Genomic DNA, 55178 nt, shown 5'->3' on the forward strand with positions numbered 1-55178 from the left:
CTTGCGACGAAGCAATCCAGAATCCCTCCGCGGAGAGATTCTGGATTGCTTCGCTGCGCTCGCAGTGACGTGGAGAGAGTATGCGCGCCACACGCCGCTCTCGTGCCCCGGACGCAGCGCATCACGCAGTGGTGCGCTGCAGAGCCGGGGCCCATCCATCCGCATCGTGCCGTGCCGCCCTGGGTCCCGGCTCTGCGCAGCAGCGTTCCACGCTGCAGCGTGTCCGGGACACGAGTGCCTCACTCACTGACCGCGCCTGATCCCCTCGTCACCGTCGGCCACGTCCGGCGCCATAGCGGCCCAGGCACTCGACGCGAATTGCCGTCGCCATGTCACCACCACCACCGCGGCCGTGGTCACGAACAGCACCCAGGGGCTGACGAACCAGCCGAGATAGCCGAGCGCGAAGAAGAAGGCGCGCTGGCCGCGGTTGAAATGGCGGCCGGCGGATTCGAACAGGCGCGAGGTGCGGATGACATGGGCTTCCGCCTCGGGCGTGTCGCGCCGCTCGGCCGGCGGCATGCCGCCGAACAGGATCGCGACATAGTTGAACAGGCGATAAGCCCAGGCGAACTTGAAGAAGGCGTAGACGCAGATCAGCACGAGGCCGACGCATTTGAGCTCCCACATCGCCGGCGATGTGCTGAGGTCGATCGGCAGCTTGCTCAGGATGGTGATGGCGTCGTTGGTGGCGTGCAGCAACGCCAGCGCGCCGCCGAGCGCGATCAGGCTGGTGGAGGCGAAGAACGCCGTGCCGTTCTGCAGCGAGGCCATGATCTGCATGTCCACCATGCGCGTCTCGCGGTCGAGCAACCGGCGCACCCAGACCTCGCGATAACGATTCATGCGCGCCGACAGGCTGTCGCGGCCGTAGGCCGAGTGCTCCAGGGTCAGGGCATAGACCAGCCATTCGACGATGAAGAAGCCGATCGCGGTGACGTCGACCCAATGCCTGCTCATCTGTCTCTCCTCGGAAGCCGCCACGATTGCCACGCATGGCAGCATGCGGCAACGATTGATTGGCGGCAGGCGATGGCGTTAAAAGCGGCTTGCTTCAAAGCGTCTCGGGAAGGACTGTGACATGGCTGCGCTGAAACTCGCGATCGGCAACAAGAACTACTCGTCATGGTCGATGCGGCCCTGGCTCGCGCTTCGTGCCAACAACATCCCGTTCGTGGAGACGCTGATCCCGCTCTACACCGACAATCCCGCCGACAAGGAGCAGATCCTGTCCTTCAGCCGCGCCGGCAAGGTGCCGGTGCTGGTCGACGGCGATGTCACGGTGTGGGATTCGCTCGCCATCATCGAGTACATCGCCGAGCGCTATCCGGAAAAGAAGCTGTGGCCCGACGACGTCGCCGCGCGCGCGCATGCCCGATCGGTGTGCGCCGAGATGCATTCCGGCTTCGTGGCGCTGCGCAGCGAATGCGGCATGAACCTGCATCGGCCGATCCGTCCCGTGGCGCTCTCGGCGGACGCCATGGCCAACGTCGCGCGTATCGAGGAGATCTGGCGCGAGTGCCGCACCCGCTATGGGGCGAAGGGGCCGTTCCTGTTCGGCCGCTTCGGCGCGGCAGACGCCATGTACGCGCCGGTCGTGCACCGCCTGCGCACCTACGCGATCGACGTCGCGCCGGACACCAAGGCCTACATGGAGACGATGATGGCGCTGCCAGCGTTCCAGGAATGGACCCGCGATGGACTGGCCGAAACCCTCGTCATCGCCAAGTTCGAGGACGCCTGATTGCTGGGCTCGACGGCGCCGCTGGCGACGTGTCGGCCGGCGGTGCTCACGCTGCGGAACCTGAGGGACCGGGGGATCCGCCGGGGGCTGCGACCTGCCTGCGACAGCTGTATGGGAATGCGCCACGCCGACGGTATCATCGGCCCGCCGGTTCCGGGCCTATCATTTTGAAAGGACTACAAAATTTACGCGTTTGCCATGCGGGCATGGCGCTGGCCAAAACGGCGGGGCGCGTGCTATACAACGGCCCGGGTTTCCGGCCGGCCATCGCAGAGGGACACTGGGCGAGGCAGGCGTTGTTTGAGTGATGGAGAGGGTGTTGAAGCACAAATTCCCGATTGGAACGCGCGTATTGTTCACGGCCAGCAACGTTGCGCGCCCCGCCGCCAGCGGCTCGTATGAGGTCATCCGTCTGCTGCCGACCGAAGGCGACGATTGCCAGTACCGGATCAAGAGCTCGACCGAAGCTTTCGAGCGCGTTGCCAAGGAAAGTCAGCTCGCGCTCTCCTGAAGCCGGCTCGTGCTTCTCAAAGGCTGACGGTGCCAGCGCATTGGTGCCATCAGGGAATTGTGTCCTGCCGCCGTCAAAAGGCCCGCTTCGCCTTCACAAGGTGACGCGGGGGCAGTTGCCGACTCGCGGTGCTCGCTTGACCATTCGCTCTCTGCTCGCGTGAGGGGACGTCGCGCATGAACTGGGCATGGGCCACTTCGCTCGACCAAATCTGGCGCTCGCCGGCTTTCCCGATGTGGATGACGCTGGCCGCTGCCGGATTCTTCGGGCTGATCCTGCTGATCACGCTGCTGCGCGCCGAGAGATCGGTCGCCAACGGCGCGCTCACGGTGATTACGCTGCTGTCCATCGCGATCGCCGGCGCCGCCACCGTGCGTGTCTATGGACCGCTGCTGCAGGAGGCGCCGACCGAAGCGCGCGCGCAAGGACCGGTCATCGCAAGCCTGCCGGCGCTGTCCTGTCTCGATGATCTCGCCGGTGATGCTGTCGCCATCGGCTGCGAGAAGGCGCTGTTCGGTTCGCCCGATGCTGCGGCCGCAGCCGTATCCTACACCGCCGTCCGGATCGACCGGTTGACGGCGCTCGGTGATGCCGCGACGGCGGAGAAGAGCCTGACGGCGGACATGAAGGCGCTGCGCAAGGCGCTGGAGCATGACCGCTACGGTCTCGTGGCGCAGGTGCTGGTGGCGCGCGATGGCTGCACCCAGTTCGACTGCGCCGCGTTCCGCTCGCTGACCGACCAGCAGCAGGTCGCCGCCAACATGGATTCGCATCTGTACGACCAACTGGTCGCGCGCCATGCGCCGGCCTGGAATGCGCCCGCATCCGCGATGGCTGCGGCACCGGCGGCGCTGCCACCGACCGCGGCGCTTGCGGGGCTCCCGCCCTCGATGCCGACGGGCAAGCCGACCAGTGCGGAGTTCCCGAGCGCCTCGTCGACGCCGCCTTCGACCTGTTCGAACGGCAGGGGTTCGCACGGACGACGGTGCCCGAGATCGCCTGCCGCACCGGCAGCGGCGCGTGCACCGGCTCAGGCCGCGGCGCCTGCGGCAGCACCGGCCGCGAAGAGGCCGCCGGCACCGAAGGCGGCGCGCGCTCCCGCAGCACCGGTTCCGCTGGCGCCTCCGCCGGCGTCGGTGGCCGCTCCCGCGGCTGCGGATAACGAGTAGATCGGCATTCCAAATGCGGTGCTGCCCGGCTAATGCTGGGGCATGCCGCTACATCTGATCAAGCTCGCCGTCGGTTGCGACTCCGTCAAGGAATTGAAGGAGTGGGTGGCCGAGCGGATGCAGACCGCCAAGAAAAAGGGCCTGCCGCAACATCACATCCACATCACCCGCATGGTCCCCAAGCGCGATGCCGAGATCCTGGCGGGCGGGTCGCTCTATTGGGTCATCAAGGGCGAGATCGCCGCGCGCGAAAAGATCATCGGCATCGAGCCGTTCCGCGACAAGGACGGCATCGGGCGCTGCCGCATCGTGATGCAGCCGAAGGTGATCTCGGTGTCGCCCCGGCCGATGCGCCCGTTCCAGGGCTGGCGCTATCTGACCGACGATTCCGTGCCGCCCGATCTCGGCAAGTCCGCCGCCGGCTCGATCGCGGCGATGCCGGAGCCGATGCGGCGCGAATTGCGCGATCTCGGTCTGCTCTGAGCATGATCCGGAAAAGTGCGAAGCGGTTTTCCGAAAAGATCATGCTCAAACAATAAGCTGAAGCGCGATGAGGTTGTCGCGCTTCAGACCGCGATATTGTCGATCAGCCGGGTGCTGCCGAGCTTGGCCGCGACCAGGATCCGCAACGGGCCGTCCTTGCGCGAGGAGACCGGCGCCAGCGTCTCGGCATGACGAAGTTCGTAATAGTCGAGTGCAAAGCCCGCCGCCTTGATCATCTCGGCGCCGCGCCTCATTGCCGGCGCGATGGCTTCGCCGGCACGGATGCGGCCGGCACTGTCCTTCATGGCGCGGTAGAGGATGGTGGCAGTCTGCCGCTCCCCGGGCGACAGGTAGACGTTGCGCGAGGACATCGCGAGCCCGTCGCGCTCGCGCACGGTGCGCGAGCCGATCACCTTGACGCCGAGGTCGAGGTCGCGGGCCATCTGCGTCACCACTCGCAACTGCTGGAAGTCCTTTTCGCCGAAGATCGCAAAGTCGGGCCGGACTTGCGTGAACAGCTTGCCGACGACGGTGGCGACGCCGCCGAAGAAATGCGGGCGGAAGCGGTCCTCGAGGCCGGCGAGCGCCGGGCCCTCCGGCACGATGCGGGTGGCAAAGCCGTCGGGATACATGGCCTTGACCTCCGGATGCCAGACGATGTCGACGTCCTCGGCGGCGAGCTTGGCGATGTCGGCCTTCCAGGTGCGCGGGTAGGCGCCAAAATCCTCGGTCGGGGCGAACTGGGTCGGGTTGACGAAGATTGAGACCACGACGCGGCTGGCGCGCCGCTTGGCGAGGCGGACGAGGGACACATGCCCGTCATGGAGGGCCCCCATGGTCGGGACCAGCGCGATCGTGGCTTTTCGCTTGCGAAGACTGTCGACGGCGCGGCGCAGGGCCGGGACCGTGCGGGCGATCAAGGGACTTGAAGACATCGGGACTCGACAGAGTTGGGGAATCGGCGCGGCGTGATCCGGCGTCCGGGGCGGCTAACCTTAACAAGCGGAGGGCGTGGACGCCATGCATGGCGATGCGGCACAGCATCCCGCGCAGCGTCGCGCACGACATCGCGACATTGTGGGCTGGATCACAGACGAAGATTGGCGCCGCGATTCATGATGAAGATCGGCGCAGTACGATTTGCATTACCTGTCACGCATTTCACTTGACCGCAGGCGCGGCCAACTCGAAGATATTCATCAGGGGTGTTGAGGATCGCCATGCTTGTGCAGGCTAGCCAAAGCCAATCCGGCGCGGCGCATGTGGTCGTGCTCGGCAACGAGAAGGGCGGCTCCGGCAAGTCGACGACCGCCCTGCACATCGCCGTTGCGCTCCTGAAGGCCGGCCAGCGCGTCGCCACCATCGATCTCGACTGCCGCCAGCAGAGCTTCACCCACTACATCAACAACCGTTCCGCCTGGGCCCGCCGCACCAAGCTCGACCTCGAGCTGCCGGTGCATCGCTGCATCAAGCTCGGCGAGACCATGCAGATCGCCGAGAACGAGAACTCCGAGTTCCAGCAGTTCATGGAGGCGGTCTCGGCGGTCGAAAGCAGCTTCGACTTCATCGTCATCGATACGCCCGGCACCGACAGCTATTTGATGCGGCTCGCGCACTCGATGGCCGACACGCTGGTCACGCCGATCAACGACAGCTTCCTCGATTTCGACGTGCTCGGCACCGTCGATCCCGCCAGCTACGCGGTGACGGGCGAGAGCCATTACGCCGAGATGGTGCGCGACGTCCGCCGCAAGCGCCGCCAGCTCGACGGCTCGACCACCGACTGGATCGTGGTGCGCAACCGCCTGTCGATGCTCGGCTCGCGCAACAAGCAGCTGGTCGCCGAAGGGCTGAAGGACCTGTCGCTGCGGCTCGGCTTCCGCTATGTCGACGGCTTCGCCGAACGCGTCGTCTATCGCGAGTTTTTCCCGCGCGGCCTGACCGCCCTCGACGAGATCGACGAGGCCACGCTCGGCATGCGGCCCAATCTCGGCCACCTCACCGCGCGGGAAGAGGTGACGAGCCTGCTCCGCCAGCTCAAGCTGCCGCTCGACGAGCGTGGCCGTCGCCGCGCCGCCAACCGGGCCGAGTGGTTCAACCAGGTCGACAAGCCGCTCGAAGTCCACGACATCCTGGGCGCCTGAGGCGGTATAGCGCTACTTCCGATCGCCTTGAGGGCCGGGTTCCCAGGGGAACGCCGGCGGCCTTCGGCCGTTTTCATCCTACGTTTACCGCGAAATTGAACCCGATCGAGACCGGTTGCGTCGGATGGTGAGATGCACCCTGACGTCGCTACCGGAGAACGGGGTGCCCAGAAAACGTGTGCGGCGCACAACGAAAGGGCTGCCGGTTCACAATATTTGGCCTTCCTGTCACGCGCCTGTGACATATATTAGCGAATAGGCGACCAGGGGACGAAGAGCCCCGGAAGAACACGATTTTCAACAGGGATTCAGGCCGCAAGAGCCTGAGGCTGAGGACGAAAATGAAGCGTGGAATTGCCGTTCTGGTTTCGGTCAGTGCCCTCTGCGGCATCGCCTATTTCACGGCGAGCAAGTGGGCGATCAAGCACGAGACCATTACCTTTTACGACGCCTCGCGCGACAATCGTCCTGTGCCGGTTTACATAGCCGTGCGCCGCGACAAGGAAATGCAGGCCAATGCCGGCATGATCACGCTGCCGGTCGCGGTGATCAATCACGGCAACACCGTCAAGAACACCGAATACGGCTTCCTCGCCAACATCTTCGCGGCCCGCGGCTACATGGTTTTGAGCCCGCAGCATGATTTGCCGACCGATCCTCCGATGGTGACCAAGCCGGGCGAGCTCTATGTCGGCCGCCTGCCGCAGATCCTGCGCGGCGTTGCCAACATCCATCTGGCGATGCAGGAGATGAAGAAGGTTCAGCCCAACGCCGACTACGAGAAGGTGACGATGGTCGGTCATTCCATGGGCGGCGACATCACCATGTATTTCGCCAAGCAGTATCCGGATGAGGTCAAGAAGGTCGTCACGCTCGACAATCTGCGCGTGCCCTTCGTCACCGCCGGCAAGTTCAAGATCCTGTCGTTCCGCTCGCAGGATCCGCAGTTCAAGACCGATGCCGGCGTGATCCCGACCGACGAGGAATGCGAGAAGGCCGGCATTCAGGTCGTGAAGACCGAATTCCAGCATAACGACATGCGCGACACCGGCCCGGATGTCGCCAAGAGCTCGATCCAGAGCATGCTCGACAAATTCCTGAGCGCAACCGACAGCGAGATCGCGCCGGTCGACACGCAATCGTCGCCGCCCAAGATCCTCGAGCCGGGCCCGGTCGCGCTGATGGCGCCCGCCAAGAGCTGACATCCAGCAGGCGACACCTTCGAGCCCGCCTGTCCTGATTTCAAAGCCCCTGCCGGCTTCCGCCAGCGGGGGCTTTGCACATTGACCGGGCTGCCGGCGCTGACCACATTAGCCGCTCACGCAAGGGTCAGAGGATGTCGAGCGAACCCACCAAGACGCGCGGCGCCGATGCCGTGACCGCGCAGGGCGGCGGTACGGTGCCACAGGCGGGAACGTCGACCGCGGACGACATTGCCGCCTTCGTCGCCAAGGCGCGGGCGCTGTCACCGCATGCGCCGGGCGCGAGGGGGCGGCTGATCTTCGCGCTGGATGCGACGATGAGCCGGCAGCCGACCTGGGACATGGCCTGCGCGCTGCAGGCCGACATGTTTCGCGAGACCGCGGCACTCGGCAGCCTCGACATCAGGCTGGTCTATTATCGCGGCTTCAACGAGTGCCGCGCCACGGGGTGGATTTCCGACAGCGCCAAGCTCGCAACGCTGATGAGCAAGATCGATTGCCGCGGCGGCGATACCCAGATCGGCAAGGTGCTGAGCGAGGCGCGGCGCGAAGCCGTCGCATCGGGCGTGCGGGCCGTCGTGTTTGTCGGCGACGCCATGGAGGAGAAGGTCGACGAGCTCTGCGCCAAGGCCGGCGAGCTCGGCATGCTCAAGGTGCCCGTGTTCGTGTTTCAGGAAGGTCATGACGCCGTCGCCGAGCAGGCCTTTCGCGAGATCGCGCGCCTGACCGGCGGTGCCTGGTGCCGGTTCGATCCGGGCGCGGCGGCACAGTTGCGCGAGCTGCTGCGGGCGGCCGCAGCCTATGCCGCCGGCGGCCGCGAGGCGTTGTTGAAACTGGCGAAGAGCGCAAGCGGCGCGGCCAAGCTGATCGGCCAGATGAAGTAGCGCGGGACTTCGCAGCTCGCGCCGGCCTACGCCATGCATTTTGCCGTGAGGGCGCCTATATTCCGGCCATGACCCTGATCGCCGGCGCCGTCGCTGTTATCACGCTTTATCTGCTGCTCCAGATGTTCCGCGCCGCCAATCCGGCGGTACTGGCGCGCGCCATCCGATTCGGCGGCGGTGTGCTGGCGCTGGCGATCGCAGCCTTCACCGGCTTGCGCGGTGAGCTGGTGGTGGCGATCCCGCTGGGATTCTTCGGGGCCGGGCTGCTGGGTTGGACACCGCTGGCAAATGCCGGCTTCGGCAACATCGGCGGGCTGTTCGGCGGCGGTGCTGCGCCTGCGTCGGGGCAGACCTCGCGGGTGCGCTCGCAATATCTGGATATGCGGCTCGACCACGATTCCGGCCAACTCGGCGGGCAGATCGTCGCCGGGCCTCACGCCGGGCGCGATCTCGGCGAGTTCGATCTTCCGGGCCTGTTGGCCATGGTCCCGACGTTCGACGCCGAGAGCGTGGCCTTACTTGAAAGCTATCTGGACCGCCGGTTTCCCGCTTGGCGTCAGAACGCGCAGGGCGATGCGGCAGGGGGGCAGCGCCGCACGGCGGCGAGCAGCAAAATGACGGCGGAGGAGGCCTATCAGATCCTTGGCCTGCAGCCGGGGGCGGGCCGTGACGACATCAGCCGGGCGCACAAGTCCCTGATGAAGAAACTCCATCCCGACCAGGGGGGCTCGAACTATCTCGCTGCCCGGGTAAACGAGGCCAAGGATACTCTGCTTCGCACGCATAACGGCTAACTCCGGCACCACGCTACAAACGCCCGTACCCGCGTGAGCTCCGCTTGCTCTGTCTGTCGTCGCCCCGATGCCCGCCATTGTCGGCGTGGTCGATCTCTTGAGTAAAAATTTAACCGTAAATTGTTGACGAGAGGTTGTCGCGGAACAGACTTCGCATCCCCGCATCGGCGGAACGAAAAAGCCCGCGCCGAAGGCGCGGGCTTTTGATCGGAGCGATGTGACGAGGATCAGTTGCGGACGGTGATGCAGGAGATCTCGGCGCGCTTCAGGGTGCGGCAGACCGCTTCGGCCTGGTCGCGCTCGAGGCCGGCAAAGCGGGCGCGGTAGAGCTTGCGATTGTCCTTGGCGAGGACAGGCTCGGTGAACGGATCGGCCTTGCTGAGCAGGCCGCGGGCCGAGCTGCGCGCGGCGTCGATGCGCTGCTGGGCTTCGTTCTCGCTCTCGAGTGCGCCGACCTGGACGATCCAGCCGCTGTGGCTGACGACCGGCTTGGTGGTGGCGCTCATCTGGATCGGCGCCGGATCGGCAGAGGCAAGCTTCGGCCCAGCCGGGGCGGGCGCGGCGGCCGTTGCGGCCGGCAGCACGCCGAGGATGCCATTGCCGGTGCCGAAGCCGGCCGGCTGGCGCGGCAGCTCGCTGCGGGCAATCTCGGCCTTCGGCGCTTCCGGCTGGCTGACGATCTCGGGCTTGTTGATGAGATCGGCGCGGGCGACGACGGCGCCGGAGGTTTCCGCAACGTCGGAACGGGACGGAATGGCGTTGGTGACGGGCGGGGCGACCTGGACCTGGGCGGGAGCGGCCGAGGCGACCTTCACGGCGCCGGCCTTGACCTGAACCGTCTTGACCCGGACCGGCTTCATCGGCTCGGACGAGCCGGGGATGATGGAGAGCGGCTGGCTCGAGATCACGCCATTGGTGAGCGGCGCGGGCTCGATCTTGGATTCCGTCTGCCGAACCTCGGGCTTGCTGGCTTCCGGCTTGATCGGGGCCGGCGGCACCGCGGCCGTGGCGGCAGCCAGCGTCGACAAGCGGGCTGCGAGACGAGACGGCGCTGGCTCGGGAGCAGGAGCTGCGGCCTGGACCGGTGCCGCAGGACGAGCCGGCGGCGTATCCGAGGCGTCGGCCACATCGGTTGAGGTGTCGGCGCCGTTGCGCTCGGTGACCGCGGCAACGGTGTGCGTGGTCGCGCCCTTATCGAGGTTCTCGGCGAGCAGGTTGCGCATGATCGCATCGCGCGAGCCGCCGCTGCGGCCGCCGAGCACGACGCCGATCAGATGACGGTTGCCGCGGCGCATCGAGCTGACGAGGTTGAAGCCGGAGGCGCGGGTGTAACCGGTCTTGATGCCGTCCACGCCTTCGACGCTGCCGAGCAGGTGATTGTGGTTGCGGATCGACTGGCCGCGCCAGTTGAAGGTCGAGGTCGCGAAATAGCGATAGTAGCGCGGGAAGCGCTCCTGGATGGCGCGGCCGAGGGTGGCCTGGTCGCGCGCGGTCGTGACCTGCTCGTCGTTGGGAAGGCCGTTGGCGTTGCGGTAGACCGTCCTGGACATGCCGAGCGAGCGCGCCTTGCGCGTCATCATCTGGGCGAAGTCGTCCTCGTCGCCGGCGATCGCTTCGGCGATCACGACGGCGGCGTCGTTGGCGGAGCGGGTGACGAGACCCTTGATCGCGTCCTCGACACGGATTGTCTGGCCGGCACGCAGGTTCAGCTTGGTCGGATCCTGATCGGCGGCGTGCTGGGACACCGGCATCTCGGTGTCGAGCTTCATCTTGCCGGATTCGAGGCGCTCGAACAGCAAATAGAGCGTCATGATCTTGGTCAGCGAGGCGGGGTGGCGGATGCCGTCGGGGCTCGTTGCCTGCAGCACCGCGCCGGAATTGCCGTCGACGATGATGGACGCGAATTTCGGGCTGGAGCTGTCGGACACATCGCGCTGCACCCGGTGGTGCGCGTAGTGCCGGCGATGGCGCCGCGCCTCGGCGGCATCGGTGGTGAAGATGACCGCGGTGGTGACCGTAAGAAGCCCGAAAACGCCAACCCGCGCCAAGCGCGAGGAAGACAAGTTTTTACGAAGCATGGAACCCCGTCCCCGTTTCTCAACTGATCACCGGCTCGTGAGGCGAAATTGTGCCCAATCGACCCGGGATCATTACCTGCTCAGGCTGTCTCTCCGCTGGTGTTCTCCGCGGGGGACGTTCGGCCTGAGCCGCTATTCTGGCTAAGGTGATGTTCTCAAACGGCTTTTGACCGTCTGCGGAAGCTGAACACGTCCAGGGAATCAGGGTAGGGGGCCGCGGTTTCCAAAAGCTTAAGGAACCCTTGCGGGAAACCCCGGGAATCTCCGCGATTTGCGTCCTTCGATACCTCTTCTTGTGCGACGCACAAGATTCTTGACTTTTTTGTGCATTGCACTATTTGTGTGGCAGGTCAGGGAGCCGGGGCTTCCCGACGCGAGCCAGGGAAAAGGGATTCCGAAATGTTCAAGGTTGAAGACTTTCAGAACTACGGGAAAGAGCACTTCGAGCAGTACGTCGCCTCCGCGACCTCGGTGCAGCACGGCCTCCAGGCGATCGCCAGCGCCTATGGCGACTATACGAAGAAGTCGTTCGAAGACACCAAGTCCTTCGTCGAGAAGCTTTCCGGCGTGAAGTCGCTGGACAAGGCCATGGAAGCGCAGACCGATTTCGCCCGTTCCGCCTACGAGACCTTCGTTGCGGAATCGCAGAAGATCGCTGGCCTCTACAGCGACCTCGCCAAGCAGGCGTTCAAGCCGGTCGAGACCATCGTGTCGAAGTTCACCCCGGCCGCCCAGTAACGTTTCTTCGCGACATTCTGGAATCGAAAAGCCCGGCTGAACCAGCCGGGCTTTTTGTTTGCACGCGGTCGATCCGTCAGCGCGCCACGCGCAGTTTCGACAGCGAGGTGCCGATGTCCTTGAACACGGCGGCGGTCTGGCCGGCCGATGTGACCAGGTAGAACTTGTCGGTGCTGCTGGCGCAATATTGCAGCACGCTCGAGGTCGGATCGCTGCCGGTGTTCACCTGCACCGTGTAGATCGTGATGTTCTCGGCCTTGGCGTTGTCGCACAGCTTCTTCTGGCGCGCGTCGATCTGCGAGGCGTTGCTGTACCAGCGGTTCTGCGTGTTCAGACCGTCCGAGAGCAGAACGATCGCGTCCTTGTAGGTGTAGTTCGTATCCTTGGCCGGTGCGTTCATGGGATTGCCGGTCGACAACGTCATCCAGCCCCAGGCGAGGCCAATGCCCTGGTTGGTGTTACCGGTCGGCTTCATGGCGTCGATGCGACCCTTGAGCGAGCTCCAATCGTAGCTCAGCGGCATGACCGGCTGCAGATAGGACGAGCTGCCCGAATTGCAGTAGGAATACTGTTCGGCGGGGAAGAGCGTCCCCACATTGCCGCTGGTCGGGGTGGTGTTCTTGGTGTCGTAGTCCTGGTCGCGATCGACCACGCAACCGTTCCAGCCGCTGTGGCTGGCCGGCACCCACTTCCACTTGCTGCAGTTCCAGTCGTTGCCCGCGGTGCAGGTCCAGTTGCCGTTGACGGCATCCCAATCGCTGAAATCCACCCAGTCCTTGTTGTAGTTGCTGGCGCCGACGTTGACGTCCTTGGCGAACGGAACGATCGAGATGTAGACGTCGCCATCGGCCTTCGCGAGCGCGCTGAGCTGGTCGACCAGGTTCTTCGCGGCCGTCTGCATCGCGGGCATCTTGCCGTCCTGGGCCATGGAGCCGGTGTTGTCGAGCACCAGGGCCACGCGCATGCGGACATTGCCCCAGGCGCTGGTGGAGGAGGCGCCGATGCCGAGCGTCGGGAAGCCCGCGATCTTCATGAAGCTGGTCGTGTAGGTGCCGGTGCCGGTGAGCTGGATCGTCGAGCCCATGCTGGTGCTCGCCGTGTAGGTGGCGGCGACGCTGACCGACGGCAGGGTGGCGGTACCGGTAAACAGCCCGTTGAAATAGGCTTGCGCCTTCGTGCTGATCTGCGACGGGGTGATGGTGCCGGCCGACAGATCCTTGGAGAGCATCAGGGCGGCGGAATCGAGGGCGGCCTGCATGGACGTTCTGGCCTGGACGGCGCGACTATAGTCCACCGCGGCGCCGATGAAGCTCAGCACCGGGACCAGTGCGATGGCGAAGATCACGGCGATATTGCCTTGCTCGGCTGCCGCGAAGCGGGCGAGCCGTCGACCGATCAGGCTGACAAGCGGCGAGCGAAACATGGCGATCCCTCGAAATCCGTAGATTTGCCTGATTTCGCGCCATGCCATTGAATGCTTGGTAAATTGCACCGTAGAAGTCCGGGGTATCCGGGGAGAAATATCGCAATCGCGTAAAATGACCGAGTTCCTGGTCAACATGCTCTAAACGGGAGCGGCATAAATTTTGTCAAATCGGTCCGGATTGATTAACCTTGCCGAGATCGCCCGGACTGGGAATCGGGACCGCCCTGCGGCCGCATCGGCCGGACTTTTGCGCGCTTGCGGCGAGCCGGGGGCGGGCCCATATTGCTGGCGAACAATCCGGCTCGGGCCGGATTTGTCGGGAGCGGCGATCCAACGAGGCGGCGCGCCTGCGCCAGGCTCCGAAGGGCGGGGTCGCGCGGCGACCGCCATTCGCTTCCGTGGGGAATTTGAACGCCTGAGCCATGCCGCAATTGACTTCCAGACTCGACCTGTCCGCGCCAGCCGCTGCCTACGCTCCTCGCATGAGCAATGACGAGAACCGTTCGGGCAATCCCTCGGGTCCGAACACATCGGTCATCACCAAGGTCAAGCCCAAGACCAAACGGCCGAACCTCTACCGCGTGCTGATCCTGAACGACGACTACACGCCGATGGAATTCGTCGTCCACGTGCTGGAGAAGTTCTTCAACAAGGACATCGAAGCCGCGACCAAGATCATGCTGCACGTCCATCATCACGGCATCGGGGAGTGCGGCGTGTTCACCTACGAGATCGCCGAAACCAAGGTGACGCAGGTGATGGATTTCGCCCGCAAGCACCAGCATCCGCTGCAATGCGTGATGGAAAAGAAGTAATCGCGCGTTCGCGTTCTTTAAGAGTGGTTCTGTTCGCGTGGTGTGTGGCGGCAGCACATGTTGCTGCGTGATCCGGCAAACATCGGCGCCAGCGTCAATCCTGCCCATATGGGTAGTTCTGCCCAAATCGGAACGGGTTTTGCATCGAAAATACCGCGGGAGTGTCGCCGCCGAGTCGCGGAACCGGTCTTTCGCCGCAGTCTTGTATAACTATATGTGACAAAGGTTGTTGTTGCCTGACCGGGCGATCACGACCATGATGGTGGGGGCCATAGAGGACGCGAATGCCGACTTTTTCCCAAAGCCTTGAACAATCCCTGCATCGTGCGCTGGCGATCGCAAACGAGCGTCATCACCAATACGCGACGCTCGAGCATCTCTTGCTCTCCTTGATCGATGACTCCGATGCAGCCGCCGTCATGCGCGCCTGTAGCGTCGATCTCGACAAGCTCCGCACGAGCCTCGTCAATTACCTTGAAACCGAATTCGAGAATTTGGTGACGGATGGCGCCGACGACGCCAAGCCGACAGCCGGCTTCCAGCGCGTGATCCAGCGCGCGGTGATCCACGTCCAGTCGTCCGGTCGTGAAGAGGTGACCGGTGCCAACGTGCTGATCGCGATCTTCGCCGAGCGCGAGAGCCATGCCGCGTATTTCCTGCAGGAGCAGGACATGACGCGCTACGACGCCGTCAACTATATCAGCCACGGCATCGCCAAGCGGCCGGGTGTCTCCGAGGCGCGCCCCGTTCGCGGCGTCGACGAGGAGACCGAGGCCAAGGGCAACGAGGACGCCAAGAAGAAGGGCGAGGCGCTCGAGACCTATTGCGTCAACCTCAACAAGAAGGCGCGCGACGGCAAGATCGATCCGGTGATCGGACGCAATTCCGAGATCAACCGTGCGATCCAGGTTCTGTGCCGCCGGCAGAAGAACAATCCGCTGTTCGTCGGCGAAGCCGGCGTCGGCAAGACCGCGATCGCGGAGGGCCTCGCCAAGCGTATCGTCGACAGCGAGGTGCCGGAGGTGCTGGCTGCGGCGACGGTGTTCTCGCTCGACATGGGCACGCTGCTCGCGGGCACGCGCTATCGCGGCGATTTCGAAGAGCGCCTGAAGCAGGTGCTGAAGGAGCTCGAGGCGCATCCCAACGCCATCCTGTTCATCGACGAGATCCACACCGTGATCGGTGCGGGCGCGACGTCGGGCGGAGCGATGGATGCCTCGAACCTGCTCAAGCCGGCGCTTGCCTCGGGCACGATCCGTTGCATGGGCTCGACCACTTACAAGGAATATCGCCAGCACTTCGAGAAGGACCGCGCGCTGGTGCGGCGCTTCCAGAAGATCGACATCAACGAGCCGACCGTCGAGGACGCCATCGCGATCCTCAAGGGCCTCAAGCCGTATTTCGAGGACTACCACCGGCTGAAATACACCAATGAGGCGATCGAGGCCGCGGTGCAGCTCTCCTCGCGCTACATCCACGACCGCAAGCTGCCGGACAAGGCGATCGACGTGATCGACGAATCCGGTGCGGCGCAGATGCTGGTCGCCGAGAACAAGCGCAAGAAGACCATCGGCATCAAGGAGATCGAGACCACGATCGCCTCGATGGCGCGGATCCCGCCGAAGAGCGTGTCGAAGGACGACGCCGAGGTGCTCAAGCATCTCGAGCAGACGCTCAAGCGCACCGTGTTCGGCCAGGACAAGGCGATCGAGTCGCTGGCTGCCTCGATCAAGCTCGCACGCGCGGGCCTGCGCGAGCCGGAGAAGCCGATCGGCTGCTATCTGTTCTCGGGTCCGACCGGCGTCGGCAAGACCGAGGTCGCAAAGCAGCTCGCGGCAAGCCTCGGCGTTGAGCTGCTGCGCTTCGACATGTCCGAGTACATGGAGCGGCACACCGTGTCGCGCCTGATCGGCGCGCCTCCCGGCTATGTCGGCTTCGACCAGGGCGGCCTGCTTACCGACGGCGTCGACCAGCATCCGCATTGCGTGGTGCTGCTCGACGAGATCGAGAAGGCGCATCCCGACCTCTACAACGTGCTGCTCCAGATCATGGATCACGGCCGGCTCACCGATCACAACGGCAAGCAGGTCAACTTCCGCAACGTGATTCTGATCATGACCACGAACGCGGGTGCTTCGGATCTCGCCAAGCAGGCGTTCGGCTTCACGCGCTCGAAGCGGGAAGGCGACGACCACGAGGCGATCAACCGGCAGTTCGCGCCGGAATTCCGCAACCGTCTCGATGCCATCGTCTCGTTCGGCCATCTCAGCGTCGAGGTGATCGGCACCGTGGTCGAGAAGTTCGTGCTTCAGCTCGAAGCGCAGCTCGGCGACCGCGATGTCACCATCGAGCTGTCCGAGCCGGCCAAGGCCTGGCTGGTCCAGCATGGTTACGACGAGCAGATGGGCGCGCGGCCCATGGCCCGCGTGATCCAGGAGCACATCAAGAAGCCGCTGGCCGACGAGGTGCTGTTCGGCAAGCTCAAGGGCGGCGGTCACGTCCGCGTCGTGCTCGTCAAGGACGAGGCCGACGAGACCAAGGACAAGATCGGCTTCGAATTCGTCGAGGGCCCGGTCACGCCGAAGCAGGAGAAGCTGCCCGGCACCCGCAAGCGTCCGCCCGGCAAGTCCAAGCCGGGTGGCCCCGGCGGCTCGAAGGGGCCGACCTCCAAGGGCCCGCTGGTCAAGGCTTGATCGGTACATCATGAATTGAAAAGGCCGGCTGAAAAGCCGGCCTTTTTGTTTGTGAGGCAGTGCGGGACCGCTTACGTCCCGGTATCGGGCGCTGGCGCCGCCGGCGCCCGTGGTTTCTTCGGCGCCGCCGGCCGTGCGCGGACTGTCGGCTGCATCGTCACGATGACCGGATTGGGCTTGTGATCGGTGGCCGCGCCCGTCGCGGCATCGACGCCCATGCCGACGATCCCGCCGGCGAGGAGATTGCCGGCGAAGCCGGCGGCGCCCGTGCCCGACACTTCCTTGGTGAGCTGCACCGTCTGGGATTGATAGCCTTCCTTTTCGAAGGTGATCGTGATGTCGGCGCTGCGCTTGGCGACGATGGCGCAAGGTGTTGTGCACGTTGTCGGCACCTCAAGCCCGCTGACGACGGCTTCCACGCCTGAAGGTGTCGATGAGATGCTGATATTCTCAGTCGTGCCGCGCGTGACAGACGCGCAGCCGCCCAGCATGACGCTGAGCGCCAAAATTCCCACTAATCGCATGAATGCCCCTTAATTTCCCCGACGCCAATCAACCGCAACCGGAGCGCGAGGGCAAGTAGTCATTGGTCCGGGTAGTTAAGCCACGCAGGGGTTGTGCACGGGAACGGCGGTACCGGAAGGCGGGAGCTGCGTCAGTCGCCGCGCAGGCGCTGATCGTCCTGGACGCGGACGTGCTCGGCGCCACGCGCGCCGGCCGGAGACAGCCGCAGCATGCTCAGCACAGCGCCGCAGAGCGCAAATCCGACGCCCACGAGCAGGGCCAGCCTGGTGCCCTCGACCGGATAGCGGCCGAGCAGCAGCGCCACCAGGGCTGCGCCCGTGGTCTGGCCGAGCAGGCGCGCCGTCCCCAGCATGCCGCTGGCACCGCCGGCGCGCTCGCGCGGGGCGGCCGCGATCATGGTGCGGTTGTTGGGGGTCTGGAACAGGCCGAAGCCGGCGCCCGCCAGCGCCATCCGCCAGATCACGTCGAACGGCGTCGGGGCCGCCGGCAGCAAGGCGAGCGCGGCAAGGCCGCAGGCGAACAGCGTAAGCCCGATGCCGCCGAGCAGGCCGGCCGGGTAATGCTCGACCAGACGACCGGCCAGCGGCGCCGCGAACGCCACCGCGATCGGCCATGGCGTGATCAGCAGGCCCATATGCACCGCCGAATAGCCGAAGCGGCTCTGGAGGTAGAAGGGGATCGCGACGAAGGCGAGCATCTGCCCGCAGAACGATGCGATCGAGGTCGCTATCGACAGCGCGAACACCGGGATGCGCAACAGGTCGACCGGCAGCAGCGGCGAGGTCATGTGCGTCTCGCGATAGATCAGCATCGCGCCGGCGACGATGGCGATGACGAACTGGATCAGGCAGGTGATTGCCGCCTCGCCATGACCGACGCTGTCGACCGCGGCGATGCCGACGCCGAAGGTGATTGCGGACAGCCCCGCGCTCTGCCAGTCGAACGAATGGCTGGCAGGCCTGGTGTGCGGCAGGCTGCGCAAGCCGATCAGCAGCGTCACCGCGCCGAGCGGCACGTTGATGGCGAACAGCCAGGGCCAGCTTCCGACCGCGAGGATGCCTGCGGCGAGCGTCGGGCCGATTGCGGCCGAGAAGGCGACGACGAGCGCGTTGAGCCCGATGCCGCGGCCAAGCTGGCTGCGTGGATAGGTGAAGCGCACCAGCGCCGAATTGACGCTCATGATGCCGGCGGCGCCAAAGCCCTGGATGATGCGCGCCACGGTCAGCAGCGGCAGCGTATGCGCCAGCGCGCAGAAGGCCGAGGCCAGCGTGAACAGCACGAGCCCGACCAGATAGACCCGGCGATAGCCGACGATCTCGCCGAGCGAGGCCAGGGGTAGCAGCGAGATGGTGATGGCGAGCTGGTAGCCATTGACGATCCAGATCGAGAAGGCCGGGCTCGCGTCGAGATCGGCCGCGATCGTCGGCAGCGCGACATTGGCGATGGCGCTGTCGACCACGGCCATGATGATGCCGAGCGCAATGGTCAGCACCGCCTGGTTGCGCTGCGGCTGCGGCAGGCCGTCGGCATGTTCGATTGTGGTTGACGACATCGTGGCGTATTCGGTTGAAGCGGCGTTTGCCGGTTCGCAACTTGGTCCGACCCGGGATGGTTCCAGCCGAAGCCGTCGCCGTTTCCGGCCCTATTTCGGCCTTCGCGGTTCCTGAATCGCCCTGAGGTAGCTTACCACGGCCTCCGCGTCCTCGCGGCCGAATCGGGCCGTCGGCATGGCGCGGTGAATGCTGCTGTAGCCGTCCTGGAGGCGCTGCATGAAGTCGGGGTCGTAAAGTTTGTTCTCGCCGAGATACCGGAAAGGCGGTGCCAGCTCGTTCGGGCTCGTGCCGGTGCGGCCGACCGCGTGGCAACGTGCGCACATCCGCTGCAGCATTGCTTCAGCGCGGTGCTGTTCGAGGTCCAGAGCCTGACTTCCGGTGCTCCACAGCACGCCAATGGCCAGCAGCGCCGGTGCGAACCTGTTCATCGCGCGCACTCCGTCATTCCCAGCGCGAGGTTGCTTTGGCCCAGACGTAGAGCGTGATCAAGGCGATTGTGACTCCCGTGGAGAAGATCAGGATGCGGCGATCCCAATCGATCCGCGTCCGCTCAGCGCGGCTCAGATTGAGGGCCGTGAACAGGGCCTTCATGGCAAATCGGCGCATCGGGGGCCTCGCGAGAAGGCACGATGCCACGGCTGCAATGCGCTGGCTTGATGTAGCTCAAGGACAGGCCGCTACACCGCCGGCGGGTTGCGGTCGGTGAAGGTCGTGCGCTGGTGCCAGTAGGGATAGGGCAGGGTCACCTTGCTCGCCGCGTCGAGCTTGGTGATCTGGTCCTTGGTCAGCGACCAGCCGACCGCGCCGAGATTTTCGCGCAGCTGCGCCTCGTTGCGCGCGCCGATGATCAGCGTCGACACGGTGGGGCGCTGCAGCAGCCAGTTCAGCGCGATCTGCGAGACGCTCTTGCCGGTCTCCTTCGCGACCTCGTCGATGGCATCGACGACGCGATAGACGTGCTCGTCCGGCACGGGCGGGCCGAACTCGGCCGTCTTGGGCAGGCGGCTCACCTCGGGCTTCGGCTGGCCGCGCCGGATCTTGCCGGTGAGGCGGCCCCATCCGAGCGGCGACCAGACCACCGCGCCGATCCCCTGGTCGAGGCCGAGCGGCATCAGCTCCCATTCGTAGTCGCGCCCTACAAGCGAATAGTAGGTCTGGTTGGCGACGTAGCGCGGGAAGCCGTGCTTGTCGGCAACGCCGAGCGACTTCATCAGGTGCCAGCCCGAGAAATTCGAGACGCCGACATAGCGGATCTTGCCGGCGCGCACGAGCACGTCGAGCGTCGAGAGCACCTCCTCGGGCGGGGTGAAGGCGTCGAAGCCATGGAGCTGGAACAGATCGATGTAGTCGGTGCCGAGCCGGCTCAACGAGGCATCGATGGCCTTGAGCAAATTCTGCCGCGACGAGCCGATGTCGTTGGGGCCGTCGCCGAGGCGGAATGTGGCTTTGGTCGAGACCAGCACCTTGTCGCGGCGACCCTTGATGGCCTCGCCGAGCACGCGTTCGGATTCGCCGAGCGAATAGACGTTCGCGGTGTCGAACATCGACACGCCGGCCTCGAGACAGATGTCGAGCAGACGCCGTGCCTCGGTCGCATCCGTCGTGCCCCAGGCGGCAAGGCGGCCGACGCCGCCGAAGGTGCCGGTCCCGAGACTCAAGGCGGGCACCATGAGGCCAGACCGGCCCAAGCGTCGGTATTCCATCGATATTGCTCCCTCGGCTGGCCGCTGAATGATCGGTGCGGCTGCGAGGTGCAATGGTAGCGCAGGCAATCAGGCCGAACCATCGCGCGCGCACATGGCGGACCTGCGTTCAGTCGACGCGCTACGCTTTTGTGATCCGCAGGCTCGCGGCCGTCATCGTCGCGCGCGGCGGGATATCAGCGTGCAAGGTCGTCAAGCAGCCTCAGCACATCCGCGGATGCCTCTTCGACGAGCGAGATTTCCCGGAGCGCACCGGCGAGGTCGCCGTCCGCGAACAGCTTCGCGGCCCGCTTTCCATGGTCATGAACGAGGGCATGCGGCCTTTCGAGCGGGCCGAACGCCCGGTGACTGCGCATCGCCAGGGAACCATCGCCGTAGTACCATTTGCCCAGTCGGCAGGAATGGTGGTCGGCGAGTTCGTCCGCCTTGAGCGTGACGCGGCCGATCGCCATGTCCGCGAGCCGCTTTTTCCAGACGACATGGTCGGCCTTGGCGAGCCTCGGAATCTTGTTGTCGAAGGACAGGCTCGCAATGTCCTGAAGCTGCTTTCCGGCGATCCCTTGGGCGACGTCGAGCTGAGATGAAATATTCTTGATCTGATCGGCGTTCGCCATCGTCATGCGCGCGATCGCCGCGATGCCTTCGGCCACTTCGCGAGAGGCGTCGGTCTGCTGGTTCAGGATGCTGGCGACTTCGTCCATGCCGCTGGTCAGGGAGACCGTTCGATCTTCGACGCTGGACATGTCTCCGCCCAATTTCACGACGACGTCCTTGCTCTCGGCCGCCGCCGACTTGCATCCGGACATGGCGGTCACGATGAGTTCGACTTCCTCCCTCAGGCGCTGGATCCGCTCGCGGATGTCCTCGGTGGCCTTGCCGGTCTGCTGCGAAAGTCCCTTGACCTCGGAGGCGACCACGGCAAAACCGCGACCCGCTTCGCCGGCGCGTGCGGCTTCGATCGTCGCGTTCAGCGCCAGAAGGTTGGTCTGCCTGGCGATGGCATCGATCGAGCCGACGATGGCGCCGATTTCCTCGGACGCCGCGCTGAGGGCCATGATCTTGTCCGAAGCGTCGTTCGCAGTCGCCTCGACGCGCTCCATTGCCTTGGATGCAAGCCGGACGGTCGCCATTCCCTGTTCGGCGCTGGCCCTCATCTGAGCGGCGCTTGCGGCCGCCTCCGCGGCATTCGATCGGATCAGCCCGACTGACGCGACCATTTCCTCGCTGGCGGCGGCGAGGGCTTGCGTGCGCTGGTCGACATCTCGGCAAGCCGTGAGCATGCGGGCCGCGGAGATCGCGGTTTCATTGCTCTGGACGTTGAGGTCCACGATGGCATCGAGCCTGCTCGACGCATCGCCGGCCAACCTCGTTGCAAGCCTCGAAACGGCGCTGGACAGGTTGTCGTCTCCCGTGCAGGCCGGTGCGAGGAAATTACCTTCGATCAATGTCTCGATATACGCCGTCAAAGCCTCGTCACGGGCTTTCAATCTCGCCAGCTGGTCCACCGCGGCATCAGATCCATCCGGAGCGACGGTCGAACGCTTGCGGTGGGCGCTGGCGAGAATGGACATGCGGCTTTTTCCGGCTGGGCTGAATGGAGGACCGATTCCATTCTAGGAAATCAAGCTGAACAGCCGGTAAGTAATCATATCGGAATTCCGCAAACCGCTCGGCGCCCGGTGCTGTTGATGCCCACGGCGCGAGGAATGCGATACCTCCGACAGTCCAGGCCTGCATGCCGGATCGGGTCGCCATGAGCGGCCACTGACCGTGCCTCAGTGCCGCAACTGGCTCTGCCGGAAGTCGCGCGGCGACATGCCGAAATGCTCGCGGAAGACGCGGCCGAAATGCGAGAGGTCGTTGAAGCCCCAGGCGAAGGCGATCTCGCTGATGTGGCGATGGACGAGCAGGGGCGAGGCGAGGTCGCGCCGGCACTGGGCGAGGCGTTCGGCAAGGAGGTAGCGTTGGAACGAGGTCTGCTCGTCGGCGAGAAGGTCGTTCACGTAGCGCGGCGAAATGCCGAGTGCGGCTGCGGTCTCCGATAGTGAAAGGTCGGGATCGGCGAGATGGGCGCGGACATGACCCTTGAGCCGGTAGATCAGGGCGGAGCGGTGGGTCGAGGACGGCAGCGAGGCCTTGCCGAGCCGCTCGCTCAGCGCCATCGCGAGCAGATCGACGGCCTGCTCCGACAAGGCGGCGGCGTTATCGGGCGCGAGCCGGTCGGCGCTCTGGCAAAGCCGGAAGATGAAATCATAAGCAAGCCGCTCGAGCGGCGCCTCGGCGCCGAATGACATTGCGGTCAGCGTCTCCGTGCCGCCGAGCCGGCGCTGCAACATCTCGCGCGGCACCTTGAAGATGGATTGCGTGAAGGGATCGTCGAACTTCAGCTCATAAGGGCGCGTGGTGTCGTAAAGCGCGAACTCGCCGGGATGGATCACCGTCTCGCGGCCGTCCTGCACCACGCCGCCGTCGCCGCGATGGCCGAGCGCGACCAGCACGAAATCCTGATCCGAGCGCGCGATGCGGGAGGGCGTGCGGAAGACATGCTGGCGATCGGAGCAGACCTCGGAGCAGACCGCCTTGCCGAGCTGCGCCTGCGTCACCGAACCGCGAAAGGCGCTGCCGAGATCGGACTTGCAGTCGAGCCCGACGAAGACGTCGCAGACGATGTCCTGCCAGAGCGCGAGGCGCCGATAGCCGGGGCTGCCGTCCGTCGTGAACTGGATCGTCATTGGGACAGCCTCCCTTTCACATCCCGCAAAACCGCATGTTGGCGGAGATCTGACTTCAGCGCAGGCAAGTTCCGTACCGCCGCGGCGTTTCCGTCCAGTCGAGTTTTCGTTCCGCCGTGGTCGAGCGCTCGGCCGCCCGGCTTGGCTCAATAGACTGCATCGGAGATGGCTTCCGATCAACCGGCATGGAGGCGGGAATGGGCATCGAACATCCGAAATACAAGGTGGCGGTGGTGCAGGCGGCGCCCGCATGGCTCGATCTCGACGCCTCCATCGACAAGTCGATCGCCCTGATCAGGGAGGCCGCCGAGAAGGGCGCCAAGCTGATCGCCTTCCCGGAGGCCTTCATCCCCGGGTATCCCTGGCATATCTGGATGGACTCGCCGGCCTGGGCGATCGGGCGCGGCTTCGTGCAGCGCTATTTCGACAATTCGCTGTCCTATGACAGCCCGCAGGCCGAATGGCTGCGCGATGCCGTACGCAAGGCGAAGCTCACGGCGGTGATCGGCCTGTCCGAACGCGACGGCGGCAGCCTTTACCTCGCGCAATGGCTGATCGGCCCGGACGGCGAGACCATCGCCAAGCGCCGCAAGCTGCGTCCGACCCATGCCGAGCGCACGGTCTATGGCGAAGGCGACGGCAGCGATCTTGCCGTGCATGCGCGGGCCGACATCGGCCGGCTCGGAGCGTTGTGCTGCTGGGAGCATCTGCAGCCGCTGTCGAAATACGCGATGTACGCTCAGAACGAGCAGGTGCACGTCGCGGCCTGGCCGAGCTTCTCGCTTTACGATCCCTTCGCGCCGGCGCTGGGCGCCGAGGTCAACAACGCCGCCTCGCGTGTCTATGCGGTGGAGGGCTCGTGCTTCGTGCTGGCGCCTTGCGCGACGGTGTCGCAGGCCATGATCGACGAGCTCTGCGATCGTCCGGACAAGCACGCGCTGCTGCATGCCGGCGGCGGCTTCGCCGCGATCTACGGCCCTGACGGCAGCCAGATCGGCGACAGGCTCGCGCCGGACCAGGAGGGGCTGCTGATTGCCGAGATCGACCTCGGCGCCGTCGGTGTCGCCAAGAATGCCGCCGATCCCGCCGGGCACTATTCGCGCCCCGACGTGACGCGGCTGCTGCTCAACAAGAAGCGATATCAGCGCGTCGAGCAGTTTGCGTTGCCGGTGGACACCGTCGAGCCCACGGACATTGCGGCGGCGGCGAGCTGATCACCGGGATCGAGAGGAGGGCATGATCATGGAATCCGCAATTCCTGCGCATCTCGAAACCCAGCGCACGCGCCACAAGCGCGTGCCGGACGACTACCAGCCGCCATACCCGTCCTTTGTGGCGCGCTACAAGCCGGCCGTGAGCCGCGTCGTGATGGCCTATTTCGGCGTGCAGTTTCGCGGAACGGCGCCGGCGTCCGCGACCGAGGCGCTCGTCGACATCGCGCGCCAATTCGCGGCGGCGGGCGGGCCTTCGCACTGGGACCGCGCACACCATGTCGATCAGGCCGGGTATGAGACCATCGTCTCGGTGGGCTATTGGGACGACACCGCGCGCTTCGATGCCTGGTTCGAGCTGACGCGCGAGGCCTGGACCGGACGGCAGCGCGAGGGCATCGGGACCTTCATCGAGGTGCTGCGTCCCACCGTCGCGCGGCACGAGACGCTATTCTCGTCCCCGGACCGCAGCGAGGGCGTTGCTTCCATCGCGGAGGGCATGAGCGGCGAAGTTCAGGAGCACGCTTATTGGGGCGGCATGCGCGACCGCATTCCGCTGTCGCAGACCGATCCGATGTCGCCGGGTGGCAACCCCGAGTTGATCCGCGAGGGTGCGCGGCTGCGCGTGAAGGCGCACGACAATCTCTGCCTGATCCGTTCCGGGCAGGACTGGAGCGATGCCGAGGCGTCCGAGCGAAAGCTCTATCTCGACGACGTCGAGCCGGTGCTGCGGGAGGGCATGGACTTCCTGCGCGACGACGGCCTTGCGATCGGTTGCTATGCCAACCGCTACATGCAGGTGCTCCGGGCCGACGGCAGCGCCAGCGAAAAGTCCTACGGCCAGAGCTGGTGGAAGAGCCTGGCCGCACTGGAGCGCTGGGCGGAGTCGCATCCGACCCATGTGAAGATCTTCGGTGCGGCGATGAAGTATCTCTCGACGCTTGGCCCGTCAGCGAAGCTGCGGCTGTATCATGAGGTCACCGTGGCTGCCGCGGACGAGCAGCTCTTCGAATATCTGAACTGTCATCCGAAGACGGGGATGCTGGCGGCGGTCGAGACGGTGGTCGCCTAGACGACGCAATGGCCAAGCAGTTCGGGATGCGCCGCGCAGATGTGATGCGCGCCGGCGTCCCTGAGCTCGGCCTCGCTGCCATAGCCGTAGAGCACCCCGATCGCGGTCATGCCGTTGGTGCGGGCTCCCACGACGTCGTGGCTGCGGTCGCCGATCATGATCGCGCCGCCGGCATCGACCCTGGTCTCGTCGAGCGCGTAGCGCAGCAGATCGCGCTTGTCGACGCGGGTGCCGTCGAGCTCGGAGCCGAACACGCGCTCGAAATAGGGCTTCAGGCCGAAATGGTCGACGATGCGTCGGGCATAGACCGCGGGCTTGCTGGTCGCCACGAACATGCGCTGGCTGGTCGCGGCCAGCGTCGTCAGCGTGTCCACGATGCCGGCATAGGCCTCGTTCTCGAACAGGCCGATATCGGAGAAGCGCTCGCGATAGAGCAGCAGCGCGCGGTCGGCGAGGTCGTCGGTTCCGGTGAGCTTCTTCAGGCTGGCATGCAGCGGCGGGCCGATGCACCAGGTCAGCTCGTCCTCGCTCGGCACCGCGACGTCCAGCCGCTCCAGCGCGTACTGGATCGAGCGGGTGATCCCCGGCTTGGGGTTGGTCAGGGTGCCGTCGAGATCAAAGAAGATGGTCGCCATGCCGCCGAGTCCACGGTTGATACCGCCCGTTGCTAGTGGGATCGGCCTTCAAGTCAAGTCCGGATGCGTCATTGCTGCCGGGCCCATTCGACGATCGCGGCGGCCTCTGCGCCGGCCTGAACTTCCCAGGCGGCGACCGCAGGCGTTGCTGCCTTCCGGAGCGCGTTGATCAGGGAGGTCGGCGCCGGCTCGACGATGCGCACGCCGTTGTCGCGCATGCGCGCATAATTTTCGGTGGTGCGATGGGCCAACAGTGCGAACTGGCTTTGCTCGGTCTCGGCGGCGGCGGCCAGCACCTCACGCTGCACCGGCTCGGGCAGCCCGGCAAAATCCTCGCTGCGGACGAATGCGATCGAAACCGGCATGGCGTAGTTGATGGCGGTGAAGTGCGGCAGGAAGTCCCAGAGCTTGCGTCCCGCGCCGCCATCACCGGAGGTGAGGAATGCGTTTAGCCGATGCTCCTTCAATCCGGCGAGGGCGGTGTCCATCGGCAGGAACTGCGCATTGGCGCCGGCCGCGCGCATGACCTCGCTGGAATTCGCATCATAGGCCCGCAGATTCAGCCTCGGCAAATCGTCGGCACCTTCCAGCGCGCGCGCCGACCAAAGCCCCGTGGCGGGCCAGATCGTCAGATAGAGCAGCTTGAGGCCGCGCGCCGCCAGCGCCTTCTCGTAGAGCGGGCGCGCCCGTGCATTGGTGGCGCGGGCGATTTCGGCCGATTGCACGAGGAAGGGCAGGGTGGACAATCCCAGCACGGGATCGACGCCGGAGAGCGCGCCCGCGAAAGCATCGCCGCCGGCGATCCGGCCATCGAGCGCGGCGCGCGGCATCTCGCCCGAATTGATCTTGAGGCTGTTGTCGAAGGCGTTCGCCACGGTCACAAAACCGTTCGTGCGCGCCGCCACGCGACCGGCGAAGGTGGTGAGGCCGATCCCGGAGATGTTATTCTCAGGGTATTCCGTGGTCATCCGCCAAGTGACCTGAGAAGCAACCTGGGAAGTGACGCGCGGGCTTTCCTCCGCGGCGGCTGGCGCGAGGCCCAGCGCGAGCGCGACAAAGGCGAAGACAACTCGGATCCGTTTGGCGGGGTGACGCATTGGGAGAGACAGGTCAGGCAGCATATTGGCAACTCATCGAACCATGGCAGGATGTCACAACCGGGCAGGTCACCTTGTTGCACGCCGCACCGGGGCGCGCCACAGCCATGCCTGCCCATGGTTGAGGCGGATTGCATTGCCGGTGATCGCCGCGCTGCTCGTTTCTGCGATGCAGGCGCCGGCGGCGGATGACCCGCCCGCAACGCCAGACACGGCTGCGCCGAGCGTCGAGGAGCCCGCAAAGCCGCCGGAGACGTCCCAAGAGAAACCCCAAGAGAAATCTCAAGAGAAATCTCAGGAGAAATCTCAGGAGAAATCCCCCGACGCGCGCGAGAGCGATACGCGGGAGTCGATCTGCCTGATCGTCGAGGCCGCCGCGCGCGATGCCAATCTGCCGCTGGAATTCTTCGCCCGGGTGATCTGGCAGGAAAGCCGCTTCCAGGCCGACGCAGTCGGTCCCACGACACGCAGCGGCGAGCATGCACAGGGAATCGCGCAGTTCATGCCGGGCACGGCAAGCGAGCGCGGGCTGCTCGATCCGTTCAATCCGGTGCAGGCGCTGCCGAAATCAGCGGAGTTCTTGAGCGAGCTGCGTTCCCAGTTCGGCAATCTCGGGCTGGCGGCGGCTGCCTACAATGCCGGCCCGCGGCGCGTGCAGGAATGGCTTGCCGGCACCGGCGGCATGCCGGAGCAGACCCGCAACTACGTCTACGCCATCACCGGCACCAGCGTCGATGCCTGGGCCAAGGCGGGCGGTACCGGCAAGGGGCCGCCGAGCTCGCCGCCGACGAGCTGTCGCGATCTGATGGCGCTGCTCAAGCGCGCGCCGAATGCGTTCGTCGCCGAGCTCGAGCAGCATATCGAACTCGCAGCCGCAAAGGCCTGGGGCGTGCAGCTCGCCGCCGGGTTCGACCGCAACAGGGCGCTGGCGATGTACTCCCGCGCCGTGACGCGGCTCAGCACCGTGATCGGTGCGCGCGATCCGAGCCTGCTCTCATCGGTGATGCGCAGCCGCGGCACGCGTGCGTTCTATCAGGTGCGTATCGGTGCGGATACGCGGAGCGAGGCGGATGATCTCTGCAACCGGATCCGGAAAGCGGGCGGGGCCTGCTTCGTGTTGAAGAACCGGGTGTGAGCGGGTAGGGGCAATGTGTCTCTCCTTCGTCATTCCGGGGCGCGCCCGCTTGGGCGCGAGCCCGGAATCCATTGTGCAGCGATCTCTGCGGCCTGATGGATTCCGGGGTCGGCTCTTCGAGCCGCCCCGGAATGACGGCGGTGGGTGTGTTGTGCATGCCAGCCCCGCCGCGGGCTTCCTTGACGTGGGCGCCAGCATTGCCCGTTATGCAGGCACGATTCCTCACCAGCCAAAGCATCCGTGGCGCTTCCTCCGCTCGATTCACCGCAATGGAGCAGTTCCTGGCTTGCCTTCGGCTGGGGGCTGCGCTCGGTCACGCAGACGATCCTCACGCTCGTCCTGTTCGCGACCTATCTCGGCATCGGCGCGCTCGCCCATGACAGCCATTTCAGCCTGCTCTGGGCGCTCTGCTCGACACTGTTCGTCTGGGCCGGCCCGGCGCAGATCATCCTGATCACGACGCTCGGCTCGGGCGCCACCGTCATCCAGTCGGCGATTGCGGTCACCGTCAGCGCCATCAGGCTGTTTCCGATGGTGGTCTCGGTGCTGCCTTTGATGCGCACGCCGACCACCAAGCGGCGTGAGCTGTTCTTCGCCGCGCATCTCACGGCCGTGACGCTGTGGGTCGAGTGCCATCGCTTCCTGCCGCAGGTGCCGCGCGAGCGGCGCATCGCCTTTGTCAACGGGCTTGGCTTCGGCCTCGTCTCGGTGTGCCTCACCGCCAACACGGTCGGCTATTTCCTCGCCGCCAATCTGACGCAGACGCTTGGTGCCGCGATCCTGATGCTGACGCCGCTGTCCTTCCTGTTCTCGACCGCGCGCAACAGCCGCGAGGCCGCCGACGTGGTCGCGCTGGCGCTCGGCGTTCTGCTCTATCCGCTGGCCGCGAAGATGAACTCCGGCCTCGACATCCTCGTCAGTGGGCTCGTCGCCGGTACGATCGCCTATGGCGTGCATTGGTGGCGGGAGGTGCGCGCATGAGCTACGCGCAGCTCATCGGCGACTGGCAGGCGCTCGTCGTGCTGTTCGTCGCCGGCGTCGTTCCCAACCAGATCTGGCGCATGCTGGGCCTGTGGTTCGGCGGCGGCATCGACGAAGGCTCCGAGCTGCTGGTCTGGGTGCGGGCGGTCGCGACCGCGATCCTCGCCGGCGTCATCGCCCAGATCGTGGTCCAACCGCCGGGCGCGCTCGCCAGCGTACCCGATGGCTTGCGCTACGGCGCGGTGGCCGCCGGCCTCGTCGTGTTCCTGCTGACCCGCCGCTCGATCTTTGCGGGCGTCGTGACCGGTGAAGTCTTCATGCTGGCCGGCAAGTGGTGGTTGGGCTAAAACCGCCGGCGAACAGCTAGGGAACAGGACATATGGTTCGCGAACAGGAGCTCCGCGAGGGCGAGGTCGCCATCGAGCTGCCGCCGACGCAGGATGCCGGCCTCGTCTTCATCGGCCGCATCCGCACGCCCTGGACGTCGCGGCTGGAGACGCCGCGGCAGGGGCGTCAGGACGGCCCGGTGTGCCGGCTCGAGATCTTCGAGCCGTTCGTGCCGGCCATCAAGGGCGTCGACTTCTACAGCAATCTCGAAGTGCTTTACTGGCTCGACCAGTCGCGCCGCGACATCATCCTGCAGAGCCCGAAGAACAACGAGAAGACCCGCGGCACGTTTTCGCTGCGCTCGCCGGTGCGGCCCAATCCGATCGGCACGTCGATCGTGAAGCTGGTCGGCATCGAGGGCAACACGATCCTGGTGCGCGGCCTCGACTGCATCGACAACACGCCACTGATCGACATCAAGCCCGACCGCTGCGAGTTTACGCCACTGGCTGCGCCGCAGAAGGGTGATTTCGAGACGGAGTGAGAGGGCACTCCGCTCTCACCTTGTCATTGCGAGCGTAGCGAAGCAATCCAGGCTGCTTCCCGCAGAGACAGTCTGGATTGCTTCGTCGCAAGGGCTCCTCGCAATGACGGGTGGATAGAGCCGAGCTTTAGCCCGCCTTCAACGCCGCGATCAGCTTGGTCGCGTTCTCTTCCAGCACCTTGACGTCTTCCTTGCGGCTCGCCGGCGGCAGCATGGCGACGCCGTCGTGGCGCGGCATCACGTGCATGTGCAGGTGAAACACCACCTGTCCGCCGGCGGGCTCGTTGAACTGCTGGATGGTGATTCCGTCGGCGTTGAACGCCTTCATGGCGGCGGCCGCGATCTTGTGCGCGCCGCGGGCGACATGGGCGTAGTCATCAGGCTTGATGTCGAGGATGTTGCGGGCCGGGGCCTTCGGGATCACCAGCGTGTGGCCGGGAACGCGCGGCATGATGTCGAGGAAGGCGAAGACGTGCTCGTCCTCATAGACCTTGCTGCAGGGCAGCTCGCCGCGCAGGATCTTTGCGAAGATGTTGTTGGTGTCGTAGCTGGTCATGACGGCTCCCGGGAAACTCTGCGCTCTCATTTTGCGCCTACTGTCACCAGCCGCGGCGAGGCGTCAAGGCGCCTCGTCGGCGCCTTTGCGGAACGGGCCGAGCTCGGCGAGCTCCCGTCCGGCCTCGGCCACGTAGGCACGTTCGCGCTTGAGGTAATCGCCGATGGCGCGGCGCAGGCCGGGATCGGCGATGAAGTGGGCGGAATGCGTGGTTCGCGGCAGGTAGCCGCGCGCGATCTTGTGCTCGCCTTGCGCGCCGGCCTCCACATGCCTGAGGCCGCGTTTGATGGCGAAGTCGATCGCCTGATAGTAGCAGACCTCGAAATGCAGGAACGGATGATGCTCGACCGCGCCCCAGTTGCGGCCGAACAGCGTGTCGGAGCCGATGAAGTTGATCGCGCCGGCAATCCAGCGATCGTTGCGGCGGGCCATCACCAGCAGCACGTCCTCTGCCATGGTCTCGCCGATCAGCGAGAAGAATTCGCGGGTCAGATAAGGCCGGCCCCATTTGCGCGAGCCGGTCTCCATGTAGAAGTCGAAGAAGGCGTCCCAGGCGTCCTCGGTGATGTCCTTGCCGGTGAGCCAGTGGATGGTGATGCCGGCGGCCAGCGCCTCGCGCCGCTCGCGCTTGATCGATTTGCGGTGGCGCGAGTTCAGCGTCGCCAGGAAGTCGTCGAAGGTCGCAAAGCCCTCATTGTGCCAGTGGAACTGCTGGTCGGTGCGCTGCAGGAAGCCGTGCTCGGCGAGCAGCTTCCATTCGGTTTCCCGTGCAAAGGTGACATGGACCGAGGAGGCCTTGCTGACGCCGCACAGCGCCACAAGGCCGCTCGCCAGCGCATCCATGATGCGCTCGCGGTCGACACCGTCGCGGACGAGGAGGCGTGGTCCCGTTGCCGGGGTGAAGGGAACCGAGACCTGGAGCTTCGGATAATAGCGCCCGCCGGCACGCTCATAGGCGTCCGCCCAGCCGCGGTCGAAGACGTACTCGCCCTGGGAATGCGATTTCAGATAGCAGGGCACGACGCCGGCCACCTGGCCATCGACCTTGGCCACGAGGTGGCGCGGGCCCCAGCCGGTGCGGATCGTCGCCGAACCCGAGCTCTCGATTGCGGAGAGAAAGGCGTGGGAGACGAAGGGGTTATAGGCGGGTTTTAAGAGTCCAAGGGAATCGCCTGGAAGTCCGGATGAGATTCCGCTGCCAGCCCCATTGCACCGTCCGCCGGGATTGGCGCAGGCGTCCCAATCCTCCGGTGACACGTTGCCAATCGAAGGTACGGCCTCGAGCGTGATTTCGGATGATGCCATCGTGCCCAAGATCGTGCATTGCAGCAGCGACTTCAAGGGGTGGGGAACACGGGTCTCGTGCCCCGGACGCAGCGCAGAACGTAGTGGTGCGCTGCTGAGCCGGGGCCCATCTAGCCGTTTGCCGTGCCGCCTGCTGGGTCCCGGCTCTGCGCAGGAGCGTTGCACGCTGCAGCGCGTCCGGGACACGAGTGCCGTTCGCGAGCCTACGGCACGAACCCCTCGAAGATCATCTGATCCGCATACTGCGCCACCCGGGTCCGCTGCTCGCTCGTCCGCACGGTCCATCCCAGCAGGGCGCAGCCGAACAGGTTGCGGGCGATCCAGGGGGCTGGGGCGGGAAGGTGATCGACCTTGAAAGCGACGAAGTGGGGCTGGGTCTGGAAGCCGTGGCGCAGGTACAGCATGCTGTCGCGCTGCGCCTGGGTGAGCTTGGCCCAGTAATCGTCCTCATAGCTGCGCTGCGCGACGATGCCGCGCGGGCGGTTGGGCAAGAGCTGGCGCAGCGCCAGCACCTGGTCGGGGTCGAAGGACATGCCGACGGCCCGCCCTTGATAGGACGAGAGCACCTCGGCCATCCGCCGCACCAGCTTGCGGTCGCGGTCAAAATGGCTCTTCACCTCGATCACCAGCGGCACGCGGCCGGCGACCATGGCGCAGAGGTCGGACAGCGACATCATTCGCTCGTCCGTGTCCTTGAATTTGACCGCTTTCAGCTCCGCGGCGGTCTTCGACACGACCTCGCCGGTGGCCTCGGTGAGACGCCCAAGCGCATGGTCGTGATGCACCATGGCCTCGCCGTCGGCGGAGAGCTGGATATCGACCTCGATCGCGAAATTGCCGGCGATCGCAGCTTGCACTGCGCCCGGCATGTTCTCGACGATGCCGCGAGAGATGTCATGCAGGCCGCGATGGGCGACCGGCCGGGCTGTCAGCCAATCCGGAGCGCGCATTCGTCTCAGGCGACCTCGAACACGCCTTCGACCTCGACCGCCGCGTCCGCAGGCAGGGAGGCCACACCGACGGTGGTGCGGGCATGGCGGCCCTTGTCACCGAAGGCCGCGACCATCAGGTCGGAGGCACCGTTCAGCACCTTCGGCCCGTCCAGGAAGTCCGGCGCCGAGTTGATGAAGCCGCCGAGGCGCACCACGCGCACCACCTTGTCGAGATCGCCGAGCGCGGCCTTGACCTGTGCCAGCAAATTGACCGCACAGCCGCGCGCGGCCGCGGCGCCGTCCTCGATCGAGACGCCGGCACCCAGCTTGCCCTTGGCGATCAGCTTGCCGGCGGGATCGAAGCAGACCTGGCCGGAGACGAACAGCAGATTACCGGTGCGCACGAACGGGACGTAATTGGCGACGGGCGTGGGGGCCTCGTGCAGCTTGATGCCCTGTTCCGCCAGCTTCTGCTCGACCGTGCCCGCCATGTCCGACCCTCGTTGTCCAAAAATCATTCGCCCCGGCGCGTCCGCAGGCGGCCGGGCGCGCCCTGTTTCGCCCATCGGGCGGCCACATGCAAGCAACCCGCAAGGGGCCGCCTTTTGTCGAGGCGCGGCCGCCGGTTCAACGGCAGAGCCGCAACTTTACGTGAAACGGCCTCAGTTGCGACGCAATGGAACGGTCATTAAAATGTCGAATCTGCGCTTCCCAGAGGATGCGTCCCCAAGGAATGGACATGGTGCACCTTTTCCGGACTTCGCTCGGTGTGATGGCGCTCGCGGCCGCCGGTCTCGGCCTTGGCGAGGGCGCACAGGCCGCCAACGGTCCGTTCCTGTCGCATCAGGCGCTCTATGACCTCAGCCTGGTGAAATCGCGCTCCAATTCGGTCAACAGCGCGCGCGGCCGCATCCTCTACAACTTCACCGGCAGCTCCTGCGAGGGCTACACGTCAGAATTCCGTCAGGTGTCCGAGCTCGACAGCGGCGAGGGCAAGGTCACGCTCAGCGACCTCCGCTCCAATTCCTGGGAAGACGCCGCGGGAAAAAGCTACCGCTTCAAGATCGAGACGCGCATGAACGAGGCGGATGCCGGCCGGGTCGACGGTTCGGCCGAGCGCGATGGCGACCACATCAACGTCAAGCTGAAGCTGCCATCGCCGAAGAATTTCACCCTCGACGGCAAGATCGTGTTTCCGACCGAGCAGATCCAGCGCATCATCGCCGCCGCCAAGGACGGCAAGTCGCTGCTTGAGCTCTCGGTCTATGACGGCTCCGACGACGGCCAGAAGGTCTACAACACGCTGACCGTGATCGGCCAGCCGATCCCCGCCGACCGCGCCACGGCGTCCGATCCGTCGACGTCGGACGAGCACATGAAGTCGCTCAAGCGCTGGCCCGTCACCGTCAGCTATTTCGATCGCGACGCCCAGCAGAAGGAGGGCGAGCAGACGCCGGTCTATGCGATGGCGTTCGAGCTCTACGAGAACGGTGTCTCGCGCCAGCTCGTGCTGGACTACAATGACTTCGTCATTTCCGGCGCGATGGGCAAGTTCGACGTCAAGGACAGTAAGCCCTGTAATTGAAAGCCCATCTCTCCGCGCGAGCGGTGCCGTAGGGTGGGCAAAGGCGCGCACTTCGCGCGCCGTGCCCACCACCTTTCAGCAATGGGCAAAATCGTGGGCACGCTTCGCTTTGCCCACCCTACGAGACCTATCCTCGCGGGTGACAGACTAGCTCTCGTCACACTCTCCGGCTACGCTTCCTCCCAACCAGAAACCTCAGGGAGCCAGCTCATGCCCAAGCTCGATCATCTCCGTCCCAGCGGCCTGCATCACAATCCCGCATATTCCCACGTCGTCACCGCCTCGGGCGCGCGGACCATCTACATCTCCGGTCAGGTCTCGACCGACGAGGAGGGGCGCATCGTCGGCGAGGGCGACATCGCCGCGCAGACGACGCAGGTGATGCAGAATCTCGGGCACGCGCTGAAAGCGGCCGGCGCGAACTATTCCAACATCGTGAAGATCACGACCTTTGTGGTGAACTACAGGCCGGAGCTGCGCCCCATCATCGGCAAGGCCCGCTCGGCGTTCTTCGAAGGCATGGAGCCGCCGGCCTCGACGCTCGTCGGCGTCTCCGCGCTCGCCGCGCCGGAATGGCTGATCGAGATCGAGGCGATCGCGGTTGCGGATTGAACGTCGTAGCCCGGATGGGAGCCTGCCGCCGAGGATGGACCGCCCCGGATTGCGCTGCGCTCCATCCGGGCTACAGGTGCTTCGCCTCCGACATCTGATGCAACAGCACCATCGCTTCGTCCGCCTTCTCGGCTGGTACGAAGAGATGGTCGTGATGGAACGCCGACACGGCATTCACGCTGATGCCGGCTGCGGCAAGGCGCGCCGTGATCGCCGCCAGGAAGCCGACCGCATCAAGCGCGGAGTGAACCGTCAGCGTGATCAGGCGCGAGGGAAACGCATGGCGTAGCCCTGCCGCTTCGGCCTCCTCGCGAGGGAGGACCAGCGTCGTTCCTTCCTGTTCGCGAAACGTCATGAGCGGATCGAGCGCCGCTGGAATGGTTTCGTCTGCCGCGATCGTGCAGAATACGAAAGTGCCGGGCTGTAGCTCCGGCTTCATGTGTCTCAGCAGCGCTGAGAGATCGCGTTCGCCGGTCATCACTCCTGCGCCTTCTCCGGGCCTTCATAGGCGATGCCGCGGATCACGGCGGCGCTGCCGAACTTCTTGCGCAGGCTGTCCACCGCGCGCTCGGCATGGGCGGCGCGGCGGTCGAGCATGTCGGTGTCGTCGGCGGGGGAGCCGTCGCGCAGGGCGCTGACGCCGGCGCCCATCAGGCGGAAGGCGGTGCCGTCGATCTCTTTCGCCAGCATTTCGCGGCAGATCGAGAAGATCTTTGCGGCGAGCTGGGTCGGCGCTGCGATCGACTGCGAGCGGGTGCGCTGGCGAAAGTCAGCGGTCTTCAGCTTCAGCGTCACGGTCGAGCCGGCGAGCTCGCTGCTCTTGAGGCGTGACGAGGTCTTCTCGCACAGCCGCCACAGGATTTTCTCCAGCGTCGCGAAGTCGCGGATGTCGGTCTCGAAGGTGGTCTCGCTGGAGATCGTCTTGGCGCCGCGATCCGGCTCGACCCGGCGGTCGTCGATGCCGCGCGCGAGCCGCCACAGCCGGCGGCCGTCGCTCGGAAACTGCCGCATCATCTCGATCTCGTCGGCCTTCTGCAGATCGGCGATGATCCGGAAGCCGCGCTGCACGAGGCGTTCCTGCGTGGCGGGACCGACGCCGAAGATGAAGCCGACCGGCTTCTCGGCCAGCATCGCACGCGCTTCCTCCTGGTCGAGCGCGGCGAAGCCGCGCGGCTTGTCGAGGTCGGAGGCGATCTTGGCCAGGAACTTGTTGCAGGACAGGCCGACCGAAACGGAGATGCCGATGTCGCGCTCGACCTCGCGGGCAAAGCGCGCCAGCACTCTTGCCGGGATCATGCCGTGGACCCGCTCGGTGCCGGAGAGGTCGAGGAAGGCCTCGTCGATCGAGAGCGGCTCGACCAGCGGCGTCAGCGCCTGCATGGCCTGGCGCACCTCGCGGCCGACGCGGACATACTTCGCCATATCAGGCGGAATTACCGTCGCGTGCGGGCAGGCCTCCAGCGCCTTGAACATCGGCATCGCCGAGCGCACGCCGTAGGTGCGCGCGATGTAGCAGGCGGCCGACACCACGCCGCGCTTGCCGCCGCCGATGATGACGGGCTTGTCGGCGATTTCAGGATTGTCGCGCTTCTCGACCGTCGCGTAGAAGGCGTCGCAGTCGATATGGGCGATGGTCAGCGCGGCGAGCGCCCGGTGGCGGACGAGGCGGGGGGAACCGCAGGCCGAGCAGCGCCGCACGCCCGTATCGAGGTCGGCCAGACAATCCCGGCAGAAACAGCGGGGCCCGGCCGGGTCGGGGAGGGTCACGGCACGTCGCGCTCCCAGGAGGGGTCGCCGAGCGCGTCGCCAAGGACCTGCCGCGCTGCGGCGATGTTGGTCGGATGCAGCTCCGCCGAGCTGGCAAAGGCCTTCACGGTGGCGTCATCGCGCAGCACGAAATCGAGCACGCTGAGCAGGAAATTGGGGTTCGCAGCGGCATTGCGCAGGGTCTCCGGGCCGACCCCTGTCTCGGCCAGGAACAGGCCCAGCCGCTCGGGCTCGCTCGCGACGAAGGACAGCGCCTGAATCGCAACGATTTCAGCGACTTCGCGGGGGTTGTGAACAGGCTTTTTCACGGGCCCAGTTTGCCTTTCCGTTAACTTTCGGTGTCTACTTTGCATCATGCCCGAGTCTCCGCCTTGAGTCTTGCGATCCCGGGGCAAGCAACTGGAAACCACGTCGCAGGAAGTGGCCCCTCGGGTTTAACGAAACTCAAGCGAATCTGAGGCTAGTTTGAATCCAGTTTTCGAAGCGCCGACGAGCGGCGCCTGAGGCGTCACATGTATCCGGCTTCGTGCCAATCAGGAGGGCGGGATGGCTAAGACCGTCCTGATCGTGGAAGACAACGAGCTCAACATGAAGCTCTTCCGCGACCTGTTGGAGGCGCACGGCTACCAGACCTCCGGCACCAGCAACGGATATGAGGCGCTCGACCTGGTTCGCAAGATGCGGCCCGACCTCGTGCTGATGGATATCCAGTTGCCGCAGGTCTCAGGCCTCGAGGTGACGCGCTGGATCAAGGACGATCCGGAGCTGCGCGCCATACCCGTCGTCGCGGTCACGGCGTTCGCGATGAAGGGCGACGAAGAGCGGATCCGCGAGGGCGGCTGCGAGGCCTATTTGTCCAAGCCGATCTCGGTCGGCAAATTCATTGAGACGGTCCGGCGTTTTATCGGATAGGAAGTGAGTTCACAGTGTCCGCGCGTATCCTGGTTGTCGATGACGTTCCTGCCAACGTCAAACTCCTCGAAGCCCGACTGTCCGCCGAATATTTCGACGTGATGACCGCCGCGAACGGCACCGAGGCGCTGGCGATGGCCAGCCGCGCCGAATGCGACATCATCCTGCTCGACGTGATGATGCCCGACATGGACGGCTTCGAAGTCTGCCGTCGCCTGAAGACCGACCCCGCCACGCATCACATTCCCGTCGTCATGGTCACGGCGCTCGACAGCCCGTCCGACCGTAACCGCGGACTGGAAGCCGGCGCCGATGATTTCCTGACCAAGCCGGTCTCCGACGTCGTGCTGATCGCGCGCGTGCGCTCGCTGACGCGGCTGAAGATGATGACCGACGAGCTGCGCATGCGCGCCATCACCTCGCTCGAGATCGGCATGCAGGCGCCCGAGCGCAGCGCCGTCGCCGATACCGGCAAGGGCGGCCGCATCCTGCTGGTCGACGACCGCGAGTCCTCCTACGAGCGGCTGGCGACGATCCTCGCCGCCGAGCACACCATCGACGTCGAGCCGAACCCGACCGAGGCGCTGTTCCACGCCGCCGAGGGCAATTACGACCTGCTCATCGTCTCGCTCGACCTCAACAATTTCGACGGCCTGCGGCTGTGCAGCCAGGCGCGCTCGCTGGAGCGCACGCGGCATGTGCCGATCCTCGCCATCGCCGACCCCGAGAACTCGACGCGGCTGCTGCGCGGGCTCGAGATCGGCGTCAACGACTATCTGCTGCGCCCGATCGACAAGACCGAGCTCTTGGCGCGCGCCCGCACCCAGATCCGCCGCCGCCGCTACACCGATCACCTGCGCGACAACGTGCAGAACTCGATCGAGATGGCGATCACCGACGCGCTCACCGGCCTGCACAATCGCCGCTACATGGAGAGCCATCTGGCAACGCTCGCCGAGCAGGCCTCGGCCCGCGGCAAGCCGCTGGCGCTGATGATCCTCGACATCGACTTCTTCAAGGCGATCAACGACAATTACGGTCACGACGCCGGCGACGACGTGCTGCGCGAGTTCGCGGTGCGGGTGCGCAAGTCGATCCGCGGCATCGACCTCGCCTGCCGCTACGGCGGCGAGGAATTCGTCATCGTGATGCCCGAGACCGATCTCCACGTCGCCGGCATGGTCGCCGAGCGCCTGCGCCGCTCGATCGCGGGCGAGCCGTTCGCGATCCACAAGGGCACCAAGCGCATCGAGGTCACCATCTCGATCGGCCTCACCACGCTGGAGCAGAAGGGCGAGGCCGTCGCCGACGTCCTCAAGCGCGCCGACACCGCGCTCTACCGCGCCAAGCACGACGGCCGCAACCGCGTGGTGTCGCAGGCGGCGTGAGGCGAGGGGGCTGCGGCGCTTCATGCTCCGCTGTCGTCCCTGCTTGCGCAGGGATGACGGTAGCGAGATTTGCGCCGGCCAAGAGCAAAAAGTGCGAAAACAACCCCATGCACAGTAGACGGCACGAGCGGGATCAATGGGTTAGGCGGGGGCGAAAAGGCCTCGTGCCGGCGGCAGTGTCGTTTGACGTGTCGGGCAAAACAGGCGCTCGGGCATGATCGGGCGAAGCGATTGTAGCGTGATGCTGCCTCCACAGGCTCCGCTGTCATTGCCCGCGCAGGCGGGGAATCCAGTACGCTGCAGCGTCTCCGCTGAAACGTCACTGGTTCCAGCCGGTCTGCTTCCGTCAGGGCTTTGAGGGTTTCCGATCCCATGGTCGCTTGCCGTCCGGATCGCGATCCCACGGGCGAGCGGCCGGCGCAGCCTTCTCCTCTTCGGCGGCTCTCGCGCGGTCAGCCTGGACGCGTTCGCGATCAGTCATCGGCGGGGCAGGGGCCGGTTGAGGATTGGTCTGCGCGAACGCCGGGGAAATAGCGAGAAGCGCGACAATGAGGGATTTCTTCATCCCTGCCGTTAGCACGTTCCCTTGGTGGTGTCCGATTTTGTTGTGTCGGCTCCCTCAGGGATGCCGGACCGCTCCCTAGCCCCGCTTCTTCGCCACCTTCTCATCCCCCACATCCACCCCCGCATTCCGCAGCAGCACCTTCGCCGCTTCCTTCGCCGCCCGCGCCATCGCCGGATCATCGCGCACCAGATCCTGCGCGATGGAGCCGTCGACCAGCAGCACCAACTGCGTCGCCAGCGCCTCCGCATCGGCAACGCCGAGCTCGGTCAGCCGGTCGCGAAACCACACCCGGCGGCTTTCCTTGAAGGCGATTGCGATCTTCTTCACGGCGCGGTCGGCAGGGCCGAGCTCGGCGACCGCATTCACGAACGGGCAGCCGCGGAAGTCCTTGGCTGCAAAGCGCCGCTCCAGCGAATCGAAGGTTGCGAGAATCTGCTCGGCCGGCGGCTTGTCCGAGGGGCGGGCGTGGACGAAGCGGCGCTCGAGATACGCTGCGATCAGCGCGTCCTTGGAGGGGAAGTGGTTGTACAGCGTGCGTTTGGAGATGCCGATCTCGGCCGCGATGGTGTCGACGCCGATCGCGCGAATGCCCTGCAGATAGAACAGCTTGTCGGCGGTCTGAAGGATCCGCTCTTTCATCGTCTGTGGGGCGGGCGGGGGAGCCATGCAGCGGAATGCATCCTGTTTGCTTGACAGCAACAGCCATTCATAGCCTAAGTACACAGGTCTGTGTAACCAAAATCAGCGGCAAAAGCAGACGGCGGCCTTTGCGCCGTGCCCATGAGGGAGAAGAAAATGCCCCTGTTGCAGGTCCTGCGTCCGACATTGCCCATCCTGATCGGCGCCTCGATCATGCTGACGCTGAGCATGGGGCTGCGGCAGTCGCTCGGCATCTTCATGCAGCCGCTGACGCGGGACATCCACATCTCGATCTCGGATTTCACGCTGGCGCTGGCGGTGCAGAACCTCGCCTGGGGCTTCCTGCAGCCGCTCGCCGGCGCGATGACGGTGCGCTACGGCTTCCGTCCGATCATGATCGTGGGCTCGCTGATGTACATCGCAGGCCTTGCACTGATGGCGGCCGCGAACGGGCTCGTCAGCATCATGGTCGGCGGCGGCCTGCTGATCGGAACGTCGATGGCCTGCACCGCCGCTGCGATCGCGATGTCGGTGGCGGCGCGCGCAGTGCCCGCGACGGTGCGCTCCACCGTGCTCGGCATCGTCTCCGGCGCGGGCTCACTCGGCGCGCTGCTGTCGGCGCCGATCGGCCAGATGCTCAACGAGGGGTTTGGCTGGCGCGTCGGGCTTGCCGGTTTCGTCGTGATGTCGGTGCTGATGATCCCGGCGGCCTGGTATGCCGGCCGCGTCGATCAGGTCCCGCTGCCCAAGCCGGCCGCCGACGATATCGGCGATGCCACCGCGGCGTCCGTGGCGAAAGCGGCGTTCGGCAACGCCTCTTTCGTGGTGATGACCTGCGCCTATCTCGTCTGCGGCATGCAGCTGGTGTTCCTCACCACGCATCTGCCGTCTTATCTCGCGATCTGCGGCCTCGACCCGATGCTCAGCGCACAGACGCTCGGCATGATCGGCGGCTTCAACGTGCTGGGCTCGCTGTTCTTCGGCTGGGCCGGCCAGCGCTGGAACAAGCTGGCGCTGCTCGGCGGCATCTACATCCTGCGCTCGCTGGCGCTCGCCTGGTACTTCATGCTGCCGGCGACGCCGTTCTCGACGCTGCTGTTCGGCGCCATCATGGGCTTCCTCTGGATGGGCGTCGGCCCGCTGGTCGCGGGCGCCGTCGCCGAGATGTTCGGCCTGCGCTGGCAGGCGATGATCCAGGGCCTCGCCTTCATGAGCCACCAGATCGGCAGCTTCCTCGGCGCATACGGAGGAGGAGTGCTCTACGACGCGCTCGGCTCCTACACCATGGCCTGGCGCATCGGCGTCGCGCTCGGTCTTGCCGGCGGCATCGTCCAGGTCGCGTTCGCGCTCCTCAGGCCCTCGCAGCCGCCAACGCCGGTGCTCCGGACGGCGTAGACGGGCGGGCGGTCGCGTTCGGCCGCTTGCGAGCGTACAGCGGACGCGTGCTGCTTCGTCGTGACCGCCGCTGGTGACCCAAAGCGGACATCAACTGGGTCACAGTCGGATCGGCCTTCTGTCGCGTGACCCTGGGTTGTGCGGTAACGGCTTATATTTCCAGCCCGCCGTCGCGAAGCTTTCTGTCACGCTCCGAAATTTCGGCCTCGCTGGCAGGAAATATCATTGCCATGCCCTCGTTGGCGGCCCGCTTTTGAACGTCATCGACGAAGGCGTGCAGTTTGTCGTGATACTCCTGGAACGCGGCAGCGTGGTCGTCGCCGTGCCGCCCCAATGCTTCGGCAAGCCGTCCTGCGCCGATGATCGCCATGGAGCCGCCCATGCCTGCCACCGGGGATACGCAATATGCCGCGTCCCCCACCAGAGCGATCCGTCCTTTCGACCACGTCGGCATCCGAATCTGGGTGATCCAGTCGAAATAGAAATCCTCGTCGGTGCCCATAAGGTTCAAGGCGGCTGGCACTTTCCAGCCTAGTCCGTCGAAACGGTCATGAATCATCGCGCGCTGCTGCGCGCGGTCGCGATAGTCGTAATCGATTTCGCTTGCCGTGCGGAAAGCAAAAGCGATGTCGGTGCGGTCGTCATAGCCGTTCAACATCGTTGTCAGGCCGGGCACGCTGTAGACCTGCGATACGTTGGGTGGCAGAAGTCCGGTCTCCGGCACGACCTTCAGGTAGACATAGCCTCCCATGAAGTAAGTGAAATTCTTCTCGTCGCCGAACACCAGCTTTCTGGTGTTGGAGCGATTGCCATCGCAGCCAAACACGAGCGCAAAGGCATGCTGTGACCCATCGTCGAGTGTCACCATAACGCTGTCAGGACTATCCTCCAGGCGCTTGATCGACCGGCCGAACCGAAGCTCGACCGACCCATCGATCCCGGCGAAGAGGATGTCCAGGAGATCATCGCGGTGTATTTCGAAACGAGTAGGCGGCGCAGCATCCGGACCGGTCTCTACACCGAAGCCGCCAAGCGTGTGATCTTGGGCGTCCTTACATTCAAACGCGCGCGGGGGAAGCGTCTTGGCCCGAACGGCTTCGAACATGCCCATTCGTTCGAGAATGGTGATGGTCTCGCCTTCGATGTCGACCGGCGTTCCGCCTCTACGAAGTTCGGGTGCAAGCTCGACAACCGTGACCCGGTAGCCCAAACGGTTGAGCCAGTAAGCCGTCGCAAGGCCGGCGAAACTTGCACCACTCACGAGGACGGGGCTGCCGGCGGGCGGGGTGGGGTTTTGGTCGGCATTGGGGTGATTGAGCAAAAGGGCACCACGGAGATGAGAATAGAGATATATACTCAATACCAATATATACTAAGTACAATTAAAGGCAAGGGCTGATGGACGACAAGGACAACCGCCGAACCCGCAAGCGTTTGGCCACGCGTCAGAGCATTTCGGACGCAGCGACCCGACTGTTCATGGAAAGGGGGTTCGACGCCGTGACGATTGACGACGTTGCTGCTGTCGCTGACGTCGGGCGCATGACGGTCTTCAATCATTTCCCTCGCAAAGAGGATATGTTCTTCGACCGTGAGGAAGAGATCCAGGCTTTGGCCTTCGGAGCTGTTCGCGGACGCAGGCCCGGCGTTTCGCCGATCGAAGCGGTCCGGATACTGGCGCATGACCTCGTTACGCGGGATCATGAGTTCATGCTGCTGTCCGACGACACGAGGCGGTTCATCAAGACGGCCATGGACAGTGAAGCGCTCAAGGCGCGAGCGCGGGAAATGCGAGACGATTTTACCCGCGCACTTGCCATTGTGCTGGCCGAGACCGCCAACCAACCGACGGATGATCCGAACGCTCATCTTGCAGCCGGACTGATCGTATCGGTTTGGACCGTAGCCTTTGCCGAAGCGCAGAAGCTTTTTGATCGCACGCGGAACGCAAGCGAAGCGAAGCGCTGCTTCATTACGGTCATCGACCGCGGGATCACAGGCACCGCAGCAGCGCTCGCCGAGACGGCTTACGTTTGATACGGCAGCAGTGGCAGAATGCCCGCTTCTAGCCATTCCTTAAATAGAGCGGCCTTTAGCTGAGGTCTGCTTCTGGCCCACAGCAGCCATCGTCAGGCGAATAATAGCCGCCCGATTGATCACTTCGACTTTCAGATCATCTCGCAGAAGGACCGTGCAGGAATAACGCGCATCCGTAGATCAGGGCGATCAGGAATCCAAATGGCCATAGCGTTAGGGCCAGTATTAAGGTGGTGTCGATGTTGCCATCTCCCATCGGTCCGCCCGCTTCGCTCTCGATCGTGACGATGCTTGTTGCGTTCAACGAAAGGTAGTACCTTCGGGGCGAGATGCATAGGGAGACGCCGTCATGAGCTTCTCGTTACGTGTATCGGCCCCGCTGTTTTGTATGGCCCTGATGATCTCGGGATCGAGCGATCCCGCATTGTCGCAGACTGCAACGACGCTTCCCAACGTCACCGTCGACGCTCCGACGGTCAGGCCGAAGCCGAAGCAGCACGCGGTTGCGCGGCATGCTGTCAACATCCAGGCGACCACGACCGTCGGAACGATATTGGCTGCGCCGATCTCGGACTCGGCAAAGCTCGCGAAATACGCGAGCGTCACCGGCAGCTGCGTCGGTGGTTGCTCCACGAGCTTCAAATCCGGATCCGCCCCCTGGCACGGCTGCTCGATCTCGTCCTATCCGGCGCTGTCGCCGACGTGCAGGAACGTCGCAAACTTCAAGACCTATGAAGAGTGCCGGGCGGCGTCGATGTTGATGGGATGGAGACCCAACGACATTCCCTGGTACTGCAGCAGCCTGGCCTTGAAGTAGCCGGCCACGCACGCCATCGACGATAGCCGGCGGCCGACGGCTATCCTCGCATCGTCATGCCCGGCAGCATCGGCAGCATCGGCTGCCGGCGGAGCCTTATGAGAGCTGGGATGCCGCTGCGGTCAGCTTCACGGGGAGGGGGCGCGGAAGGCGCAGCCCTCGCGCCAGCGCCGTGCGGCGCGTTGCGGGTTGTCTTGCCGGCAGCTTTCCAAGATTAGCAAGGATCTGCGTCAACGCGATCCTGACCGCCGGCTCGATCTTCGCGCAGATGAACCAGCAGGCCAGCACAAGCAGGCCGAGCGCGATCCACAGGGCCGAGGTCGCATCCAGGCCCGTCTCGACCAGGGCGCGGATGATCGCCGTGCCGATGACGTTGTGGGTGAGATAGAGCGGGTAGGTGATCAGTCCCAGCGTTCGCAGATAGGCCGGTGCTTCGGAAGGCATGGTGCCCGCCGAGTGCCTGTTTCGTCTCGCGGCAACAGCGATGAGGAGCACGGCAAACGCCCAGACCATGATCGGCACCAAGGCCGATTGATCCGCGATGGCGGGGATCGAGGTCAGGAAGAAGGAAGCGAAGAAGTAGATCTCCGCCGCGCCCGAAACACAGGTGACGGCAAAGGCGATCTTCTCGAGCGCCGTCAGCTCCCGGTTCGCGGAGATGAACAGCCAGATGCCGAGCGCGAAGAAGCAGCCATGGCTCAGCAGGAAGGCCGCGCAGGGCACCCGGAACATCAGGATGACGAGATAGGGCAGGTCGGACGGCGTCGTGCACGACAGCACCAGCAGCGCGACGGCATTGAAGATCGCGCTGTAGATGGTGAGGCCAAAGGCCAGATGCCGCAGGGTGATCCTCCGCGTCAGCATCGCGCAAAACACGAGGCCATAGAATGCCGTCTCGGCGGCCAGCGTCCAGTAGACCTCGTCGAGCCACTGGCCCGTGACGCCCTTGGGGACCATCAGCATCGCGTGGATGTAGGGCACGATCAATTCGGAAGCCGGGCCGCTGCCGAACAGCAGCAGAACGAGCAGGGTCGCGGTGGCGCAGACCCAGACCGCCGGATAAAGCCTGAGCGCGCGGCCGAGCAGGAACGCGCCCGGCGAAGACTGGGCCGCCGAATTGGCGATGACGAAACCGGAGATGACGAAGAAGATCTCGACGCCGACCCAACCGAACCAGGTGAAGGGGGCGGCGGAGGGGTAGAGGACATCGGCGGCAACGGTGCGCTCAAAGCCGGGGACGCCGATCGAGGTCCAGGCCCAGGACCAGAACATCTGATGAAAGATGGCAACGCCGAGCGCGGCGGCGAAGCGCAAGGGATCCAGCAGGGGCAAATGGCTCTTCACGGCAACGGACCGGGTTCATGCAACGATCTTGCTGGAAATAGTGAAGGCGCCCATGGCGCTCTGCGACGTCGGTCACACTTGGTCCGCTGCGGCTCGAATGCGCAGATGTCTTGGTGAGTTAAGGCTCTCGTGCCCCGGACGCAGCGCAGCGTCACTTCGACGGTGCGCTGCAGAGCCGGGGCCCAGGTCTCCATTGTGGCGTGTTGCCTCCTGGGTCCCGGCTCTGGGCAGCAGCGTTGCACGCTGCAGCGCGTCCGGGACACGCGACCCCAACGAAAACGGGGCCCGAAAGGGCCCCGCAAAAACTCAGTCGTTCGTCCGCGTCTTACTTGATCTTGGCTTCGCGGAATTCGACGTGCTTGCGCGCCACGGGATCGTACTTCTTCTTGACCAGCTTGTCGGTCATGGTGCGCGAATTCTTCTTGGCGACGTAGTAGAAGCCGGTGTCGGCCGAGGACACGAGCTTGACCTTGATGGTGACCGCTTTGGCCATGTTCAGAACCTCAGGAATGAAGGGAATCTGGAGCCGGCCAAACGGCCCGCGTTGGCCGGCAACCTAGCCAGAAACGGCTTGATGTCAAGGTTTTACACCCCCAAGAACCACCCAAATCGGCCCTTTTAAGCTTCGAAGAAGCGGTTTTTCGGCCGCGGCAGGCCCAGATTCTCCCTCAAAGTGGGCCCTTCATACTCCTTCCGGAAAATCCCGCGCCGCTGCAGCTCCGGGACGACCTTGTCGACGAAATCGTCGAGCCCGGCAGGCAGGAACGGGAACATGATGTTGAAGCCGTCCGAGCCGCGCCCGACCAGCCATTCCTCCATCTGGTCGGCAATGGTTTTGGCGGTGCCGACGAAGGACAGGCCGCCATAGCCGCCGACGCGCTGGGCAAGCTGGCGCACGGTGAGCTTGTCGCGGGCGGCGAGATCGACCATGCGCTGGCGGCCGCTCTTGCTGGCATTGGTCTCCGGAATCTCAGGCAGCGGTCCGTCGGGATCGAAGCCGGACGCATCGGTGCCGAGGATGACGGAGAGCGAAGCGATCGCGCTGTCGTAATGCACGCGGCTGTCGAGCAAGGCGCGCTTCTCCCTGGCCTCGTCGACGCTGTCGCCGACCACGACGAAGGCGCCGGGCAGGATCTTGAGGTGCTCGGGGTCGCGGCCGACCTTCGCCATGCGCCCCTTGATGTCGGCATAGAGCTTTTGCCCGTCGGCAAGGCTGCCGCCGCCGGTGAACACGGCTTCCGCCGTCTCGGCGGCAAGCTGCTTGCCGTCTTCCGATGCGCCGGCCTGCACGATGACGGGCCAGCCCTGCACGGGCCGGGCGATGTTGAGAGGGCCGCGCACCTTCAGATATTTGCCGTTGTGGTCGAGCGTGTGCATCTTGGCGGGATCGAGGAACAGCCCGCTCTCGACGTCGCGCACGAAGGCGTCATCGGCGAAGGAATCCCACAAGCCCGTGACGACGTCGTAGAACTCGCGGGCGCGCTTGTAGCGCTCAGCATGCTCCATGTGGTCGTCGAGGCCGAAATTCAGCGCCGCATCCGGGTTCGAGGTGGTGACGATGTTCCAGCCGGCGCGGCCGCCGCTGAGATGGTCGAGCGAGGCAAAGCGGCGCGCGACGTGATAGGGCTCGTCGAAGGTGGTTGAGCCTGTCGCGACCAGGCCGATCCGTTCGGTGACCGCCGAGAGCGCCGACAGCAGCGTGAACGGCTCGAACGAGGTCACGGTGTGGCTGCGCTTCAGCGCATTGATCGGCATGTTCAGCACGGCGAGGTGATCGGCCATGAAGAAGGCATCGAACTTGCCGGCCTCGAGCTTCTGGACCAGCTGCTTGATGTGAACGAAATTGAAGTTGGCGTCGGGCCAGGCCCCGGGATAGCGCCAGGCGCCGGTATGGATGCTGATCGGGCGCATGAACGCGCCAAGCTTGAGTTGCCGTTGTGCCATCGCCCCGTATCCGTTCTGGGTGTCGTTGGGGAAAGAGATAGGCACGCCGGGGAGCTGCGCCATTGGGGGAGGCGGGAAGAATCTTTTGTTTTTGCCGGCTCTCCCAGCACGTCATTCCGGGGCACGCGAAGCGTGAGCCGGGAATCCATACTTCCGATCATGGTTATGGATTCCGGGCTCGCGCCAAGCGGCGCGACCCGGAATGACGGGACGAGGAGGGGCTCAGCCCAAAATATCCTTCTGCATCTTGCCGCCGTAGAAATGGAAGAACGGCACCGGCGCATCGTGGCGCAAGGGGCCGGTGGCAAGCCGGGTGTCGAGCTCGTTGAGCACGTTGCGCGTCATCGGATGCAGGTCGGCGAGCGGCTTTGAGCCGAGCTCGACCCAGACCAGCTCGACCAGCTCGGCATCGGCATGGATCACGCCATCGACGCGATGGGTGATCGCGGAGGCATCGGCGGTGAAGAAGCGCGTGTCGAACCGCTTGACGCGGCCGGGCGGGGTGATCGCGCGGGCGATCAGGAACAGGCTCGAGGGATCGGGCAGCAGGCCTGCCTCCGCGAACGGCTTCCAGGGACCCTCGAGCTTGGCCTTGCCCTCAATCTTGCGGCCGAGACAGAGACCGGTTTCCTCGCAGGCTTCGCGGATCGCGGCGACGGCCAGCGACTTGGCGCGCGAGGCGGGAGTCTTCGGGCTGCCCTTGGCGAGATTGGCTTCCAGCTCGGCGGTGATGGGCGCAGCACAGGGCACGCGGTAGTCGGCCTTGTCGACACGTCCGCCCGGGAAGACGAACTTGCCGGGCATGAACACCACCTTGTCGTGGCGCTTGCCGACCAGCACTTTCGGAACGGCGCTGCTGCGATCGACCAGGATCAGGGTCGCCGCATCCTTCGGGCGGAAGTAGGGATGATGATCGGCTTCCTTCTCCTCGTGAACCCGGGCCTTCTCCGCTGCCTGCGCCGTATCCGTCATATCCTCACCCAGACCGTTCTTCTATTTGCTTACACAGGCGGAATACCATCCGGAGGGTTCTCGTCAAACCCGTGCATGCGCAGAGCCCATTGCAAGCCGACCACAGCTCCCTTCACCGGCTGCAGCAGCGCGAGTGAGGCGACGAAAGTGAAGGGCAGGTAGGCCGCGAAGCTGAGCCAGACCGGCGTCGAATAATTGGTCTCGATCCAGAGGATCGCGGGCACCACGATGTGGCCGACGATGACGATGACGAGATAGGCGGGCAGGTCATCGGCCCGATGCGGCGTGAAATCGAGCCCGCATTTGGCGCAATTGTCCGCCGTCTTCAGGAAGACGCGGAACAGCTTTCCCTGGCCGCAGCGCGGGCAGCGGCCGCGAAAGCCGCGCTTCATCGCCGCAAAGACATCGCGCTTTTCGACCAGCCCCGTCTCGCGCGTCCAGATTTTTGGGGCCGTGCTCATCGTCACCATGCCTTGCCCTTCTTGCCTTTGGCTTTGCCCTTGTTCCTCTTGCCCTTGCCGGATTTTGGCTTCGACGGCTTGCGTTTTTTATCCGGGCTTCGTCCGGGATGCGCCTTGATCGAGGGACGGCGCTGTGGATTGGGTCGCCTGCGGTCGCGCGGCGCGGTCTCGCTGGCCGACCCCAGCAGCTCGAAGCGCAGCGCGCCGGCGATGGGAGCGGCTTCGATCAGGCGGACGTCGACGACGTCGCCGAGCTGATACATGGTGCGGCTGCGCGTGCCGACGAGGGCGTGCCGGCCCTCGTCATAGTTGAAATATTCCGTGCCGAGGGATCGGATCGGGATCAGGCCGTCGGCGCCGGTCTCGGAGAGCTTGACGAACAGGCCGGCGCGCGTGACGCCGGAGACGCGGCCCTGGAAGCTCGCTCCGATGCGATCGGCGAGGTGATGGGCGATCAACCGGTCCACGGTCTCGCGTTCGGCCTTCATGGCGCGCCGCTCGGTCAGCGAGATGTGCGCGGCGACCTCGCTCAGGCTTTCCGGCGTCTCGCTGTCGGGCAACGCGCCTTCGCCGAGCCCGAGCGCGCGGACCAGCGCGCGGTGCACGACGAGATCGGCATAGCGGCGGATCGGCGAGGTGAAGTGGGCGTAGCGGCGCAAATTCAGGCCGAAATGCCCGTAATTCTCGGAGGAATACTCCGCCTGCGCCTGGGCGCGCAGCACGACCTCGGAGACCAGCGGGTAATAGTCATGGCCTTCGAGCTGGACCAGCACGCGGTTGAACAGCGTCGGCCGCAGCGCGCCTGATTTGGCGAAGGGAACGTCGAGCGTCTCCAGGAATTCTGCGAGCGCGTGGACCTTCTCCAGCGTCGGCTCGTCATGCACGCGGTAGATCAGCGGGAGCGATTTCTTCTCCAGCATCTCCGCAGCCGCGACGTTAGCGAGGATCATGAACTCCTCGATCAGCTTGTGCGCATCGAGTCGTTCGGGGACGACGACGCGATCGACCGTGCCGTCACTTTTCAGCAGGATCTTGCGCTCGGGCAGGTCGAGATTGAGCGGATCGCGCTCGTCGCGGGCGCGCTTGGCGCAGGCGTAAGCCGCATAGAGCGGCTTCAGGATCGGATCGAGCAGGGGGCCGGTGGTGTCGTCGGGCCGACCGTCGATCGCGGCTTGCGCCTGGGCGTAGCTGAGCTTGGCGGCCGAGCGCATCAGGATGCGATGAAAACTGTGCGAGCGCTTGCGGCCGTCGGGGCCGAGCACCATCCGCACCGCGAGCGCGCCGCGCGCCTCGCCCGGCACCAGCGAGCAGAGATTGTTGGAGATGCGCTCGGGCAGCATCGGCACGACGCGGTCGGGAAAATAGACCGAGTTGCCGCGATCGAGCGCGTCGCGGTCGAGCGCTGAGCCAGGCCGCACGTAGAAGCTGACATCGGCAATGGCGACGTTGACAATGAAGCCGCCCTTGTTGTTGGGATCGTCGTCGGGCTGCGCGTGCACCGCGTCGTCGTGATCCTTGGCGTCGGGCGGATCGATGGTGAGAAGCGGCACGTCGCGCCAGTCCTCGCGGCCCTTCAGGTTCGCAGGCTCCGCGGCCTCCGCTTCGCGCTCCGCGGCGGAGGAGAACTGCATGGGGATGTCGTGCGCGTAGATCGCGATCAGGCTGATCGCCTTCTCGGACTTGACCGAGCCGAGCTTCTCTTTCACGCGGCCTGAAGCGAGGCCGAAGCTGCGCGTGCGGACGATATCGACGCTGACGAGGTCGCCGTCCTGCGCGCCCTTGGTATCGGCCGCGGCGATGTTCAGCTCGCGGTCCGCCATCTTCTTGTCGACGGGCACGAGCCGTCCGTCGCCTTCGGGAAGGCTGCGGAACACGCCGAGGATGCGGCTCTTGGCCTTGTCGAACACCTTGATGACGCGGCCGCGATAAGGCGGCCCTTCGGCCTCGTTGGTCGGCTCGACGCGCAACAGCGCGCGGTCGCCGACGCCGGCGGCGGTGCCGGGCTTGGGCCGGCGCGGCATCTCGATGATGATCTTGGGCGGCTCGCCGTTCTCGACCTCGTCCCATTCGGTGGGCGAGGCGATCAGCTCGCCGTCGCGGTCACGGCCGGTGATGTCGGCGACCAGGGTCGGCGGCAGCGCGTCCGGTTCGGAGACCTTATGGCGCTTCTTCTTGATGGTCCCGTCGTCGGCGAGCTCGCGCAGCATGCGCTTGAGCTCGACGCGATCGGCGTTCTTCAGGCCGAACTCGCGTGCAATTTCGCGGGTTCCGACCTTTCCTGGATTTGCCTTGATGAAGGCGACGATGGCTTGCCGGTCGGGAAAGCCACGGTCATTCTTGCGTTTCACTTAACCTCTAATTCTTGATCTCAAGGCTTGCTGCCTAAGGCTTGCCGGCACTCTTCTTGGCCGGAGCCTTGGTGGCGGCGGACTTGGTCGGCGACGTCTTCGCCGTCGATGCCACGCCGGCGCGCGCCTTGCTGGTGGATTCGGATTTGGTTTTGGCCGCGGCTTTCTTCGCGGCCGGTTTCTTTTTCGGCGCGGCGTCGTCGCCGTCCGCCTTCTCTGCAGTCTTCTTGGCCTTGGCGGGCTTGGCCGCCTTCTTCGGCTTCTTGCCGCCGCCCTTCGCTGCGCGCTCGTCGATCAGCGCGATCGCCTGCGCCAGCGTGACGGTGTCCTTCTCGAACTCGGCCGGGATGGTCGCGTTGACGCCGCCCGCGGTGACATAGGCGCCGTAGCGGCCGCTCTTCACGGTGACGGTGCCGAGGCTCGGGTGGTCGCCGATCGCCTTGCCGGGATCGGCGCCGAAGCGCCGGCTCGGACCCTTGGCGACCTTCTCCGCGATCAGCGTGACTGCACGGTTGAGGCCGATGTCGAAGACCTCGTCGCCACTTTCGAGGCTGGCATAGGTCTTCTCGTGCTTCACGAACGGCCCGAAGCGGCCGAGGCCCGCGGTGATCGGTTGGCCGGTTTCCGGATGTTTTCCGATTTCGCGCGGCAGCGACAACAGTTTGAGCGCAAGCTCGAGCTCGACATCGCCGGGCGAGGTGCCCTTCGGGATGCCGGCGCGCTTCGGCTTCTCGCCTTCCTCGTAATCCTTCTGCTCGCCGAGCTGGATATAGGGGCCGAAGCGGCCTGCCTTGACCCAGACATCGCGGCCGGTTTCAGGATCCTGGCCGAGCGAACGATCGGCGGTGGCTTCGCCGTCGGCGGCGAGCTGGCGGGTATAACGGCACTCCGGATAGTTCGAGCAGCCGACGAAGGCACCGAACTTGCCGGCCTTCAAATTCAGCCGCCCATTGCCGCAGCTCGGGCACTGCCTGATGTCGCCGCCATCCGCGCGCGGCGGATAGATGTGCTGGCCCAGCATGTCATCGAGCACGTCCAGCACCTGCGCAACACGCAGATCCTTGATGTCATCGACGGCGCCGATGAAGCCGGTCCAGAAATCCTTCAGTACCTGCTGCCAGGAGATCTCGTTGTTGGAGATGCGGTCGAGCTGCTCTTCGAGCGAGGCCGTGAAATCGTATTCGACGTAGCGGGCAAAGAAGCTTTCGAGGAAGGCGACCACGACGCGGCCCTTGTCCTCGCCGTGCAGGCGCTTCTTCTCCAGCTTGACGTAGCCGCGATCCTTGAGGACCTGGAGGATCGAGGCATAGGTCGAGGGCCGGCCGATGCCGAGCTCTTCCATGCGCTTGACGAGCGATGCTTCCGAGAAGCGCGGCGGCGGCTCGGTGAAATGCTGCGTGACGGACAGCGACTGGCGCTTGAGCGCGTCGTTCGGGCTCATCGCGGGCAGGCGGCGGGAGTCCTCGTCCTCCTCGTCGTCGCGGCCTTCCTGATAGAGCGCGAGGAAGCCGTCGAACTTGACGACCTGGCCGGTGGCGCGCAGCTCCAGCGTGCGGGAGCCTGCCTTCGCCGTGATGTCGACGGTGGTGCGCTCCAGTTCGGCCGATTCCATCTGGCTCGCGATGGTGCGCTTCCAGATCAGCTCGTAGAGCCGGGCCTGATCGGCATCGAGCTTGCGGCTCATGCTGTCGGGGCGGCGGGACATGTCGGTCGGGCGGATCGCTTCGTGCGCTTCCTGGGCGTTCTTGGCCTTGGCCTGGTACTGGCGCGGGGCGTCCGGCACATAGGCGTTGCCGTAATCCTCGCCGATCACCTTGCGCGCCTGGGTGATCGCCTCGGGGGCGATCTGCACGCCGTCGGTACGCATATAAGTAATGAGTCCGGTGGTCTCGCCGCCGATGTCGATGCCTTCATAGAGGCGCTGGGCGATGCGCATGGTGTGCGCAGGCGCAAAGCCGTATTTGCGGCTGGCTTCCTGCTGCAGGGTCGAGGTCGTGAAGGGCGCCTGCGGATTGCGGCGCGCGGGTTTTGCGTCGACTGCCGTGACGGCGTAGCTCGCCAGTTCCAGCGCCTTCTTGAAGTCTTCGGCTTCCGCGCCGCTGCCGACATCGAGCCGCTGGATCTTCTTGCCGTCGGCGCCGACGAGCCGGGCCTCGAACGCATCGCCGCGCGGGGTGAGCAGGGTCGCGATCAGCGACCAATATTCCCGCGGGACGAATTTCTCGATCTCGAGTTCGCGGTCGCAGACGAGGCGCAGCGCCACCGACTGCACGCGGCCGGCCGAGCGGGCGCCCGGCAGCTTGCGCCACAGCACGGGGGAGAGCGTGAAGCCGACGAGATAGTCCAGCGCGCGGCGGGCCATATAGGCGTCGACCAGCGCACCGTCGATCTCGCGCGGATGCTTCATCGCGTCCGTGACGGCCTGCTTGGTGATGGCGTTGAACACCACGCGCTCGATCTTTTGATCCTTCAGCGCGCGCTTCTCTTTCATCACCTCCAGCACGTGCCAGGAGATGGCCTCGCCCTCGCGATCAGGGTCGGTCGCCAGAATCAGGCGGTCGGCACCCTTCAGGGACTTGGCGATATCGTTGAGCCGGCCGGCCGCCTTGGGGTCGACCTCCCAGATCATCTTGAAATTGCTGTCGGGATCGACGGAGCCGTTCTTCGCAGGGAGGTCGCGGACATGGCCAAACGAGGCCAGAACCTCATAGGACGAGCCCAAATACTTGTTGATCGTCTTGGCTTTCGCCGGCGACTCCACAATGACGATATTCATGTAGTTCCAGTAACTTACGGGAAAATTTGGGGCCGAAAACGAAAGGACTCGGGTCGGCCGTTTCGCCCCGAACATGGGTGGTGAGGCCTCCGCTGTCAAATCGAGGGCTGTTGAAAGCCCACGGAATGGGAAAAGTTTCATATCGAGAAAGTTGCAAAATACCACCTTGGAGTTGCGATTGATGTCAGCGTAATGTTTCAGCGGGGCATGGATTCGGGGTGGGCTGGTGACTAGGCCAGGAAAGAAACGGGCGCGCGCCGCAATAGGCGCGCCGGGAGGCTCGCGTCACGAGGAACCGGGGGAGGGTGGCGTGGACGAGGCCGTCGCCTTCATCGCCGAGCAGGTCGGCGCGCTCCGCAAGCTCGCCGAGCGTCACAAGCTCGATGTCCTGCATTATCTCCTGGGCATGACCAAGCTGGAGGCCGACGAGCATTTGAGGCTGCGCAGCAAGCGCAAGCTGTCGTGAGGGGTGTGCTCACTGTCCAACCCGTCATCCCGAGGTGTGAGGCTCGAGATGCGAACGCATCGCAGGCCGGGCCGTCGCCCTTCGAGGCTCGCCGAAGAGGCGAGCGCCTCAGAGCGTGTGAATTTTTCGCGAAAACTGTAGGCGAAGCGGTCCTGGTGTGA

General features: G+C 65.2%; 54 protein-coding genes. 25 read left to right on the forward strand and 29 right to left on the reverse strand.

Annotation, left to right across the window (positions count from 1 at the left end; all coding sequences use genetic code 11):
• Positions 1 to 243 precede the first annotated feature (243 nt).
• Positions 244 to 960 (reverse strand): DUF599 domain-containing protein, encoded by a 717-nt coding sequence (locus Q0743_RS17600; RefSeq protein WP_298242781.1) that lies wholly within the window; start codon positions 958 to 960, stop codon positions 244 to 246.
• Between the two features lie 121 nt (positions 961 to 1081).
• Here Q0743_RS17600 and Q0743_RS17605 point away from each other — a divergent pair, with 121 nt between their 5' ends.
• From Q0743_RS17605 to Q0743_RS17620, 4 genes are all read left to right on the forward strand, one after another.
• Entirely contained in the window at positions 1082 to 1744 is a 663-nt protein-coding gene (locus Q0743_RS17605) for a glutathione S-transferase family protein (RefSeq protein ID WP_298242782.1), read from the forward strand.
• A 307-nt stretch (positions 1745 to 2051) separates the two neighbouring features.
• Complete coding sequence (locus tag Q0743_RS17610; RefSeq protein WP_148773938.1) at positions 2052 to 2255, forward strand: hypothetical protein; 204 nt, start codon at positions 2052 to 2054, stop codon at positions 2253 to 2255.
• Positions 2256 to 3207: 952 nt separating this feature from the next.
• Entirely contained in the window at positions 3208 to 3417 is a 210-nt protein-coding gene (locus Q0743_RS34285) for a hypothetical protein (RefSeq protein ID WP_367184925.1), read from the forward strand.
• A gap of 49 nt (positions 3418 to 3466) precedes the next feature.
• Entirely contained in the window at positions 3467 to 3907 is a 441-nt protein-coding gene (locus Q0743_RS17620; protein ID WP_194468052.1) for a DUF1489 domain-containing protein, read from the forward strand.
• 83 nt (positions 3908 to 3990) lie between these two features.
• On the opposite strand, the gene panC is transcribed toward Q0743_RS17620, so the two are convergent.
• On the reverse strand, positions 3991 to 4842 hold the full coding sequence (gene panC / locus Q0743_RS17625; protein ID WP_298242784.1) for a pantoate--beta-alanine ligase: 852 nt from the start codon (positions 4840 to 4842) through the stop codon (positions 3991 to 3993).
• A gap of 285 nt (positions 4843 to 5127) precedes the next feature.
• On the opposite strand from panC, the gene Q0743_RS17630 reads away from it, so the two are divergent.
• From Q0743_RS17630 to Q0743_RS17645, 4 genes are all read left to right on the forward strand, one after another.
• The gene (locus Q0743_RS17630; protein WP_298242785.1) at positions 5128 to 6051 is read left to right on the forward strand and encodes a division plane positioning ATPase MipZ; all 924 of its coding nucleotides are present in this window, start codon (positions 5128 to 5130) and stop codon (positions 6049 to 6051) included.
• Positions 6052 to 6392: 341 nt separating this feature from the next.
• On the forward strand, positions 6393 to 7253 hold the full coding sequence (locus Q0743_RS17635; protein WP_298242786.1) for an alpha/beta fold hydrolase: 861 nt from the start codon (positions 6393 to 6395) through the stop codon (positions 7251 to 7253).
• Positions 7254 to 7387: 134 nt separating this feature from the next.
• Positions 7388 to 8137: a VWA domain-containing protein gene (locus Q0743_RS17640; protein ID WP_298242787.1), complete on the forward strand. Its 750-nt coding sequence runs from the start codon at positions 7388 to 7390 to the stop codon at positions 8135 to 8137.
• A gap of 68 nt (positions 8138 to 8205) precedes the next feature.
• Positions 8206 to 8931: a DnaJ domain-containing protein gene (locus Q0743_RS17645; protein ID WP_298242788.1), complete on the forward strand. Its 726-nt coding sequence runs from the start codon at positions 8206 to 8208 to the stop codon at positions 8929 to 8931.
• A 227-nt stretch (positions 8932 to 9158) separates the two neighbouring features.
• On the opposite strand, the gene Q0743_RS17650 is transcribed toward Q0743_RS17645, so the two are convergent.
• Complete coding sequence (locus tag Q0743_RS17650; protein ID WP_298242789.1) at positions 9159 to 11009, reverse strand: D-alanyl-D-alanine carboxypeptidase; 1851 nt, start codon at positions 11007 to 11009, stop codon at positions 9159 to 9161.
• A 399-nt stretch (positions 11010 to 11408) separates the two neighbouring features.
• Here Q0743_RS17650 and Q0743_RS17655 point away from each other — a divergent pair, with 399 nt between their 5' ends.
• Positions 11409 to 11747: a phasin family protein gene (locus Q0743_RS17655; protein ID WP_097658894.1), complete on the forward strand. Its 339-nt coding sequence runs from the start codon at positions 11409 to 11411 to the stop codon at positions 11745 to 11747.
• A gap of 76 nt (positions 11748 to 11823) precedes the next feature.
• Here Q0743_RS17655 and Q0743_RS17660 read toward each other — a convergent pair whose 3' ends face one another.
• Positions 11824 to 13170: a pilus assembly protein gene (locus Q0743_RS17660; RefSeq protein WP_298242790.1), complete on the reverse strand. Its 1347-nt coding sequence runs from the start codon at positions 13168 to 13170 to the stop codon at positions 11824 to 11826.
• Positions 13171 to 13655: 485 nt separating this feature from the next.
• On the opposite strand from Q0743_RS17660, the gene clpS reads away from it, so the two are divergent.
• Together clpS and clpA are read left to right on the forward strand one after the other, a co-directional pair.
• Positions 13656 to 13988, forward strand: a complete 333-nt coding sequence (clpS, locus tag Q0743_RS17665) for an ATP-dependent Clp protease adapter ClpS (protein ID WP_026202494.1) — start codon at positions 13656 to 13658, stop codon at positions 13986 to 13988.
• Positions 13989 to 14272: 284 nt separating this feature from the next.
• Complete coding sequence (gene clpA / locus Q0743_RS17670; protein WP_298242791.1) at positions 14273 to 16681, forward strand: ATP-dependent Clp protease ATP-binding subunit ClpA; 2409 nt, start codon at positions 14273 to 14275, stop codon at positions 16679 to 16681.
• Between the two features lie 71 nt (positions 16682 to 16752).
• On the opposite strand, the gene Q0743_RS17675 is transcribed toward clpA, so the two are convergent.
• From Q0743_RS17675 to Q0743_RS17705, 7 genes are all read right to left on the reverse strand, one after another.
• Positions 16753 to 17205: a PEGA domain-containing protein gene (locus Q0743_RS17675; RefSeq protein ID WP_298242792.1), complete on the reverse strand. Its 453-nt coding sequence runs from the start codon at positions 17203 to 17205 to the stop codon at positions 16753 to 16755.
• A gap of 131 nt (positions 17206 to 17336) precedes the next feature.
• Positions 17337 to 18758, reverse strand: coding sequence for an MFS transporter (locus Q0743_RS17680; RefSeq protein WP_298242793.1), 1422 nt, complete (start codon positions 18756 to 18758; stop codon positions 17337 to 17339).
• Positions 18759 to 18848: 90 nt separating this feature from the next.
• Positions 18849 to 19187, reverse strand: coding sequence for a c-type cytochrome (locus tag Q0743_RS17685; protein WP_298242794.1), 339 nt, complete (start codon positions 19185 to 19187; stop codon positions 18849 to 18851).
• A 13-nt stretch (positions 19188 to 19200) separates the two neighbouring features.
• Positions 19201 to 19365, reverse strand: coding sequence for a hypothetical protein (locus Q0743_RS17690; RefSeq protein WP_298242795.1), 165 nt, complete (start codon positions 19363 to 19365; stop codon positions 19201 to 19203).
• A gap of 71 nt (positions 19366 to 19436) precedes the next feature.
• Entirely contained in the window at positions 19437 to 20462 is a 1026-nt protein-coding gene (locus Q0743_RS17695) for an aldo/keto reductase (RefSeq protein WP_298242796.1), read from the reverse strand.
• Between the two features lie 176 nt (positions 20463 to 20638).
• The gene (locus Q0743_RS17700; RefSeq protein ID WP_298242797.1) at positions 20639 to 22033 is read right to left on the reverse strand and encodes a methyl-accepting chemotaxis protein; all 1395 of its coding nucleotides are present in this window, start codon (positions 22031 to 22033) and stop codon (positions 20639 to 20641) included.
• Positions 22034 to 22237: 204 nt separating this feature from the next.
• On the reverse strand, positions 22238 to 23194 hold the full coding sequence (locus Q0743_RS17705) for a helix-turn-helix domain-containing protein (protein ID WP_298242798.1): 957 nt from the start codon (positions 23192 to 23194) through the stop codon (positions 22238 to 22240).
• A gap of 197 nt (positions 23195 to 23391) precedes the next feature.
• On the opposite strand from Q0743_RS17705, the gene Q0743_RS17710 reads away from it, so the two are divergent.
• Together Q0743_RS17710 and Q0743_RS17715 are read left to right on the forward strand one after the other, a co-directional pair.
• Positions 23392 to 24408: a carbon-nitrogen hydrolase family protein gene (locus tag Q0743_RS17710; RefSeq protein WP_298242799.1), complete on the forward strand. Its 1017-nt coding sequence runs from the start codon at positions 23392 to 23394 to the stop codon at positions 24406 to 24408.
• A 28-nt stretch (positions 24409 to 24436) separates the two neighbouring features.
• On the forward strand, positions 24437 to 25477 hold the full coding sequence (locus Q0743_RS17715) for a phenylacetaldoxime dehydratase family protein (RefSeq protein ID WP_298242800.1): 1041 nt from the start codon (positions 24437 to 24439) through the stop codon (positions 25475 to 25477).
• Here the strand turns inward: Q0743_RS17715 and Q0743_RS17720 are convergent.
• Both Q0743_RS17720 and Q0743_RS17725 read right to left on the reverse strand, forming a co-directional pair.
• The gene (locus Q0743_RS17720) at positions 25474 to 26112 is read right to left on the reverse strand and encodes an HAD family hydrolase (protein WP_298242801.1); all 639 of its coding nucleotides are present in this window, start codon (positions 26110 to 26112) and stop codon (positions 25474 to 25476) included. The genes Q0743_RS17715 and Q0743_RS17720 overlap by 4 nt on opposite strands.
• A gap of 68 nt (positions 26113 to 26180) precedes the next feature.
• Complete coding sequence (locus Q0743_RS17725) at positions 26181 to 27080, reverse strand: TRAP transporter substrate-binding protein (protein ID WP_298242802.1); 900 nt, start codon at positions 27078 to 27080, stop codon at positions 26181 to 26183.
• A gap of 298 nt (positions 27081 to 27378) precedes the next feature.
• On the opposite strand from Q0743_RS17725, the gene Q0743_RS17730 reads away from it, so the two are divergent.
• From Q0743_RS17730 to tsaA, 4 genes are all read left to right on the forward strand, one after another.
• A complete protein-coding gene (locus tag Q0743_RS17730; protein WP_298242825.1) occupies positions 27379 to 28344 on the forward strand; it encodes a lytic transglycosylase domain-containing protein in 966 nt (321 codons plus the stop codon).
• A 240-nt stretch (positions 28345 to 28584) separates the two neighbouring features.
• Positions 28585 to 29325: an AzlC family ABC transporter permease gene (locus tag Q0743_RS17735; protein WP_298242803.1), complete on the forward strand. Its 741-nt coding sequence runs from the start codon at positions 28585 to 28587 to the stop codon at positions 29323 to 29325.
• Positions 29322 to 29672, forward strand: a complete 351-nt coding sequence (locus tag Q0743_RS17740) for an AzlD domain-containing protein (protein WP_063194937.1) — start codon at positions 29322 to 29324, stop codon at positions 29670 to 29672. The genes Q0743_RS17735 and Q0743_RS17740 overlap by 4 nt, the downstream gene beginning before the upstream one ends.
• Before the next feature lie 32 nt (positions 29673 to 29704).
• Complete coding sequence (tsaA, locus tag Q0743_RS17745; protein WP_298242804.1) at positions 29705 to 30196, forward strand: tRNA (N6-threonylcarbamoyladenosine(37)-N6)-methyltransferase TrmO; 492 nt, start codon at positions 29705 to 29707, stop codon at positions 30194 to 30196.
• Positions 30197 to 30323: 127 nt separating this feature from the next.
• Here tsaA and Q0743_RS17750 read toward each other — a convergent pair whose 3' ends face one another.
• The 4 genes from Q0743_RS17750 to Q0743_RS17765 form a co-directional block, all read right to left on the reverse strand.
• Positions 30324 to 30752: an HIT family protein gene (locus Q0743_RS17750; protein ID WP_298242805.1), complete on the reverse strand. Its 429-nt coding sequence runs from the start codon at positions 30750 to 30752 to the stop codon at positions 30324 to 30326.
• Between the two features lie 63 nt (positions 30753 to 30815).
• A complete protein-coding gene (locus Q0743_RS17755) occupies positions 30816 to 32057 on the reverse strand; it encodes a GNAT family N-acetyltransferase (RefSeq protein WP_298242806.1) in 1242 nt (413 codons plus the stop codon).
• 203 nt (positions 32058 to 32260) lie between these two features.
• Entirely contained in the window at positions 32261 to 33007 is a 747-nt protein-coding gene (locus Q0743_RS17760) for a glycerophosphodiester phosphodiesterase (RefSeq protein ID WP_298242807.1), read from the reverse strand.
• 5 nt (positions 33008 to 33012) lie between these two features.
• Positions 33013 to 33480 carry a RidA family protein gene (locus tag Q0743_RS17765; RefSeq protein ID WP_014494672.1) on the reverse strand — a complete coding sequence of 156 codons (468 nt, stop codon included), beginning with the start codon at positions 33478 to 33480 and terminating at the stop codon, positions 33013 to 33015.
• Positions 33481 to 33728: 248 nt separating this feature from the next.
• Between Q0743_RS17765 and Q0743_RS17770 the strand changes: the two genes are divergently transcribed.
• Together Q0743_RS17770 and Q0743_RS17775 are read left to right on the forward strand one after the other, a co-directional pair.
• Positions 33729 to 34574, forward strand: a complete 846-nt coding sequence (locus Q0743_RS17770) for a cell envelope integrity EipB family protein (protein ID WP_298242808.1) — start codon at positions 33729 to 33731, stop codon at positions 34572 to 34574.
• 210 nt (positions 34575 to 34784) lie between these two features.
• On the forward strand, positions 34785 to 35186 hold the full coding sequence (locus Q0743_RS17775; RefSeq protein WP_298242809.1) for a RidA family protein: 402 nt from the start codon (positions 34785 to 34787) through the stop codon (positions 35184 to 35186).
• A gap of 70 nt (positions 35187 to 35256) precedes the next feature.
• Here the strand turns inward: Q0743_RS17775 and Q0743_RS17780 are convergent, their stop codons facing one another.
• From Q0743_RS17780 to Q0743_RS17790, 3 genes are read right to left on the reverse strand one after another with little or no spacing between them, the layout of a single operon-like run.
• A complete protein-coding gene (locus Q0743_RS17780; RefSeq protein WP_298242810.1) occupies positions 35257 to 35664 on the reverse strand; it encodes an ACT domain-containing protein in 408 nt (135 codons plus the stop codon).
• Positions 35664 to 36953 (reverse strand): DNA polymerase IV, encoded by a 1290-nt coding sequence (locus Q0743_RS17785; protein ID WP_298242811.1) that lies wholly within the window; start codon positions 36951 to 36953, stop codon positions 35664 to 35666. The genes Q0743_RS17780 and Q0743_RS17785 overlap by 1 nt, the downstream gene beginning before the upstream one ends.
• Positions 36950 to 37261, reverse strand: a complete 312-nt coding sequence (locus Q0743_RS17790) for a DUF3572 domain-containing protein (protein ID WP_298242812.1) — start codon at positions 37259 to 37261, stop codon at positions 36950 to 36952. Before Q0743_RS17790 ends, Q0743_RS17785 begins: the two co-directional genes overlap by 4 nt.
• A 238-nt stretch (positions 37262 to 37499) precedes the next feature.
• Between Q0743_RS17790 and Q0743_RS17795 the strand changes: the two genes are divergently transcribed.
• The gene (locus Q0743_RS17795) at positions 37500 to 37865 is read left to right on the forward strand and encodes a response regulator (RefSeq protein WP_008566616.1); all 366 of its coding nucleotides are present in this window, start codon (positions 37500 to 37502) and stop codon (positions 37863 to 37865) included.
• A 14-nt stretch (positions 37866 to 37879) separates the two neighbouring features.
• Complete coding sequence (locus tag Q0743_RS17800) at positions 37880 to 39253, forward strand: PleD family two-component system response regulator (protein WP_298242813.1); 1374 nt, start codon at positions 37880 to 37882, stop codon at positions 39251 to 39253.
• A gap of 640 nt (positions 39254 to 39893) precedes the next feature.
• On the opposite strand, the gene Q0743_RS17805 is transcribed toward Q0743_RS17800, so the two are convergent.
• Entirely contained in the window at positions 39894 to 40484 is a 591-nt protein-coding gene (locus Q0743_RS17805) for a TetR/AcrR family transcriptional regulator (protein ID WP_298242814.1), read from the reverse strand.
• A 129-nt stretch (positions 40485 to 40613) separates the two neighbouring features.
• Between Q0743_RS17805 and Q0743_RS17810 the strand changes: the two genes are divergently transcribed.
• Complete coding sequence (locus Q0743_RS17810) at positions 40614 to 41852, forward strand: MFS transporter (RefSeq protein WP_298242815.1); 1239 nt, start codon at positions 40614 to 40616, stop codon at positions 41850 to 41852.
• Between the two features lie 151 nt (positions 41853 to 42003).
• On the opposite strand, the gene Q0743_RS17815 is transcribed toward Q0743_RS17810, so the two are convergent.
• The gene (locus Q0743_RS17815; protein WP_298242816.1) at positions 42004 to 43173 is read right to left on the reverse strand and encodes an FAD-dependent monooxygenase; all 1170 of its coding nucleotides are present in this window, start codon (positions 43171 to 43173) and stop codon (positions 42004 to 42006) included.
• 77 nt (positions 43174 to 43250) lie between these two features.
• On the opposite strand from Q0743_RS17815, the gene Q0743_RS17820 reads away from it, so the two are divergent.
• Both Q0743_RS17820 and Q0743_RS17825 read left to right on the forward strand, forming a co-directional pair.
• A complete protein-coding gene (locus tag Q0743_RS17820; RefSeq protein ID WP_298242817.1) occupies positions 43251 to 43889 on the forward strand; it encodes a TetR/AcrR family transcriptional regulator in 639 nt (212 codons plus the stop codon).
• Between the two features lie 349 nt (positions 43890 to 44238).
• Positions 44239 to 44706: a hypothetical protein gene (locus Q0743_RS17825; RefSeq protein ID WP_298242818.1), complete on the forward strand. Its 468-nt coding sequence runs from the start codon at positions 44239 to 44241 to the stop codon at positions 44704 to 44706.
• Between the two features lie 96 nt (positions 44707 to 44802).
• On the opposite strand, the gene Q0743_RS17830 is transcribed toward Q0743_RS17825, so the two are convergent.
• From Q0743_RS17830 to topA, 7 genes are all read right to left on the reverse strand, one after another.
• The gene (locus Q0743_RS17830; protein ID WP_298242819.1) at positions 44803 to 46050 is read right to left on the reverse strand and encodes an acyltransferase; all 1248 of its coding nucleotides are present in this window, start codon (positions 46048 to 46050) and stop codon (positions 44803 to 44805) included.
• Between the two features lie 325 nt (positions 46051 to 46375).
• Positions 46376 to 46543: a 50S ribosomal protein L33 gene (gene rpmG / locus Q0743_RS17835; protein WP_007603295.1), complete on the reverse strand. Its 168-nt coding sequence runs from the start codon at positions 46541 to 46543 to the stop codon at positions 46376 to 46378.
• Positions 46544 to 46668: 125 nt separating this feature from the next.
• Positions 46669 to 47994: an LLM class flavin-dependent oxidoreductase gene (locus Q0743_RS17840; protein WP_298242820.1), complete on the reverse strand. Its 1326-nt coding sequence runs from the start codon at positions 47992 to 47994 to the stop codon at positions 46669 to 46671.
• Between the two features lie 222 nt (positions 47995 to 48216).
• Positions 48217 to 48966, reverse strand: coding sequence for an NUDIX domain-containing protein (locus Q0743_RS17845; RefSeq protein ID WP_298242821.1), 750 nt, complete (start codon positions 48964 to 48966; stop codon positions 48217 to 48219).
• 29 nt (positions 48967 to 48995) lie between these two features.
• Entirely contained in the window at positions 48996 to 49436 is a 441-nt protein-coding gene (locus Q0743_RS17850; RefSeq protein WP_298242822.1) for a DUF983 domain-containing protein, read from the reverse strand.
• The gene (gene rnr / locus Q0743_RS17855) at positions 49430 to 51775 is read right to left on the reverse strand and encodes a ribonuclease R (RefSeq protein WP_298242823.1); all 2346 of its coding nucleotides are present in this window, start codon (positions 51773 to 51775) and stop codon (positions 49430 to 49432) included. The genes Q0743_RS17850 and rnr overlap by 7 nt, the downstream gene beginning before the upstream one ends.
• Positions 51776 to 51809: 34 nt before the next feature.
• The gene (topA, locus tag Q0743_RS17860; protein ID WP_298242824.1) at positions 51810 to 54551 is read right to left on the reverse strand and encodes a type I DNA topoisomerase; all 2742 of its coding nucleotides are present in this window, start codon (positions 54549 to 54551) and stop codon (positions 51810 to 51812) included.
• Positions 54552 to 54861: 310 nt separating this feature from the next.
• Between topA and Q0743_RS17865 the strand changes: the two genes are divergently transcribed.
• Positions 54862 to 55017 (forward strand): hypothetical protein, encoded by a 156-nt coding sequence (locus tag Q0743_RS17865; RefSeq protein WP_246776467.1) that lies wholly within the window; start codon positions 54862 to 54864, stop codon positions 55015 to 55017.
• Positions 55018 to 55178 lie beyond the last annotated feature (161 nt).

Source organism: uncultured Bradyrhizobium sp., assembly GCF_936943645.1.
In the GTDB taxonomy this organism is placed as follows: Bacteria; Pseudomonadota; Alphaproteobacteria; order Rhizobiales; family Xanthobacteraceae; genus Bradyrhizobium.

What these genes read in the sequence shown, in the direction of transcription:
- Q0743_RS17600 (WP_298242781.1), bottom strand. Translation starts at nt 960, where the DNA reads ATGAGCAGGCATTGGGTCGACGTCACCGCGATCGGCTTCTTCATCGTC.
- Q0743_RS17605 (WP_298242782.1), top strand. Translation starts at nt 1,082, where the DNA reads ATGGCTGCGCTGAAACTCGCGATCGGCAACAAGAACTACTCGTCATGG.
- Q0743_RS17610 (WP_148773938.1), top strand. Translation starts at nt 2,052, where the DNA reads ATGGAGAGGGTGTTGAAGCACAAATTCCCGATTGGAACGCGCGTATTG.
- Q0743_RS17620 (WP_194468052.1), top strand. Translation starts at nt 3,467, where the DNA reads ATGCCGCTACATCTGATCAAGCTCGCCGTCGGTTGCGACTCCGTCAAG.
- panC (WP_298242784.1), bottom strand. Translation starts at nt 4,842, where the DNA reads ATGTCTTCAAGTCCCTTGATCGCCCGCACGGTCCCGGCCCTGCGCCGC.
- Q0743_RS17630 (WP_298242785.1), top strand. Translation starts at nt 5,128, where the DNA reads ATGCTTGTGCAGGCTAGCCAAAGCCAATCCGGCGCGGCGCATGTGGTC.
- Q0743_RS17635 (WP_298242786.1), top strand. Translation starts at nt 6,393, where the DNA reads ATGAAGCGTGGAATTGCCGTTCTGGTTTCGGTCAGTGCCCTCTGCGGC.
- Q0743_RS17640 (WP_298242787.1), top strand. Translation starts at nt 7,388, where the DNA reads ATGTCGAGCGAACCCACCAAGACGCGCGGCGCCGATGCCGTGACCGCG.
- Q0743_RS17645 (WP_298242788.1), top strand. Translation starts at nt 8,206, where the DNA reads ATGACCCTGATCGCCGGCGCCGTCGCTGTTATCACGCTTTATCTGCTG.
- Q0743_RS17650 (WP_298242789.1), bottom strand. Translation starts at nt 11,009, where the DNA reads ATGCTTCGTAAAAACTTGTCTTCCTCGCGCTTGGCGCGGGTTGGCGTT.
- Q0743_RS17655 (WP_097658894.1), top strand. Translation starts at nt 11,409, where the DNA reads ATGTTCAAGGTTGAAGACTTTCAGAACTACGGGAAAGAGCACTTCGAG.
- Q0743_RS17660 (WP_298242790.1), bottom strand. Translation starts at nt 13,170, where the DNA reads ATGTTTCGCTCGCCGCTTGTCAGCCTGATCGGTCGACGGCTCGCCCGC.
- clpS (WP_026202494.1), top strand. Translation starts at nt 13,656, where the DNA reads ATGAGCAATGACGAGAACCGTTCGGGCAATCCCTCGGGTCCGAACACA.
- clpA (WP_298242791.1), top strand. Translation starts at nt 14,273, where the DNA reads ATGCCGACTTTTTCCCAAAGCCTTGAACAATCCCTGCATCGTGCGCTG.
- Q0743_RS17675 (WP_298242792.1), bottom strand. Translation starts at nt 17,205, where the DNA reads ATGCGATTAGTGGGAATTTTGGCGCTCAGCGTCATGCTGGGCGGCTGC.
- Q0743_RS17680 (WP_298242793.1), bottom strand. Translation starts at nt 18,758, where the DNA reads ATGTCGTCAACCACAATCGAACATGCCGACGGCCTGCCGCAGCCGCAG.
- Q0743_RS17685 (WP_298242794.1), bottom strand. Translation starts at nt 19,187, where the DNA reads ATGAACAGGTTCGCACCGGCGCTGCTGGCCATTGGCGTGCTGTGGAGC.
- Q0743_RS17690 (WP_298242795.1), bottom strand. Translation starts at nt 19,365, where the DNA reads ATGCGCCGATTTGCCATGAAGGCCCTGTTCACGGCCCTCAATCTGAGC.
- Q0743_RS17695 (WP_298242796.1), bottom strand. Translation starts at nt 20,462, where the DNA reads ATGGAATACCGACGCTTGGGCCGGTCTGGCCTCATGGTGCCCGCCTTG.
- Q0743_RS17700 (WP_298242797.1), bottom strand. Translation starts at nt 22,033, where the DNA reads ATGTCCATTCTCGCCAGCGCCCACCGCAAGCGTTCGACCGTCGCTCCG.
- Q0743_RS17705 (WP_298242798.1), bottom strand. Translation starts at nt 23,194, where the DNA reads ATGACGATCCAGTTCACGACGGACGGCAGCCCCGGCTATCGGCGCCTC.
- Q0743_RS17710 (WP_298242799.1), top strand. Translation starts at nt 23,392, where the DNA reads ATGGGCATCGAACATCCGAAATACAAGGTGGCGGTGGTGCAGGCGGCG.
- Q0743_RS17715 (WP_298242800.1), top strand. Translation starts at nt 24,437, where the DNA reads ATGGAATCCGCAATTCCTGCGCATCTCGAAACCCAGCGCACGCGCCAC.
- Q0743_RS17720 (WP_298242801.1), bottom strand. Translation starts at nt 26,112, where the DNA reads ATGGCGACCATCTTCTTTGATCTCGACGGCACCCTGACCAACCCCAAG.
- Q0743_RS17725 (WP_298242802.1), bottom strand. Translation starts at nt 27,080, where the DNA reads ATGACCACGGAATACCCTGAGAATAACATCTCCGGGATCGGCCTCACC.
- Q0743_RS17730 (WP_298242825.1), top strand. Translation starts at nt 27,379, where the DNA reads ATGCAGGCGCCGGCGGCGGATGACCCGCCCGCAACGCCAGACACGGCT.
- Q0743_RS17740 (WP_063194937.1), top strand. Translation starts at nt 29,322, where the DNA reads ATGAGCTACGCGCAGCTCATCGGCGACTGGCAGGCGCTCGTCGTGCTG.
- tsaA (WP_298242804.1), top strand. Translation starts at nt 29,705, where the DNA reads ATGGTTCGCGAACAGGAGCTCCGCGAGGGCGAGGTCGCCATCGAGCTG.
- Q0743_RS17750 (WP_298242805.1), bottom strand. Translation starts at nt 30,752, where the DNA reads ATGACCAGCTACGACACCAACAACATCTTCGCAAAGATCCTGCGCGGC.
- Q0743_RS17755 (WP_298242806.1), bottom strand. Translation starts at nt 32,057, where the DNA reads ATGGCATCATCCGAAATCACGCTCGAGGCCGTACCTTCGATTGGCAAC.
- Q0743_RS17760 (WP_298242807.1), bottom strand. Translation starts at nt 33,007, where the DNA reads ATGCGCGCTCCGGATTGGCTGACAGCCCGGCCGGTCGCCCATCGCGGC.
- Q0743_RS17765 (WP_014494672.1), bottom strand. Translation starts at nt 33,480, where the DNA reads ATGGCGGGCACGGTCGAGCAGAAGCTGGCGGAACAGGGCATCAAGCTG.
- Q0743_RS17770 (WP_298242808.1), top strand. Translation starts at nt 33,729, where the DNA reads ATGGTGCACCTTTTCCGGACTTCGCTCGGTGTGATGGCGCTCGCGGCC.
- Q0743_RS17775 (WP_298242809.1), top strand. Translation starts at nt 34,785, where the DNA reads ATGCCCAAGCTCGATCATCTCCGTCCCAGCGGCCTGCATCACAATCCC.
- Q0743_RS17780 (WP_298242810.1), bottom strand. Translation starts at nt 35,664, where the DNA reads ATGACCGGCGAACGCGATCTCTCAGCGCTGCTGAGACACATGAAGCCG.
- Q0743_RS17795 (WP_008566616.1), top strand. Translation starts at nt 37,500, where the DNA reads ATGGCTAAGACCGTCCTGATCGTGGAAGACAACGAGCTCAACATGAAG.
- Q0743_RS17805 (WP_298242814.1), bottom strand. Translation starts at nt 40,484, where the DNA reads ATGGCTCCCCCGCCCGCCCCACAGACGATGAAAGAGCGGATCCTTCAG.
- Q0743_RS17810 (WP_298242815.1), top strand. Translation starts at nt 40,614, where the DNA reads ATGCCCCTGTTGCAGGTCCTGCGTCCGACATTGCCCATCCTGATCGGC.
- Q0743_RS17820 (WP_298242817.1), top strand. Translation starts at nt 43,251, where the DNA reads ATGGACGACAAGGACAACCGCCGAACCCGCAAGCGTTTGGCCACGCGT.
- Q0743_RS17825 (WP_298242818.1), top strand. Translation starts at nt 44,239, where the DNA reads ATGAGCTTCTCGTTACGTGTATCGGCCCCGCTGTTTTGTATGGCCCTG.
- rpmG (WP_007603295.1), bottom strand. Translation starts at nt 46,543, where the DNA reads ATGGCCAAAGCGGTCACCATCAAGGTCAAGCTCGTGTCCTCGGCCGAC.
- Q0743_RS17840 (WP_298242820.1), bottom strand. Translation starts at nt 47,994, where the DNA reads ATGGCACAACGGCAACTCAAGCTTGGCGCGTTCATGCGCCCGATCAGC.
- Q0743_RS17845 (WP_298242821.1), bottom strand. Translation starts at nt 48,966, where the DNA reads ATGACGGATACGGCGCAGGCAGCGGAGAAGGCCCGGGTTCACGAGGAG.
- Q0743_RS17850 (WP_298242822.1), bottom strand. Translation starts at nt 49,436, where the DNA reads ATGGTGACGATGAGCACGGCCCCAAAAATCTGGACGCGCGAGACGGGG.
- topA (WP_298242824.1), bottom strand. Translation starts at nt 54,551, where the DNA reads ATGAATATCGTCATTGTGGAGTCGCCGGCGAAAGCCAAGACGATCAAC.